The sequence below is a fragment of the Pseudomonas sp. UYEF17 genome (genome assembly GCF_040546125.1).
In the GTDB taxonomy this organism is placed as follows: Bacteria; Pseudomonadota; Gammaproteobacteria; order Pseudomonadales; family Pseudomonadaceae; genus Aquipseudomonas; species Aquipseudomonas putida_Z.
On record NZ_JBEPNE010000013.1, the window covers coordinates 1 to 55,388 of the forward strand.

The 55,388-nt window shown below is 63.3% G+C and carries 56 protein-coding genes and 1 pseudogene (1 of these 57 running past the window's edge); 24 read left to right on the forward strand and 33 right to left on the reverse strand.

Annotated features, from left to right (window positions below; all coding sequences use genetic code 11):
* Window positions 1-286: 286 nt before the first annotated feature.
* The 7 genes and pseudogenes from ABIB24_RS18300 to ABIB24_RS18330 form a co-directional block, all read right to left on the reverse strand.
* Window positions 287-1,891: an EAL domain-containing protein gene (locus ABIB24_RS18300; RefSeq protein ID WP_084785317.1), complete on the reverse strand. Its 1,605-nt coding sequence runs from the start codon at window positions 1,889-1,891 to the stop codon at window positions 287-289.
* A 323-nt stretch (window positions 1,892-2,214) separates the two neighbouring features.
* Window positions 2,215-3,003 (reverse strand): N-acetylmuramoyl-L-alanine amidase, encoded by a 789-nt coding sequence (locus ABIB24_RS18305; protein WP_025337228.1) that lies wholly within the window; start codon window positions 3,001-3,003, stop codon window positions 2,215-2,217.
* Between the two features lie 80 nt (window positions 3,004-3,083).
* Window positions 3,084-5,027: a diguanylate cyclase gene (locus ABIB24_RS18310; RefSeq protein ID WP_274078995.1), complete on the reverse strand. Its 1,944-nt coding sequence runs from the start codon at window positions 5,025-5,027 to the stop codon at window positions 3,084-3,086.
* Window positions 5,028-5,054: 27 nt separating this feature from the next.
* Window positions 5,055-5,887: pseudogene (locus ABIB24_RS18315) on the reverse strand (endonuclease/exonuclease/phosphatase family protein).
* Window positions 5,888-5,921: 34 nt separating this feature from the next.
* Entirely contained in the window at window positions 5,922-6,554 is a 633-nt protein-coding gene (dsbA, locus tag ABIB24_RS18320) for a thiol:disulfide interchange protein DsbA (protein ID WP_025337225.1), read from the reverse strand.
* Between the two features lie 284 nt (window positions 6,555-6,838).
* Window positions 6,839-7,456, reverse strand: a complete 618-nt coding sequence (locus ABIB24_RS18325; RefSeq protein ID WP_003256951.1) for a c-type cytochrome — start codon at window positions 7,454-7,456, stop codon at window positions 6,839-6,841.
* Window positions 7,457-7,487: 31 nt separating this feature from the next.
* Window positions 7,488-7,790, reverse strand: a complete 303-nt coding sequence (locus ABIB24_RS18330; protein ID WP_015268479.1) for a c-type cytochrome — start codon at window positions 7,788-7,790, stop codon at window positions 7,488-7,490.
* A 201-nt stretch (window positions 7,791-7,991) separates the two neighbouring features.
* On the opposite strand from ABIB24_RS18330, the gene yihA reads away from it, so the two are divergent.
* Complete coding sequence (gene yihA / locus ABIB24_RS18335) at window positions 7,992-8,624, forward strand: ribosome biogenesis GTP-binding protein YihA/YsxC (RefSeq protein WP_015268478.1); 633 nt, start codon at window positions 7,992-7,994, stop codon at window positions 8,622-8,624.
* Between the two features lie 422 nt (window positions 8,625-9,046).
* On the opposite strand, the gene polA is transcribed toward yihA, so the two are convergent.
* The gene (gene polA / locus ABIB24_RS18340; protein WP_354316974.1) at window positions 9,047-11,794 is read right to left on the reverse strand and encodes a DNA polymerase I; all 2,748 of its coding nucleotides are present in this window, start codon (window positions 11,792-11,794) and stop codon (window positions 9,047-9,049) included.
* A gap of 75 nt (window positions 11,795-11,869) precedes the next feature.
* Here polA and ABIB24_RS18345 point away from each other — a divergent pair, with 75 nt between their 5' ends.
* Window positions 11,870-12,157 carry a DUF2782 domain-containing protein gene (locus ABIB24_RS18345; RefSeq protein WP_013970316.1) on the forward strand — a complete coding sequence of 96 codons (288 nt, stop codon included), beginning with the start codon at window positions 11,870-11,872 and terminating at the stop codon, window positions 12,155-12,157.
* 69 nt (window positions 12,158-12,226) lie between these two features.
* A complete protein-coding gene (locus ABIB24_RS18350) occupies window positions 12,227-13,177 on the forward strand; it encodes a homoserine kinase (protein WP_137162717.1) in 951 nt (316 codons plus the stop codon).
* A 112-nt stretch (window positions 13,178-13,289) separates the two neighbouring features.
* Here the strand turns inward: ABIB24_RS18350 and ABIB24_RS18355 are convergent, their stop codons facing one another.
* Complete coding sequence (locus ABIB24_RS18355; RefSeq protein WP_137162716.1) at window positions 13,290-14,246, reverse strand: zinc ABC transporter substrate-binding protein; 957 nt, start codon at window positions 14,244-14,246, stop codon at window positions 13,290-13,292.
* Between the two features lie 18 nt (window positions 14,247-14,264).
* Between ABIB24_RS18355 and zur the strand changes: the two genes are divergently transcribed.
* From zur to ABIB24_RS18375, 4 genes are all read left to right on the forward strand, one after another.
* On the forward strand, window positions 14,265-14,750 hold the full coding sequence (gene zur / locus ABIB24_RS18360; protein WP_025337220.1) for a zinc uptake transcriptional repressor Zur: 486 nt from the start codon (window positions 14,265-14,267) through the stop codon (window positions 14,748-14,750).
* The gene (znuC, locus tag ABIB24_RS18365) at window positions 14,747-15,523 is read left to right on the forward strand and encodes a zinc ABC transporter ATP-binding protein ZnuC (RefSeq protein WP_025337219.1); all 777 of its coding nucleotides are present in this window, start codon (window positions 14,747-14,749) and stop codon (window positions 15,521-15,523) included. The genes zur and znuC overlap by 4 nt, the downstream gene beginning before the upstream one ends.
* Window positions 15,516-16,298: a zinc ABC transporter permease subunit ZnuB gene (znuB, locus tag ABIB24_RS18370; RefSeq protein WP_003253007.1), complete on the forward strand. Its 783-nt coding sequence runs from the start codon at window positions 15,516-15,518 to the stop codon at window positions 16,296-16,298. Before znuC ends, znuB begins: the two co-directional genes overlap by 8 nt.
* 127 nt (window positions 16,299-16,425) lie before the next feature.
* The gene (locus ABIB24_RS18375; RefSeq protein ID WP_137162715.1) at window positions 16,426-17,133 is read left to right on the forward strand and encodes a PA5502 family lipoprotein; all 708 of its coding nucleotides are present in this window, start codon (window positions 16,426-16,428) and stop codon (window positions 17,131-17,133) included.
* Window positions 17,134-17,242: 109 nt separating this feature from the next.
* Here the strand turns inward: ABIB24_RS18375 and katE are convergent, their stop codons facing one another.
* Complete coding sequence (katE, locus tag ABIB24_RS18380) at window positions 17,243-19,378, reverse strand: catalase HPII (RefSeq protein ID WP_137162714.1); 2,136 nt, start codon at window positions 19,376-19,378, stop codon at window positions 17,243-17,245.
* Window positions 19,379-19,604: 226 nt separating this feature from the next.
* Between katE and ABIB24_RS18385 the strand changes: the two genes are divergently transcribed.
* From ABIB24_RS18385 to ABIB24_RS18395, 3 genes are all read left to right on the forward strand, one after another.
* Window positions 19,605-20,612, forward strand: a complete 1,008-nt coding sequence (locus tag ABIB24_RS18385; RefSeq protein ID WP_003256960.1) for a methionine ABC transporter ATP-binding protein — start codon at window positions 19,605-19,607, stop codon at window positions 20,610-20,612.
* Window positions 20,612-21,283: a methionine ABC transporter permease gene (locus ABIB24_RS18390; protein WP_013970307.1), complete on the forward strand. Its 672-nt coding sequence runs from the start codon at window positions 20,612-20,614 to the stop codon at window positions 21,281-21,283. The genes ABIB24_RS18385 and ABIB24_RS18390 overlap by 1 nt, the downstream gene beginning before the upstream one ends.
* 64 nt (window positions 21,284-21,347) lie before the next feature.
* Window positions 21,348-22,118 carry a MetQ/NlpA family ABC transporter substrate-binding protein gene (locus ABIB24_RS18395; protein ID WP_085588927.1) on the forward strand — a complete coding sequence of 257 codons (771 nt, stop codon included), beginning with the start codon at window positions 21,348-21,350 and terminating at the stop codon, window positions 22,116-22,118.
* A 123-nt stretch (window positions 22,119-22,241) separates the two neighbouring features.
* Here the strand turns inward: ABIB24_RS18395 and ABIB24_RS18400 are convergent, their stop codons facing one another.
* The 5 genes from ABIB24_RS18400 to ABIB24_RS18420 are packed head-to-tail and all read right to left on the reverse strand — an operon-like array spanning window position 22,242 to window position 26,125.
* Window positions 22,242-22,874, reverse strand: coding sequence for an SCO family protein (locus ABIB24_RS18400; RefSeq protein WP_013970305.1), 633 nt, complete (start codon window positions 22,872-22,874; stop codon window positions 22,242-22,244).
* Entirely contained in the window at window positions 22,871-23,764 is an 894-nt protein-coding gene (gene cyoE, locus ABIB24_RS18405) for a heme o synthase (RefSeq protein ID WP_025337214.1), read from the reverse strand. Before cyoE ends, ABIB24_RS18400 begins: the two co-directional genes overlap by 4 nt.
* On the reverse strand, window positions 23,749-24,828 hold the full coding sequence (locus ABIB24_RS18410; protein WP_274119899.1) for a COX15/CtaA family protein: 1,080 nt from the start codon (window positions 24,826-24,828) through the stop codon (window positions 23,749-23,751). Before ABIB24_RS18410 ends, cyoE begins: the two co-directional genes overlap by 16 nt.
* Window positions 24,829-24,837: 9 nt before the next feature.
* Entirely contained in the window at window positions 24,838-25,419 is a 582-nt protein-coding gene (locus ABIB24_RS18415; protein ID WP_025337212.1) for a PA_0111/PP_0108 family redox-active disulfide protein, read from the reverse strand.
* The gene (locus tag ABIB24_RS18420; protein ID WP_354316976.1) at window positions 25,388-26,125 is read right to left on the reverse strand and encodes an SURF1 family protein; all 738 of its coding nucleotides are present in this window, start codon (window positions 26,123-26,125) and stop codon (window positions 25,388-25,390) included. Before ABIB24_RS18420 ends, ABIB24_RS18415 begins: the two co-directional genes overlap by 32 nt.
* 63 nt (window positions 26,126-26,188) lie before the next feature.
* On the opposite strand from ABIB24_RS18420, the gene ABIB24_RS18425 reads away from it, so the two are divergent.
* Window positions 26,189-26,392 carry a twin transmembrane helix small protein gene (locus tag ABIB24_RS18425; protein WP_025337210.1) on the forward strand — a complete coding sequence of 68 codons (204 nt, stop codon included), beginning with the start codon at window positions 26,189-26,191 and terminating at the stop codon, window positions 26,390-26,392.
* A gap of 172 nt (window positions 26,393-26,564) precedes the next feature.
* On the opposite strand, the gene ABIB24_RS18430 is transcribed toward ABIB24_RS18425, so the two are convergent.
* The 4 genes from ABIB24_RS18430 to coxB are packed head-to-tail and all read right to left on the reverse strand — an operon-like array spanning window position 26,565 to window position 30,806.
* On the reverse strand, window positions 26,565-27,452 hold the full coding sequence (locus ABIB24_RS18430) for a cytochrome c oxidase subunit 3 (protein WP_003258926.1): 888 nt from the start codon (window positions 27,450-27,452) through the stop codon (window positions 26,565-26,567).
* Between the two features lie 16 nt (window positions 27,453-27,468).
* Entirely contained in the window at window positions 27,469-28,035 is a 567-nt protein-coding gene (locus ABIB24_RS18435) for a cytochrome c oxidase assembly protein (protein WP_015268464.1), read from the reverse strand.
* A gap of 10 nt (window positions 28,036-28,045) precedes the next feature.
* Window positions 28,046-29,635, reverse strand: a complete 1,590-nt coding sequence (gene ctaD, locus ABIB24_RS18440; protein WP_015268463.1) for a cytochrome c oxidase subunit I — start codon at window positions 29,633-29,635, stop codon at window positions 28,046-28,048.
* 43 nt (window positions 29,636-29,678) lie between these two features.
* Window positions 29,679-30,806: a cytochrome c oxidase subunit II gene (gene coxB, locus ABIB24_RS18445; protein ID WP_354316977.1), complete on the reverse strand. Its 1,128-nt coding sequence runs from the start codon at window positions 30,804-30,806 to the stop codon at window positions 29,679-29,681.
* Between the two features lie 369 nt (window positions 30,807-31,175).
* On the opposite strand from coxB, the gene ABIB24_RS18450 reads away from it, so the two are divergent.
* Window positions 31,176-31,817, forward strand: coding sequence for a hypothetical protein (locus ABIB24_RS18450; RefSeq protein WP_137162711.1), 642 nt, complete (start codon window positions 31,176-31,178; stop codon window positions 31,815-31,817).
* 135 nt (window positions 31,818-31,952) lie between these two features.
* Here the strand turns inward: ABIB24_RS18450 and ABIB24_RS18455 are convergent, their stop codons facing one another.
* From ABIB24_RS18455 to prlC, 6 genes are all read right to left on the reverse strand, one after another.
* The gene (locus ABIB24_RS18455) at window positions 31,953-33,491 is read right to left on the reverse strand and encodes a SulP family inorganic anion transporter (protein WP_354316978.1); all 1,539 of its coding nucleotides are present in this window, start codon (window positions 33,489-33,491) and stop codon (window positions 31,953-31,955) included.
* A gap of 191 nt (window positions 33,492-33,682) precedes the next feature.
* A complete protein-coding gene (locus ABIB24_RS18460) occupies window positions 33,683-34,402 on the reverse strand; it encodes a carbonic anhydrase (protein WP_013970295.1) in 720 nt (239 codons plus the stop codon).
* A 422-nt stretch (window positions 34,403-34,824) separates the two neighbouring features.
* Window positions 34,825-35,883: a PA0069 family radical SAM protein gene (locus ABIB24_RS18465; RefSeq protein ID WP_137162710.1), complete on the reverse strand. Its 1,059-nt coding sequence runs from the start codon at window positions 35,881-35,883 to the stop codon at window positions 34,825-34,827.
* 77 nt (window positions 35,884-35,960) lie between these two features.
* Window positions 35,961-37,955 carry a M3 family metallopeptidase gene (locus ABIB24_RS18470; RefSeq protein WP_137162709.1) on the reverse strand — a complete coding sequence of 665 codons (1,995 nt, stop codon included), beginning with the start codon at window positions 37,953-37,955 and terminating at the stop codon, window positions 35,961-35,963.
* Between the two features lie 124 nt (window positions 37,956-38,079).
* Window positions 38,080-38,361, reverse strand: a complete 282-nt coding sequence (locus ABIB24_RS18475; RefSeq protein WP_013970292.1) for a YheV family putative zinc ribbon protein — start codon at window positions 38,359-38,361, stop codon at window positions 38,080-38,082.
* Entirely contained in the window at window positions 38,358-40,409 is a 2,052-nt protein-coding gene (prlC, locus tag ABIB24_RS18480; protein ID WP_354316979.1) for an oligopeptidase A, read from the reverse strand. The genes ABIB24_RS18475 and prlC overlap by 4 nt, the downstream gene beginning before the upstream one ends.
* 102 nt (window positions 40,410-40,511) lie before the next feature.
* Here prlC and ABIB24_RS18485 point away from each other — a divergent pair, with 102 nt between their 5' ends.
* Both ABIB24_RS18485 and ABIB24_RS18490 read left to right on the forward strand, forming a co-directional pair.
* A complete protein-coding gene (locus tag ABIB24_RS18485; protein WP_003261048.1) occupies window positions 40,512-41,060 on the forward strand; it encodes a gamma carbonic anhydrase family protein in 549 nt (182 codons plus the stop codon).
* A gap of 120 nt (window positions 41,061-41,180) precedes the next feature.
* Window positions 41,181-41,831, forward strand: coding sequence for an HAD family hydrolase (locus ABIB24_RS18490; RefSeq protein WP_274078988.1), 651 nt, complete (start codon window positions 41,181-41,183; stop codon window positions 41,829-41,831).
* 117 nt (window positions 41,832-41,948) lie between these two features.
* Here ABIB24_RS18490 and ABIB24_RS18495 read toward each other — a convergent pair whose 3' ends face one another.
* The gene (locus ABIB24_RS18495; protein ID WP_274119893.1) at window positions 41,949-43,022 is read right to left on the reverse strand and encodes an aminopeptidase; all 1,074 of its coding nucleotides are present in this window, start codon (window positions 43,020-43,022) and stop codon (window positions 41,949-41,951) included.
* A gap of 85 nt (window positions 43,023-43,107) precedes the next feature.
* Here ABIB24_RS18495 and ABIB24_RS18500 point away from each other — a divergent pair, with 85 nt between their 5' ends.
* Together ABIB24_RS18500 and ABIB24_RS18505 are read left to right on the forward strand one after the other, a co-directional pair.
* The gene (locus ABIB24_RS18500) at window positions 43,108-43,521 is read left to right on the forward strand and encodes a PA0061/PA0062 family lipoprotein (protein ID WP_015268455.1); all 414 of its coding nucleotides are present in this window, start codon (window positions 43,108-43,110) and stop codon (window positions 43,519-43,521) included.
* A 55-nt stretch (window positions 43,522-43,576) separates the two neighbouring features.
* A complete protein-coding gene (locus ABIB24_RS18505) occupies window positions 43,577-43,990 on the forward strand; it encodes a PA0061/PA0062 family lipoprotein (RefSeq protein ID WP_013970286.1) in 414 nt (137 codons plus the stop codon).
* A gap of 95 nt (window positions 43,991-44,085) precedes the next feature.
* Here the strand turns inward: ABIB24_RS18505 and ABIB24_RS18510 are convergent, their stop codons facing one another.
* Both ABIB24_RS18510 and ABIB24_RS18515 read right to left on the reverse strand, forming a co-directional pair.
* Window positions 44,086-44,319 (reverse strand): DUF1161 domain-containing protein, encoded by a 234-nt coding sequence (locus ABIB24_RS18510; RefSeq protein ID WP_003261043.1) that lies wholly within the window; start codon window positions 44,317-44,319, stop codon window positions 44,086-44,088.
* 73 nt (window positions 44,320-44,392) lie between these two features.
* Window positions 44,393-44,818, reverse strand: coding sequence for an OsmC family protein (locus tag ABIB24_RS18515; protein ID WP_013970285.1), 426 nt, complete (start codon window positions 44,816-44,818; stop codon window positions 44,393-44,395).
* Between the two features lie 153 nt (window positions 44,819-44,971).
* Here ABIB24_RS18515 and ABIB24_RS18520 point away from each other — a divergent pair, with 153 nt between their 5' ends.
* Entirely contained in the window at window positions 44,972-45,976 is a 1,005-nt protein-coding gene (locus ABIB24_RS18520; RefSeq protein WP_289514938.1) for an LLM class flavin-dependent oxidoreductase, read from the forward strand.
* A 98-nt stretch (window positions 45,977-46,074) separates the two neighbouring features.
* Here the strand turns inward: ABIB24_RS18520 and ABIB24_RS18525 are convergent, their stop codons facing one another.
* Window positions 46,075-46,296 carry a DUF1161 domain-containing protein gene (locus tag ABIB24_RS18525; protein ID WP_003261041.1) on the reverse strand — a complete coding sequence of 74 codons (222 nt, stop codon included), beginning with the start codon at window positions 46,294-46,296 and terminating at the stop codon, window positions 46,075-46,077.
* A 101-nt stretch (window positions 46,297-46,397) separates the two neighbouring features.
* Window positions 46,398-46,613, reverse strand: coding sequence for a dodecin (locus ABIB24_RS18530; RefSeq protein WP_013970282.1), 216 nt, complete (start codon window positions 46,611-46,613; stop codon window positions 46,398-46,400).
* A 150-nt stretch (window positions 46,614-46,763) separates the two neighbouring features.
* Here ABIB24_RS18530 and ABIB24_RS18535 point away from each other — a divergent pair, with 150 nt between their 5' ends.
* Entirely contained in the window at window positions 46,764-47,087 is a 324-nt protein-coding gene (locus ABIB24_RS18535) for an ElaB/YgaM/YqjD family protein (protein WP_003261039.1), read from the forward strand.
* Here the strand turns inward: ABIB24_RS18535 and ABIB24_RS18540 are convergent.
* Complete coding sequence (locus ABIB24_RS18540; RefSeq protein ID WP_025337196.1) at window positions 47,084-47,980, reverse strand: LysR family transcriptional regulator; 897 nt, start codon at window positions 47,978-47,980, stop codon at window positions 47,084-47,086. The two genes, ABIB24_RS18535 and ABIB24_RS18540, sit on opposite strands and share 4 nt — an antisense overlap.
* Before the next feature lie 110 nt (window positions 47,981-48,090).
* Here ABIB24_RS18540 and trpB point away from each other — a divergent pair, with 110 nt between their 5' ends.
* Together trpB and trpA are read left to right on the forward strand one after the other, a co-directional pair.
* Window positions 48,091-49,308 (forward strand): tryptophan synthase subunit beta, encoded by a 1,218-nt coding sequence (trpB, locus tag ABIB24_RS18545; RefSeq protein ID WP_015268451.1) that lies wholly within the window; start codon window positions 48,091-48,093, stop codon window positions 49,306-49,308.
* Entirely contained in the window at window positions 49,305-50,114 is an 810-nt protein-coding gene (gene trpA, locus ABIB24_RS18550) for a tryptophan synthase subunit alpha (RefSeq protein ID WP_085588898.1), read from the forward strand. Before trpB ends, trpA begins: the two co-directional genes overlap by 4 nt.
* Window positions 50,115-50,234: 120 nt before the next feature.
* On the opposite strand, the gene ABIB24_RS18555 is transcribed toward trpA, so the two are convergent.
* A complete protein-coding gene (locus ABIB24_RS18555) occupies window positions 50,235-50,567 on the reverse strand; it encodes a DOPA 4,5-dioxygenase family protein (RefSeq protein WP_289514936.1) in 333 nt (110 codons plus the stop codon).
* Window positions 50,568-50,619: 52 nt separating this feature from the next.
* Between ABIB24_RS18555 and ABIB24_RS18560 the strand changes: the two genes are divergently transcribed.
* Window positions 50,620-51,237 (forward strand): NAD(P)-dependent oxidoreductase, encoded by a 618-nt coding sequence (locus ABIB24_RS18560; protein ID WP_289514935.1) that lies wholly within the window; start codon window positions 50,620-50,622, stop codon window positions 51,235-51,237.
* Window positions 51,238-51,346: 109 nt separating this feature from the next.
* Here the strand turns inward: ABIB24_RS18560 and ABIB24_RS18565 are convergent, their stop codons facing one another.
* A complete protein-coding gene (locus ABIB24_RS18565; protein ID WP_025337194.1) occupies window positions 51,347-52,246 on the reverse strand; it encodes a choline sulfate utilization transcriptional regulator in 900 nt (299 codons plus the stop codon).
* Window positions 52,247-52,354: 108 nt separating this feature from the next.
* On the opposite strand from ABIB24_RS18565, the gene betC reads away from it, so the two are divergent.
* From betC to ABIB24_RS18580, 3 genes are all read left to right on the forward strand, one after another.
* Window positions 52,355-53,872, forward strand: coding sequence for a choline-sulfatase (gene betC, locus ABIB24_RS18570; RefSeq protein ID WP_025337193.1), 1,518 nt, complete (start codon window positions 52,355-52,357; stop codon window positions 53,870-53,872).
* 14 nt (window positions 53,873-53,886) lie between these two features.
* Window positions 53,887-54,816 carry a choline ABC transporter substrate-binding protein gene (choX, locus tag ABIB24_RS18575; protein WP_013970274.1) on the forward strand — a complete coding sequence of 310 codons (930 nt, stop codon included), beginning with the start codon at window positions 53,887-53,889 and terminating at the stop codon, window positions 54,814-54,816.
* A gap of 130 nt (window positions 54,817-54,946) precedes the next feature.
* Window positions 54,947-55,388 carry the start of a SulP family inorganic anion transporter gene (locus tag ABIB24_RS18580; RefSeq protein ID WP_354316980.1) on the forward strand. Its footprint extends 1,124 nt past the window's final position, so the window shows 442 of its 1,566 coding nt (coding positions 1-442); its start codon is at window positions 54,947-54,949; its stop codon lies beyond the right edge, outside the window.

Genomic DNA, 55,388 nt, shown 5'->3' on the forward strand with positions numbered 1-55,388 from the left:
CAGTGGCCTCAATGTAAACGGCACGCTGCGAGCTCACCACGATGTTGGCCAGAAGCAAAAAGCTTCCTCGAACAGGCCTGATACATAGATGCAACAGGGTTCCTATGTTCAAAAGCAGCTAGACAGTGTGGGCGAGTCCATACATAGGAGCGGCCTTGTGTCGCGATAGGGCCGCAAAGCGGCCCCAGGATTTCAGCACCAGTGCACAAATTGCTGGGGCTGCTCCGCAGCCCTATCGCGACACAAGGCCGCTCCTACAGAGATCTCGCAGTCCAGCAGCAATCACTCAATGCTCAACCCGCCGCGGCAGCCGTCCGCGGGTCACCAGTTCGGCAAACTGCCGGGCATTCAGTGGCCGGGCAAACAGCCAGCCCTGGCCATAATTGACCCCTTCGCTGTTCAGCAGCACCGCCTGGTCTTCACACTCGATGCCTTCGGCAATCACCCGCAGGTGCAGGTCGTGGGCCATGCGGATGATATGCGGGGCAACACCGCTGCTGGCGGCGTCATGCCCCAGGGCATCGATAAAGGCCTTGTCGATCTTCAGGCAGTCCACCGGCAGGGTCTGCAGGTAGGCCAGGCTGCAATAACCCGTACCAAAATCGTCGATCAGCACCTGATGCCCTACCGCGCGCAACGCCTGCAGGTTGTCGCGCGCCACCACCACGTCGATCAGGCCGCGCTCGGTCACTTCGAAGGCAATCTGGCTGGCCGCCACCCGGTGCAAGGCGAGCAAACGCGCCGCCACCCGGCCAATGCGCGGCACCATCACATCGCAGGCTGCCAGGTTCACCGAAATGTACAAGTTGGGGTGCGAGCGCAGCAGTTGCCCTAACTGTTCCAGCACACGCTGCAGGACAAAGTCGGTGATCTGGCGAATCTGCCCGGTGTTTTCCGCCAGCGGGATGAACAGGTCCGGGCTGGTCAGGGTGCCGTCCGGGCGACGCCAGCGCACCAGGGCCTCGGCCCCGACACAGCGCCGGCTGTCGAGCTCGAAGATCGGCTGGTAGAGCACCTGCAGTTCGCCGCGGCGCAAGGCATTCTGCAACTCCGAGCTCATCGACCGCCGCTGCAGGATCAGTTGCAGCACCAGCCAGCCGATACAACAGGCCGCCAGCACACTGCCGGGGAACAGCAGCCAGAGCATGCCGTTCATCCTCAACGGCAGGCTCGCCCGCGGTGCAATCAGCACCAGCTGGTAGTCCGGTGACTTGGTCGGCATGCGGTAGATCAGGCGGTCGCTGAGCTCAAGCAGCGACTTGTGGCTGGTGGACCAGGCCGAGGGCGGCGGCCATACCTGCGGTGGGCCCAGCACGGGGATGGCCCGGGTACCGTTGTCCAGCACCACCACAAGGCTGCCGCCCGGGGGCAGGTCGACCACATCGGTCAGGTGCCCACGAGAGGTGGATACCACGAACTTGCCCCTCCCCAGCATCAACGCGGCCAGGTTTTCGTTCGGCTCGGTCGTTGTGTTCAGCCAGTAGCTGTAGGTCGGTCCCTGGATGTCGGGGACCCGCAAGGGTTCGAACGCCCGCTCATCACCGCGGTTCGAACAGGCGATATCCCCATCCACGTATGCCGCTTCATAAATGAAGCGTGAACTCAGGCCTACCTGCTGCAACGCCGTCAGCATCGCCGGGCTGCAGCCGCGCAAGGGCTGCGCCTGCAGCAGGTCGACCCCTTCGCGCAACTGGCCGAACACCTGCTCGAGGCGCTCGAGAAAGCGCTCGCCCTGGGCATTCATCTGTGCGCTCTCGCTTTGCTTCATCTGTTGCAGGGCAATGCCGATGCTGGCTGAGAGCAACAGTGCCGCGCTGGCCAGTGCTGCCAATGTGGCCAGCATCCAGGGACGGTAAAAAATTTGGCGCATCAAGGCGATGAAGGCTGACATCGAGGGCATCCAGTTGATAACTAAGGTATAGCAACTGAATCAGGAATCACCTTCACCGTTTGGCGCTTCGTTTGCTTGTTGGAAGAGCGCCATCTCCCAAGGCTGCGCTGTCGCGCAGAGAACTCGATTTGCAGGCGCTACGCGGACTCTGTGGGAGCGGCTTTAGCCGCGAACACCGGCGCAGCCGGTGCCATGCACCGCGTTGGATTCTTCGCGGCTAAAGCCGCTCCCACAGGGTACGAGGATCGCTTGCGAATTCAGTTATCTGTGCGACAGCGCAGCCCAAAGGGCTGGGCAATCTCCCACAGAGCCTCGCTGGCGGCTCAACGCATCCGGTTGAGCACCTGCAGCATCGCCGCCGTCTGCGCATCCGGCATGCCATCGAAGCGCTGCGGGCGGAAACGCATCTGGAACGCGGCGATCACATGGCGGGTGGCAACATCCAGTACCCCGGTCTGCTCGATCGCATAGCCAAACCGCGCCAGCTCCTGCTGATACCAGCCAACGCTCGGCGGGTTGACGCTGAAATAGGCTTGCTGCCGTGCCACGGCATTTGCATCCGGCCAGACACCCAATCCGGCGTCGGCTAGGCGCTTCCACGGGAACAGCGGCCCCGGGTCAAGCTTGCGCAGCGGCGCGATATCGCTGTGGCCAATGATGTGCCGTGGCTCGATGTTGTTGCGTTTGACGATGTCCTTGAGCAGCGCGATCAGCGACTGGACCTGTGCTTCGCTGTAAGGGTGCCAGACCCGGCCATTCGGCGTATCGGTGAAGCCCGGGTTGACGATTTCGATACCGATGGACGAGGAGTTCAGCCAGGTCCGCCCCTGCCACTGGCTATCACCGGCATGCCAGGCGCGGCGGTTCTCATCCACCAGCTGATACACCGTCGCCGGGCCGTCACCAATCAGGTAATGGCTGCTGACTTCGCCATGGGTCAGCAACGCCAGGGAACGCTCCAGCGAAGCATTGGTGTAATGCAGGACAACGAACTGGATGCGGTTGTCCTGGTTGACCGAAGGGTGGCTACGGTCGATGCGCAGGCCTGTCGAGCAACCGGCGACAGACAACAGCAGGAAGGAAATAAGGGTTTTTTTAAGCGTGGAAAGCACGTCAGTAGCCTCAGCGTATGAGCGCTACAGTATAACGTGCTCCCCAAGGGCCGTGCTTGCCGCGAGTCAGCGGCTGCCGGCTATGCCTGCTCGACGCGGTTGCGCCCCGACTCCTTGGCCCGGTACAGCGCCGCATCGGCGCGCTTGAGTACCTGGTCGCCGCGCTCGCCGGAACGGAATGCACCCAGGCCGATGGACGTGGTGATCACCACCCGTTCGCCCTTGAAGTGGAACGGGCACGCCTCGACCGTGGCCCGTAGCACCTCGGCTATCTGGGCAGCGGCGGCCGGCGAGGTCTGCGGCAGCAACAGGACAAACTCCTCGCCGCCGAAGCGGGCGATGAAGTCACCGCTGCGCAGGCGCTTGCGCAACTGGTCGGCGACAATCTTCAGTACCTTGTCCCCGGCCAGGTGCCCATAGCTGTCGTTGATACGCTTGAAATGGTCCAGGTCGAGGATCGCCATCGCCAGATGGCCGCCGTGTGCCTGCCATTCGAGCATTTCGCGCTCGACCCGCTCGCTCCAGGCCGCACGGTTGGGCAAACCGGTGAGGGGGTCGAGCAAGGCCTTCTGGCGCTGCTCTTCCAGGTGCTCGCGGTAGCCGAGCGCCTCGTGCTCCATGTTCGCCACCCGCTCCGACAGCCCTTGCAGGCGCCCAGCCAGCTCCTGCTCGCGGCGATCACGCTCATGCTTGTGCTCGTCCATGGTCACCAACAGGCCTTCCAGGCGGTTTTCCAGGATGTGCTTGAGGCTGTCGACGTCGGCGGCACCTTGCACACTGCTCTGCAGCCCGTCGACATGCTCACGCAGCTGGGTATCCAGCTCGCGGGCAGCCGAGCTGTTGTCGGCGTGACCGGCGCTGGCCTCGTGCAGGTGGCTCTGGAAACCCTCCAGGCGTTCGTTGAGCTGCTGCAGGTAGGTTTCGAATTCGTGCTGGCCGCTGTCGGTGATCGCCAGCATGAGCACAGCCAGGTCATCCAGCACCGGGATCAGCTCATACCAATTCAAGCCGCGGGCGACCCGTTCACGCATCTCGAGCGCCTGGGCCTTGTGTCGCTCCGGCAGGCTGAGGTCATCGAGCAGGCCGATCAGGGTGTGCTCGATGTGCTCGGCAACCTGGCTGTAGGGCGGCTCCACCGCGTAGGGCAGGGCATAGGGGCCGTCTTCGCCGAAGGTTTCTTCGAGTGTTTGCGCCGGTCCTGCTTCAGCCGGAGGCTCGCTGGCGACAGTTTCCGGTGCCGGCACATCGTCCGGTAGCGGCTGCGGCAGCGGGGCTGGTGACAGTTCGGCCGTTTCGATCAGCGCCGGGCCAGGTGTCTCCAGCGCGGGCTCTGGCACTACGGGCGCCTCGACAACAGATGCTGAAGAGGCTGGCAGCGGCTGCAGCGCATCCACATCGTCGGGCTGCGGAGCACCGACATTGGCCGGTGCCGCCAAGGGCTGCGCCCCGGCAACCGGCAGCGCCAGCGGCACAAGCGCTGGCTCGCCTTGCGCATTATCCTCGCGGCTGCCGAACAAGCGCTGCAAGAAGCCGGGGCGGGCATCCTCCGCCGACTTGCCCAGGGCTGACAGCGCGCGGCCCTGCAAGCCGCTCAACTCGCCCAGCAACGGTGGCAGGTCGCGTGACTGGGCCACGCCACCGTCGAGCTTCTTCGCCAGCTTTTTCAACGGCCGCGACACATCGTTCGGCAATGGCAGGCCTTGCAGTTGGTCGACCAGCGCGGTCAGCGCATCGCTAACCTGATTCATGCGAGCTTCCCGGCGCTGTTCGGAGTCCAGCACCGCCTTCTCAAGACGCGGAATCAGCCCGGCAAGGCCAGCGTCCATGTTGTCGCTGCGGATGACCTCGCGCATTTCTTTCATGCACTGGTCCACCACCTTGTCACTGCCTTCGGCAGCCAGGGTGCTGCGTACCAGGCCGCGACGCAGCAGGTCGAGACGGGCGTCCCAACGGCGCTCGAGCTTTTCCTGCTGCTCGATGCTTTTCAGGTATTTTTCTTTCCAGCGCTCAGCGTCTTCAGTCATGCCCAGGTCCGCAAACGGTGATGGCAATTAGCTCAGGACCGGCAGCGTATCCACAGTCAATGCATCAGGCAATCGAATCTCGACAGCAACGGGAAGGTGGTCGGAAATTGGCTGCGCCAGCACCTCGACACGCTCCAGCGTGAGGCTTGGGCTGAGCAGGATGTGGTCCAGGCAACGCTGTGGACGCCAGCTGGGGAAGGTGGCCTCGACTTGTGGGGCAATCAGGCCCAGGTCGCGCAACGGTGAGTGCTCCAGCAGGTCGGTGGCATGGGTATTCATGTCGCCCATCAGCACCTGGTGGCGGTAACCGCCAATCAGCTCGCGGATGTAACCCAGTTGCAGGGCGCGGGTCTTGGCGCCGAGGGCCAGGTGCATCATCACCACGATCAGCGCATCTTCGCCCTCGCCAAAGCGCACCAGGATCGCACCACGCCCAGCCGGGCCGGGCAATGGGTGATCCTCGAGCAGTTGTGGCTTCAGGCGGCTGAGCACGCCATTGCTGTGCTGGGCAAAACGCCCAAGGTTGCGGTTGAGTTGCTGGTACCAGTAGGGGAAGGCACCCAGGTGGGCAAGGTGCTCGACCTGGTTGACATAGCCCGAGCGCAGGCTACCGCCATCGGCCTCCTGCAAGGCCACCAGGTCGAAGTCGCCCAGCAGTTGGCCAATCTTCTGCAGGTTGCCGGCACGCCCGTTGTGCGGCAGCAGGTGCTGCCAGCTGCGGGTCACGTAATGCCGGTAGCGCTCGGTGCTGATGCCCACCTGAATGTTGAAACTGAGCAGCCGCAGACGACCATCCTCGGGCAGGCCAGGGGCCTGCAGGTGATGCTCGTTGACCTGCGGCTGGTGCAGGCCAATGCCACGCGCGGTTCTGAAGCGGCGCATGGGTTACGCCGCTTACTTAGCGGCGCGCTCCTTGGCGATCAGCTGGTCGGCAACGTTCAGTACGCCTTCCGGCCCGCCGGCAGTACCCAGGTCGAAGCGGTACTTGCCGTTGACCACCATGCTCGGTACGCCGGTGATCTCGTACTTTTTCGCCAGTTCCTTGGCCTGGTTGACCTGGCCCTTGATGGCGAACGAATTGAAGGTGGCGAGGAACTTGTCCTTGTCCACGCCCTGGGTGGCGAGGAAGTCGGCCATGTCCTGCGGGTCGGTCAGGCGCTTTTTCTGGTTCTGGATGGCATCGAACACCGCGGCGTGTACCTTCTGCTCGACGCCCATGGCTTCGAGGGTCAGGAACATCTGGCCGTGGGCGTCCCATGGGCCACCGAACATGGCTGGTACGCGCTTGAAGTTGACGTCCTTGGGCAGCTTTTCAACCCACGGGTTGATGGTCGGCTCGAAGTGGTAGCAGTGTGGGCAGCCGTACCAGAACAGCTCGACCACTTCGATCTTGCCAGGCACGGAAACCGGAACAGGGTTGCTCAGCTCGAGGTATTCCTTGCCGGCGACAGGCTCGGCGGCCTGGACGGCAGTCATACCGAATACGCTGGCAGCGACCAGCGCGGCGCTGAGAATCAGTTTACGCATGCTTTACTCCTGGGCAGTCATTGGTCGCCACGACGCGACCTGCACTGAGACAGGCCGGGAAGGGGCCGAGTTCTGTAGTGTAACGGCTGCGGACGGAAAAAAGGGCGGTCCGGCCGCCCTTTCATCATTGGCCTACAACATTAACTGAAAGTTAATGCGCCGCCTGCGATGGCCCTATCGCCGGCAAGCCGGCTCCCACCTCGAGCGCATCGACCTCAAGCCATTGCAGCATCTGTGGGAGCTGGCTTGCCGGCGATAGGGCCATTACAGGCGGCCGAATGGCCTCAGTGCAGGCCCTGGATGTAGCTGGCCAGCGCCTCGATGTCGTGGTTGCTCAGCTTGCCGGCGATGGTGCGCATGGTCATGGCATCGCCATCGTTGGTGCGGTTGCCTTCGCGGAAGTCGGTGAGCTGCTTGGTCACGTACTGTGCATGCTGCCCGCCCAGGTGCGGGAAGCCGGCCAGGGCGATACCCGCGCCGTTCGGCGAGTGGCAGCCGGTGCAGGCAGGCATGCCCTTTTCCAGGTCGCCGCCGTTGAACAGCGCCCGGCCACGTTCGACCAGCTTGGGATCGGCCGCCCCCACGCTGCCTTTCTGGCTGGAGAAGTAGGCGGCGATATCGGCCAGGTCCTGGTCGCTGAATGCGGCCAGCATGCCGGTCATCTCCAGCACGGTACGCTTGCCCGACTTGATATCGTGCAATTGTTTTTCGAGATAGCGCTGGCCTTGGCCGGCCAGTTTCGGGAAGTTCGGTGCCAGGCTGTTGCCGTCGGGGTTGTGGCAGGCGCCACAGACGGCCGTCTTGGCCTGGCCGGCGGCGGCATCGCCTTTGACGGGTTGCGCAGCAGTGGCCGCACCTGCGACACCCAAGGTCAACAGCAGACTCACGACTAGTTTGTTCATCAGCTAATCCAACACGGCTAAGGGTGAAATGTTATGTATCGGGACTGCCACTCATCCAAAGGATGACCAAACGGTAGTCCTCGGCACTGCAGTCCATGCACAATCCACGCGGCGGCATAGCCTTGAAACCCTGGGTCACGTGCTTCACCAGTACATCCATGCCTTGCGCCAGCCTTGGCTCCCATGCTGCCCGGTCACCCTGCCTGGGTGCCTGTGGCAACTGCCCGGTGTGACAGGCCGCACACGTGCGGTTGTACAACACCTCGGGATCCTGTGTAGCCTGTGCGCTGAAAAACGGCAGGAACATACCGACAGCAAGCAGCCATTTCGCCATGCGGAACGACCTTCAGGGTTGGGGGCCGCGCTGCGTTCTGTTGCGCGAGCTATTGTTCGACACCCCATGCCCGTTCTCCTTCGCCGGGAGAATGAGCACACAAAAACTGGGGCATTATATACTTCCGCCATCCAAACGGAAACGACACCGCTTGCCAGGCTCGGGCCTATAGAGTCAGGCAACACCCACATCGGATATCCCATGCAAGTCAAGAACCCCATCCTCGGCCTCTGCCAGAAAGCCAAATTCGCCCTCAGCGCTGCCAAGGTCGAACAATGCCCGGACGACCAGGGTTACGAGGTGGCTTTCGCCGGCCGCTCCAACGCCGGCAAATCCAGCGCCCTCAACACCCTGACTCATGCCAGCCTGGCGCGCACCTCGAAAACCCCCGGGCGCACCCAGCTGTTGAATTTCTTCAGTCTGGACGATGAACGGCGTTTGGTCGACCTGCCAGGCTACGGTTATGCAAAAGTCCCGATTCCGCTCAAGCAGCATTGGCAGAAACACCTGGAAGCCTACCTGGGCAGCCGCGAGTGCCTGCGTGGCGTGATCCTGATGATGGACGTGCGCCACCCGATGACCGACTTCGACAAGATGATGCTCGACTGGGCCAAGGCCAGCAGCATGCCGATGCACATCCTGCTGACCAAGGCCGACAAGCTGACCCACGGCGCGGGCAAGAACACTCTGCTCAAGGTGCAGTCGGAAATCCGCAAGGGTTGGGGCGACGGCGTGACCATCCAGCTGTTCTCGGCGCCCAAGCGCCTGGGCGTGGAAGAGGCCTACCGAGTGCTGGCAGACTGGATGGAGCTGGAAGACAAGCCGGTAGCCTGAGGCCTGCACCGCTCGTTGTAGGAGCAGCCTTGTGCTGCGAAGAGGCCATGACAGGCTGTATAGGTCTGTTGGCTGTACCGGCCCTTTCGCAGCACAAGGCTGCTCCTACAGGGGTAGCTGCGCCATCAGGTCAAATTCCGGGCAAAAAAAACCCCGGACTTCGTATGGGGAGGGGGAAGTTCGGGGTCCAAGTCCGGACCGCTAGGGCGGGGTCCAGATATCTGCCAACACTTAACACAACATAGGAGCATCGAAAGGCTTCACCAGCCATTCAGTTACTCTGAGTTCCGCTTCACCGGTTTAGTTCCAAAGCCCTGAAAACTATTTGCGATAGTTTCATGAAACCTCAGCACCACTGGCACTGAGCAGTGCCAGGATCCGCATCCCTACGTCACGGATCCTACACAGCTTTCCCCGCCCGATCAGTGAGCTTCGTCCCAATTCGCACCAATTCCTGCCTCGACCAGCAGCGGTACATCCAGCTGCGCGGCCTTGCTCATGTGCTGGCGAATTTCATCTTTCACCTGCTCCACCAGGTCCTCGCGCACTTCCAGCACCAGTTCGTCGTGTACCTGCAGGATCACCCGGGCGTCCAGCCCGCTCTCGCTCAGCCAGTTATCCACATTGACCATGGCCCGCTTGATGATGTCGGCCGCAGTGCCCTGCATCGGGGCGTTGATCGCCGTGCGCTCGGCGCCTTTGCGCAGGGCCGGGTTCTTGGCATTGATATCCGGCAGGTACAGGCGGCGGCCGAACAGGGTTTCGACAAAGCCTTGCTCCGCAGCCTGGGCGCGGGTGCGCTCCATGTAGGCCAGCACGCCCGGGTAGCGGGCGAAGTAGCGGTCGATGTAATCCTGCGACTGCTTGCGGTCGACGCCGATCTGCTTGGCCAGGCCAAAGGCGCTCATGCCGTAGATCAGGCCGAAGTTGATGGCCTTGGCACTGCGGCGCTGGTCGGTGGTGACGTCTTCCAGGGCTACGCCGAATACTTCCGCCGCCGTGGCGCGGTGCACGTCCAGGTCGTTGCGGAAGGCATGCAGCAAGCCTTCGTCCTTGGCCAGGTGGGCCATGATGCGCAACTCGATCTGCGAGTAGTCCGCCGCCAGCAGCTTGTAGCCCGGGCTGGCGACGAAGGCCTGACGGATGCGCCGGCCTTCGGCAGTGCGGATCGGGATGTTCTGCAGGTTCGGGTCGCTGGACGACAGCCGGCCGGTGGCCGCTACCGCCTGCTGGTAGGAGGTGTGGATACGCCCGGTGCGCGGGTTGATCTGCCCCGGCAGCTTGTCGGTGTAGGTGCTCTTGAGCTTGCTCAGGCTGCGGTACTGCATCAGTACCTCCGGCAGCGGGTAGCCTTGCTCGGCCAGTTCGTCGAGCACCGCCTCTGCCGTGGATGGCTGGCCCTTGGTGGTCTTGCTCAGCACCGGCATGCCCAGCTTGTCGTAAAGGATCGCGCCCAGCTGCTTGGGCGAGCCGAGGTTGAACTCCTCACCGGCCAACTCATAGGCGCGCTGCTCCAGCTCCGCCATCTTCACCCCCAGCTCACCGCTCTGCACCTGCAGCAGCGCGGCATCGACCAGCGCCCCCTGGCGCTCAATCTTGGCCAGTACCGGCACCAGCGGCATCTCGATGTCCATCAGCACCGGCTGCACGCTCGGCGTCTGCGCCAGGCGCGCCTGCAGCGCCTGGTGCAGGCGCAGGGTGATGTCGGCGTCTTCGGCAGCGTAGGGGCCGGCCTTGTCCAGGTGGATCTGGTTGAAGGTCAGCTGCTTGGCGCCCTTGCCGGCGATGTCCTCGAAGGCGATGGTGGTGTGGTCGAGGTACTTCAGCGCCAGGCTGTCCATGTCGTGACGGGTGGCGGTGGAGTTCAGCACGTACGACTCGAGCATGGTGTCGTAGGCAACGCCGCGCATTTCGATGGCGGGCGAGCCATTGGCGAGGATGTTGATGTCGTACTTGGCGTTCTGCCCGACCTTGGCCTTGGCCGGGTCTTCCAGCAGAGGCTTCAGCGCCAGCAGCACGGCGGCGCGGTCCAGCTGGACCGGCGCGCCTTCATAGTCGTGGGCCAGCGGCACATAGGCCGCTTCATGCGGCTCGACGGCGAACGACAGGCCGACAAGCTGCGCCTGCTGTGCGTCCAGGCCAGTGGTCTCGGTGTCGAAGGCGAACAGTGGCGCCTGACGCAGCTTCTCCAGCCAGAAGTCGAAACGTTCCTGGTCGAGAATGGTTTCGTACCTGGGCTCGGTCTTGGCCACCGGCTCCGCGATCGGCGCGATGTCGTCACCGGCCTTGGCAGCGTCACGCTGCACCTCGGCGACCCAGCTCTTGAATTCCATCTCGGTGTACAGCGCCAGCAACGCGTCGCGATCAGGCTCGCCGCACACCAGGGCATCTACTTCGATATCCAGGGGCACGTCGACCTTGATGGTAGCCAGCTCATAAGACAGGAACGCCGCGTCGCGGTGCTCTTCCAGCTTGGCCGGCAGGGTCTTGGCGCCGCGAATGGCCAGCGTCGGGACCTTGTCCAGGTTGGCGTACAGGTCGCTGAGGCCGCCGCCGATACCGGTCAGCAGGCCCACCGCGGTTTTTTCGCCCACGCCCGGCACACCGGGGATGTTGTCGACCTTGTCGCCCATCAGCGCCAGGAAGTCGATGATATTTTCCGGGCCGACGCCAAATTTCTCGTGCACGCCAGCCACGTCCAGCACGCTTCCGGTCATGGTGTTGACCAAGGTAATGTGCCCGTCCACCAGCTGCGCCATGTCCTTGTCACCGGTCGAGATGATCACCGGGCGGCCCAGCGCGGCGCTGCTGCGCGCCAGGGTGCCGATCACGTCGTCGGCCTCGACCCCCTCGACGCACAGCAGCGGGTAGCCCAGCGCCTTGACGCTGGCGTGCAGCGGCTCGATCTGCACCCGCAGGTCGTCCGGCATGCTTGGGCGGTTGGCCTTGTATTCGGCGAACATGGCATCGCGGAAGGTGCCACCCTTGGCGTCGAACACCACCGCAAACAGGCTGTCGGGGTATTGCTTGCGCAGGCTCTTGAGCATGTTCAGCACCCCCTTCACCGCGCCGGTCGGCATGCCTTTGGAGGTAGTCAACGGCGGCAGCGCGTGGAAGGCGCGGTACAGGTAGGAGGAACCGTCCACCAGGACGAGGGGCGCTTGGCTCATGAGCAGAATCAACCTTTTCGACGGGTCCGGCGCTAGAATAGCCAGAATCATTGACGACAAAGGGACAAGGTTATCATGCGTACACTCAATCGCCTGTTACTGCTCGGTCTGTTGGCCACCATGCCTGTCGTCACCCTGGCGGCGGATGACGCCCCCTCGGCCGATCCCGAGGTGACCATTCGCACGGAAGGCGACAAAACCATCCAGGAGTACCGGCAGAACGGGTTCCTGTATGCGATCAAGATCACGCCGAAAAACGGCAAGCCTTATTTCCTGGTACGCGCCGATGGCTCTGATGGCAATTTCATTCGATCCGACCAGCCGGACATGCTGATTCCGTCCTGGAAGATCTTCGAGTGGTAATCTGACGCGCACCGTTCACATCAACCCGGCACTTCCCGGCGGAAGTGCCCGTATGGGCAAATTTTCATCATGTCAGTCTTCACCCCCGTGACCCGGCCTGAGCTGGAAACCTTTCTGGCGCCGTACGCGCTGGGTCGTCTGCTCGATTTCCAGGGCATCGCCGCCGGCACCGAGAACAGCAATTTCTTCGTCAGCCTCGAACAGGGGGAGTTCGTCCTGACGCTGATCGAGCGCGGGCCCAGCGAGGACATGCCGTTCTTCATCGAGCTGCTGGACACTTTGCACGCAGCCGACATGCCGGTGCCCTATGCCATACGCGACCGCGACGGCCATGGCCTGCGCGAGCTGTGCGGCAAGCCGGCGCTGCTGCAGCCACGGCTGTCGGGCAAGCACATCAAGGCACCGAACGCCCAGCACTGCGCCCAGGTCGGCGAGCTGCTGGCGCACATTCACCTGGCTACCCGCGAACACATCATCGAGCGCCGCACCGACCGCGGCCTGGACTGGATGCTGGCCTCGGGTGCCGAGCTGCTGCCGCGCCTTACCGCCGAGCAAGCCGCGCTGCTGCAGCCGGCGCTGGATGAAATCAGTGCGCACAAGGCACAGATCCTGGCCCTGCCACGGGCCAACCTGCACGCCGACCTGTTCCGCGACAATGTGATGTTCGAAGGCACTCACCTGACCGGTGTGATCGACTTCTACAACGCCTGTTCCGGGCCGATGCTGTATGACATCGCCATCACCGTGAACGACTGGTGCCTGGATGAACACGGCGCGATCGATGTGCCACGCGCCCAGGCATTGCTGGCGGCCTATGCGGCGCTGCGGCCGTTCACCGCTGCCGAAGCCGAGCTGTGGCCGGAGATGTTGCGGGTAGGCTGCGTGCGCTTCTGGCTGTCGCGCCTGATTGCAGCGGAATCGTTTGCCGGGATGGATGTGATGATCCACGACCCGAGCGAGTTCGAAGTGCGTTTGGCGCAGCGTCAGCAGGTGGCTTTGCACCTGCCGTTCGCCCTCTAGTCCAGCTTCTGCTTCTTCGCGGGCATGCCCGCTCCCACAGGGATAACACAAACCTCAAGGTTGTCGTTGTACCTATGGGAGCGGGCGTGCCCGCGAAGAGGCCGGTACAGGCTTACAACTGCTCCAGGCACCCAACCAGGTCGCCACCCAGCTTCTCCAGCAAGCGCTCATAGCCCTTGCCATCCACCGGGTCGGTACCGCCCAGGGCATCCAGCTCGGCCAGGCGCACCGGCAGCCCGGCGGTCAAGGTCTCGGCCAGCCGCGGCCGCAGCGGCGGTTCGCTGAACACACAGGTTTTGCCCACTTCCTGCAGGCGCTTGCGCATGGCTGCCACGTGCTGCGCACCCGGCTGCACCTCGGACGCCACGCTGAACACCCCGGTGTGCTTCAGGCCATACTCGGCCTCGAAATAGTCGAACGCTTCGTGGAACACGAAGTAAGGCTTGCCGGCAATCCCGGCCACCCGCGCCTTGATCCGCCCATCCAGTGCGTCCAGGCGTTCGTCGAAGGCCTTGAGGTTGCTCTGATAGCGCGCCGCATTGGCCGGATCGATCTGCGCCAGGTCAGCCGCCATTTTCGCTGCAATCACCCGCGCGTTGACCGACGATAGCCACAAGTGCGCGTCCAGGCTGCCCGGGCGGTGGTCATGATCATGGTCGTCGTGGTCTTCTTCCTCGTGGGAATGGCTGTCCTCGCCAAAATGCCGCAGCTTCATGCCCGGTAGCGCCTGCACGGCCACCGTGGCCTTGCTGCGATTGCCCAGTACCCGCGGCAGGAAGCCCTCCATGTCCGGACCGATCCAGTACAGCAGGTCGGCATCGCCCACCCGCCGCACGTCGGACGGGCGTAGCGCGTAGTGGTGCGGCGAAGCACCCGGCGGCAGCAATACCTCGGGGTTGCCAACACCATCCTGCACGGCGGCGGCAATCTGCTGCAGCGGTTTGATACTGGTCAGCACGCGCACGTCGGCCTGGGCGGAAAATGCGATGAAAGCGACAAAAAGGACTAGGAATCGGGACACGGTGAATACTCGAGTCGTCAGAAACAGGTAACATAATAACGTCTCCATCCAGAACCGTCGCTGCCCATGTCCATCACGCCGCTGGCCAACCGTCCTCACGATCATTCCCATTGCGTACACAGCGCACTGGCTGAAGCCGACGCCTTGTGCACCCGCCAGGGCCTGCGCCTGACCGCGCTGCGCCGTCGAGTGCTGGAACTGGTGTGGCAAAGCCACAAGCCGCTGGGCGCCTACGATATCCTCGCCGTGCTCAGTGAGCAGGACGGCCGCCGCGCCGCGCCCCCCACGGTGTACCGTGCGCTGGACTTCCTGCTGGAAAACGGCCTGGTGCACCGCATCGCCTCGCTCAACGCCTTCATCGGCTGCAGCCACCCGGAACACCTGCACCAGGGGCAGTTCCTGATCTGCCGGGCCTGCCATGTGGCCATCGAACTGGAACAGGACAGTATCAGCGATGCCATCATCAGCAGCGCCAAGGGCGTGGGCTTCACGGTCGAGACCCAGACGGTGGAAGTGGTCGGCCTGTGCAGCAATTGCCGGAGCGCGGCATGAGCGATGCACTGATTCGCCTGGAGCAGGTCGGCGTCACCTTCGGTGGCGAGGCGGTGCTCGACAGCATCGACCTGTCGGTCGCACCTGGCCAGATCGTCACCCTGATCGGCCCGAACGGCGCGGGCAAGACCACCTTGGTGCGCGCCGTGCTCGGCCTGCTCAAGCCGCACCGCGGCAAGGTATGGCGCAAGCCGAAACTGCGCATTGGCTACATGCCGCAAAAGATCCAGGTCGATGCCACGCTGCCGCTGTCGGTGTTGCGCTTCCTGCGCCTGGTGCCCGGTGTAGACCGCGCGGCAGCCTTGTCGGCGTTGCAGGAAGTGGGTGCCGAGCAGGTCATCGACAGCCCGATCCAGACCATTTCCGGCGGCGAGATGCAGCGCGTGCTGCTGGCCCGCGCCCTGCTGCGCGAACCCCAGCTACTGGTGCTCGACGAGCCGGTGCAGGGCGTAGACGTGGTCGGCCAGACCGAGCTGTACAACCTCATTACCCGCCTGCGCGACCGCCACGGCTGCGGCGTGCTGATGGTTTCCCACGACTTGCACCTGGTGATGAGCGCCACCGACCAGGTGGTGTGCCTGAACCGCCACGTGTGCTGCTCGGGCCACCCCGAGCAGGTCAGCGGCGACCCGGCGTTCGTCGAGCTGTTCGGCCAGACCGCCGCACCCAGCCTGGCCATCTACCACCACCATCACGACCACAGCCACGACCTGCACGGCTCGGTGGTCGCCCCAGGCACCCATGTTCACGGAGCGCACTGCAAGCATGGCTGATTTTCTTCTCTACGCCCTGCTTGCCGGTTTGTCCCTGGCGCTGGTGGCCGGCCCACTGGGATCCTTCGTGGTGTGGCGGCGCATGGCCTATTTTGGCGACACCCTGTCCCACGCCGCCCTGCTCGGCGTGGCCCTGGGCTTTGCCCTGGACGTCAGCCCGGCGCTGGCGGTAACCGTGGGCTGCCTGTTGCTGGCGATCTTGCTGGTGACCTTGCAGCAACGCCAGCCGCTGGCCTCCGATACCCTGCTCGGCATACTCGCCCCCAGCACCTTGTCGCTGGGCCTGGTGGTGCTGAGCTTCATGCATGATGTACGCATCGACCTGATGGCCTACCTGTTCGGCGACCTGCTGGCCATCAGCACCACCGACCTGGCCTGGATCCTCGGCGGCAGCGCGCTGGTGTTGCTGCTGCTCGCTGCGCTGTGGCGGCCGTTGCTGGCAGTCACCGTGCACGAAGAGCTGGCCATGGTCGAAGGCCTGCCGGTGGCCGGGCTGCGCATGGCGCTGATGCTGCTGATCGCGGTGGTGATTGCCGTGGCCATGAAGATCGTCGGCGTGCTGCTGATCACCTCGCTGCTGATCATTCCTGCCGCTGCGGCGCAACGTCACGCCCGCTCTCCCGAGCAGATGGCCCTGGGCGCCAGCCTGCTCGGCGTGACCGCGGTATGCGGTGGCCTGGCCATGTCCTGGTTCAAGGACACCCCCGCCGGCCCGTCGATCGTGGTCTGCGCGGCGGTGCTATTCTTGCTGAGCCTGGCCCTGCCAAAACGCTGAAAAACAGGGCGCGTGAAGGCGCGCCCTGCAACCTTTTCGCACGTAAAGGGTCTGTAAGACTTGTTTTCGAGCGTGCGCACCTGGGTGTAGACTTGCTCGCTTTTTGCGCAAATAGAGAGTCGCAGGAATGAAGCCGTTCGCCTCCCGTTATCTGCTTGTTGCCGCGTTTTCCCTGTTCCTGGCTGCGTGTTCCAGCGCGCCGGTCGAACAGGCCACCGCACCTGCCCAAGCCGATGCCTGGCAGCAGTTGCAACAGAACATCGCCAGCAACGAGCTGGCCACCGCCGAAGACCAGCTGGCAGCCCTGCAGGCCCAGGCGCCGGATGACGCGCGCCTGGAGCAATACCAGCGCCAGCTTGCCGAAGCCTACCTGCAACGCAGCCAGATCTTCCTGCAAAAGGGTGATGTGAACGGTGCCGCCACCGCCCTGTCCCGTGCCCGCGCGCTGATGCCGCAGGCCCCGGCGGTGACTGGTGGCGACGCCGTGACCCAGGCGCGCAAGGCCGAACTGGAGAAGGCTGAAGCGGCGCTGAAAGCGGCCGAGGCCAAGCCCAAGGCGCGCATCATCGACCCGGCTGCACCGAGCACCGTCGTGGCCTTGAAGACTACCGACAGCCGCGCCATGCGTCGCCAGCTGGATGACATTGCCGCCGATGTGGTGAGCTACCAGTGCGACGTAGTGTTCCAGGTGCCGCGCACCGAGGATGCGCCTTGGCTGAAGACCTTGCTGGAGAAGCGCGTGCGCAAGATCGACAGCGGGTTCGAGCTGAAGCAGAAGCACGAGATTCAGCGGTCGTTGCCGGCGCAGGTAGTTCTGGTTCCGCATCAGCGTTAAGAATCTGGGGGCGCTGCGCGCCCCTTTCGCGACACAAGGCCGCTCCTACAAGGGAATGCGATCTCCTGTAGGAGCGGCCTTGTGTCGCGATGGGCTGCAAAGCAGCCCCTTAGGCAGGCACAGCCTCCGCAGCCGCCTCCCGCTCCCACACCCGATGCCCCTCTACCGCTTTGACGAAGGCATCCACGGTCTTCTGCTCATCTCCCAGCAGCAACCCCTTGTCTTCCTTCAGCCCCAAGCTGCCCAAAAGCTCTTTGGTCAACACCATCGCCTTCAGGTGCTTGTAGCCCTCCAGCAGAAAATGCTTGGCCAACCCGCTGGCCGCCAGCGCATCGGTCGAAGCCTTGCCACCCGGCACGACAATTCCGTCGAACATGATCGATGGCATCCCCTCCATGGAAGCATCCACCGGCAGTTGCTTGCCGTCCGCAGCCTTCACCGGTGCTGAGGTCGGCCCCAGGAGCAGTGGCCGGGCACTCTGTGCTTCCAGGGCCTTGACCAACTTGTCCACGCTGGCAGCGTCTACGCCATCTGCTACCAGCACGGCAATCTTGCGCCCCTTGATGCCAACCGAACCCGGGTGGTTCATCTGGCTCAGGGCAGGCGACTGCGCAAGCTGGCTTCCCTTCACTTGAACAGTGCCCGCGCTCGGAGCAGGCAAACCGAGGTTGGCAGCAACCGCAGCCGCCAGCTTCAGGTCGATATTGGCGAGAATCTCATTCACTTCCCGAGCACGGATCGTCTCCCGCTCCACCTTGCCCAGTTCAAAGCTGTAAGCCTTGATGATGTGCTGCTGCTCGGTCGGGCTCATGCTCTGGAAGAACAACCGCGCCTGCGAAAAATGGTCGCCGAACGAATCGCTGCGTTGGCGGATCTTGTGTGCGTCGATACGCTCCTGGTAGCTCTCGAAGCCGCCATCCTGCGGGGCTGGTGGCGTTTCCTTCGGCCAGCCACCGTCGATGGAATTGGGCTCGTAGGATGCGCGACCTTTGTGAACCACATGCTGATGCAAGGCGTCACGCTGGTTGTTGTGGTTAGGAGCGACGGGGCGGTTGACGGGGATCTGGTGGAAGTTGGGCCCGCCCAGGCGGCTAAGCTGCGTGTCGGTGTAGGAGAACAGCCGCCCCTGCAGCAAGGGGTCGTTGGTAAAGTCGATACCAGGCACGATATGACCCGGGCAGAACGCCACCTGCTCCACTTCAGCAAAGAAGTTGTCCGGGTTGCGATTCAGGATCATCTTGCCCAAAGGTGTAACCGGCACCAGTTCTTCCGGGATGATCTTGGTCGGGTCCAGCAGGTCGAAATCAAATTTGTGCTCGTCGGCTTCCGGCACAATCTGCACACCCAATTCCCATTCAGGGTAATCGCCCGTCTCGATAGACTCCCACAAGTCGCGACGCTGGAAATCAGCGTCCTTGCCTGCCAGCTTCTGCGCTTCGTCCCATAGCAAGGAGTGCACACCCTGGCGCGGCTTCCAGTGGAATTTGACGAAACTGGCTACGCCCTGGGCGTTGATCAGGCGGAAGGTATGCACCCCGAAACCTTCCATCATCCGCAAGCTGCGCGGGATAGCACGGTCCGACATCGCCCACATGACCATATGGGCCGACTCCGGTACCAGCGAGACGAAATCCCAAAAGGTGTCATGAGCCGAAGCGCCGGTCGGGATCTCGTTGTGCGGCTCTGGCTTTACGGCGTGGACGAAATCCGGGAATTTGATCGCATCCTGGATGAAAAACACCGGCATGTTGTTGCCCACCAGGTCGAAGTTGCCTTCATCGGTGTAGAACTTGACCGCAAAGCCCCTCACGTCACGCACGGTGTCGGCTGAGCCACGCGGGCCCTGTACCGTGGAAAATCGCACGAACACGGGCGTGATTTTCTCCGGGTCCTGCAGGAAGCCCGCCTTGGTCAGCTCTGCGTGGTTGCCATAGCTCTGGAAATAGCCATGTGCCCCCGTCCCTCGCGCATGCACGATGCGCTCAGGGATGCGTTCGTGGTCAAAGTGCGTGATCTTCTCGCGCATGATGAAATCTTCGAGAAGCGAGGGGCCTCGATCTCCGGCCTTCAGCGTGTTCTGGTTGTCAGCGATGCGCACCCCCTGGTTGGTGCGCAGCGCATGACCCGTCGCATCGCTACGGTCAGCCTCCAGGCTCTGTAACTTGGCGTTGGTGTTGGCCCGGTCCGGGGTCTGGGTGCCAGCGGCTTCGCTGTGCTTCGGCGCGTCCGTGTTCTTGCTGGGCATGGTCGGCTCTCCTCGTCAGTCTTCAGGCTTACCCGTTTCGGGCTTGTGCAAGTAGTGACCGGGAGGCTTTGCCGAGCGTTCAATCAGGATTACCGGTTGTCGCCATATGCCCGAAGGATTGGTGCATTACGAAATAAATGCTAAGAACAGCTATGGGAAAAGGCTAAAATGCGCGACCCCAGCCAACCGCTGACCCAAATTCCATGCGCCCCACAAGGTTCGCTACGTGATCGAGTTCCAACAGGTACACAAGACCTACCGCGTCGCCGGTAGGGAAATCCCCGCACTGAATCCGACCAGCCTGACCATCGAAGATGGCCAGGTGTTCGGCCTGATCGGCCATTCCGGCGCCGGCAAGAGCACCATGCTGCGCCTGATCAACCGCCTGGAAGAGCCTTCCGGCGGCAAGATCATCGTCGACGGCGAAGACGTTACCGCGTTCAACGCCAGCCAGCTGCGCGGTTTCCGCCAGCAGGTCGGGATGATTTTCCAGCACTTCAACCTGCTGGCCTCCAAGACCGTCGCCGACAACGTCGCCCTGCCACTGACCCTGGCCGGCGAGCTGTCGCGCAGCGAAATCGACAAGCGCGTGACCGAGCTGCTGGCCCGCGTCGGCCTTTCCGACCACGCCAGAAAGTACCCGGCGCAGCTGTCCGGTGGCCAGAAGCAGCGCGTCGGCATCGCCCGCGCCCTGTCCACCAACCCCAAGATCCTGCTGTGCGACGAGGCCACCAGCGCCCTCGACCCGCAAACCACCGCCTCGGTCCTGCAATTGCTGGCCGAAATCAACCGTGAGTTGAAGCTGACCATCGTGCTGATCACTCACGAAATGGACGTGATCCGCCGGGTCTGCGACCGCGTGGCAGTGATGGACGCCGGCCAGATCGTCGAGCAGGGCTCGGTGGCCGAGGTGTTCCTGCACCCGCAGCACCCCACCACCAAGCGCTTCGTCCAGGAAGACGAGCAGGTCGACGAAGGCGAGCAGCGGGACGACTTCGCCCATGTGCCGGGCCGTATCGTGCGCCTGACCTTCCAGGGCGACGCCACCTACGCGCCGCTGCTGGGCACCGTGGCCCGCGAAACCGGCGTGGACTACAGCATCCTCGCCGGGCGTATCGACCGCATCAAGGATGTCCCCTATGGCCAGCTCACCCTCGCCCTGATCGGCGGTGACATGGAAGCGGCGTTCGCCCGCTTCAAGGCAGCTGACGTACATATGGAGGTACTGCGTTGATGGACGCCCTGAATTTCTTTGCCAACGTCGACTGGGCCGAAATCTGGCTGGCCAGCGTCGACACCATGATCATGCTGTTCGGCTCGCTGTTCTTCACCGTGCTGCTCGGCCTGCCGCTGGGCGTGCTGCTGTTCCTGTGTGGGCCGAAACAGATGTTCGAGCAGAAGGGTGTGTATGCGCTGCTGTCGCTGATCGTCAACATCCTGCGCTCGCTGCCGTTCATCATCCTGCTGATCGTGATGATCCCGATCACCGTGCTGATCACCGGCACTTCGCTGGGCGTTGCCGGCGCCATTCCGCCGCTGGTGGTAGGTGCCACGCCGTTCTTCGCGCGCCTGGTGGAAACCGCCCTGCGTGAAGTGGACCGCGGCATCATCGAAGCCACCCAGTCGATGGGCGCCACCACCCGCCAGATCATCACCAGCGCACTGCTGCCGGAGGCCCGCCCGGGCATCTTCGCCGCCATTACCGTCACCGCCATCACCCTGGTGTCGTACACCGCCATGGCCGGTGTGGTCGGTGCCGGCGGCCTGGGCGACCTGGCTATCCGCTTCGGCTACCAGCGTTTCCAGACCGACGTGATGGTCGTCACCGTGGTGCTGTTGCTGGTACTGGTTCAAGTCCTGCAGAGCGTGGGCGACAAACTGGTCGTGCATTTTTCCCGTAAGTAACCCCAATGGGGTCGGCCCGGCCGACCCGTTCGGGGGCCGTCGCGGCCCTCACAAGGAGTGATCAATGAAGAAGCTGCTTGCTGTTGTCGCCGCTGTCGCGGCCTTCTCGGCCCACGCCGAGTCCCTGACCGTTGCTGCTACCCCGGTACCGCACGCCGAGATCCTCAACTTCGTCAAACCTGCACTGGCGAAAGAGGGCGTGGAGCTGAAGGTCAAGGAATTCACCGACTACATCCAGCCGAACGTGCAGGTGGCCGAAAAGCGCCTGGACGCCAACTTCTTCCAGCACCAGCCGTACCTGGATGAGTTCAACAAGGCCAAGGGCACCAACCTGGTGAGCGTTGCCGGCGTGCACATCGAACCGCTGGGCGTGTACTCGGCCAAGATCAAGAAGCTGGACGAGCTGTCCTCCGGCGCCACCGTGGTCATCCCCAACGACGCCACCAACGGCGGCCGCGCGCTGCTGCTGCTGGACAAGGCCGGCGTGATCAAGCTGAAGGACAACAAGAACATCCTGTCCACCGTGAAGGATGTTGCCGAGAACCCGAAAAGCCTGAAGTTCCGTGAGCTGGAAGCAGCCACCATCCCGCGCGTGCTGACCCAGGTCGATGCTGCCCTGATCAACACCAACTACGCGCTGGAAGCCAAGCTGAACCCGGAGAAAGACGCCCTGGTCATCGAAGGCAGCGACTCGCCTTACGTGAACATCCTGGTTGCCCGCCCGGACAACAAGGACTCGGACGCCATGAAAAAGCTGGCTGCTGCGCTGCACTCGCCTGAGGTGAAGCAGTTCATCAACGAGAAGTACAAAGGCGCTGTGGTTCCGGCGTTCTGATCCGAAATCCCCGGGGCCGCTTCGCGGCCCATTCGCGACGCAAGGCCGCTCCTACATGGGATCGCATTCCCCTGTAGGAGCGGCCTTGTGTCGCGATAGGCCTGCGCAGCAGGCCCAAAAATCTCAATCCCGCTTCACAAGCCCGGGCAACTGCGCCACCAGCTTCTGGTTGTTGAACGGCGCCCGAATGAACCCGCGCTGACGCCCATCCGGCCCCACAACCGCCAGGTTGCCGCTGTGATCCACGGTATACCCCGGCTTGCTGGTATCGGCCGGAATGAACGGAATGCTCAAGGCATTGGCCAGCTTCTGGGTATCCTCGATCGACCCCGCCACCCCGACGAAATCCTTGTCGAAATAACCCAGGTACTGCTTCAGCTGGTTCGGCGTGTCGCGGTTCGGGTCAACACTCACCAGCACCACCTGCAGCCGGTCGACGGCCTCCTTGGGCAGCTCGCTCTTCACCTGGCGCAGCTGGGCCAGGGTGGTCGGGCAGATGTCCGGGCAGTAGGTGTAGCCGAAGAACAGCAGCGACCATTTGCCCTTCAGGTCATCCAGTTGCACCGGCTGGCCGTCCTGGTTGGTCATGGTCACATCGGCCACGGTACGGCTCTGCGGCAGCAGGATGATGCCGGCATCGATCAGCTCGGTGGGGTTGGGCTGGTCGCGGCCATTGAGCACCTTGTTGACGGTCAGGCCCAGGATCAACGCGACCAGGGCAACGAGGATGAAGACGGTTTTCTGGGTTCGGGTCATAGGTTCAGCAACAGGTAGTGGTCGAGGAGCAACGCGATGAACAGCGCGAACAGGTAGCCGATAGAGTACTTGAAGGTGCCGATCGCTGCGTGCGGCCGGCTGCCACGGTACAACACCCAGGCCCATTGCAGGAAGCGCAGGCCCAGCACCAGGGCGCAGGCCAGGTACAGCGGGCCGCTCATGTGGATGGCGTACGGCAGCAGGCTTACCGCCAGCAATACCAGGGTGTACAGCAGGATATGCAGCTTGGTGTAGCGCTCGCCGTGGGTCACCGGCAGCATCGGGATATCGGCCTTGGCGTATTCCTCCTTGCGGTGGATGGCCAAGGCCCAGAAGTGTGGTGGGGTCCAGGCGAAGATGATCAGCACCAGCAACAGGGGCTCGGCGCTGACATGGCCGCTGACCGCCACCCAGCCCAGCAACGGCGGGGCGGCGCCAGCCAAGCCACCGATGACGATGTTCTGCGGCGTGGCGCGCTTGAGAAAGCCGGTGTAGAGCACCGCATAGCCGAGCAGGGAAGCCAGTGTCAGCCAGGCTGTGAGGGCGTTGGTGAACACCAGCAGCAGGGCCATGCCAAGTAGCGCCAGCGCCAGGGCGAACAGCAGCGCCGGCAGCGGCTCGACCCGGCCCTGGGCCAGCGGCCGCTTGTGGGTACGCGCCATCAGCGCGTCAATGCGCCGGTCCACCACATGGTTGACCACCGCCGCGCCGCCTGCACAAAAGCCGATGCCCAGGTTGCCGAACAGCAGCACGCTCCAGCTGACCCCCGCACGGGTGGCAAGGAACATACCCGCCAGCGAGGTGATCAGCATCAGCACCACCACCTTGGGCTTGGTCAGCTCCAGGTAATCACGCCAACTGGCCCTCTGTGTGCTCAGAAGCGTCGCCACGAATCATTCCTCATGTGGTGGGAAATGCCCACGCCAGCCACGGGCCGCAGGCGCCAGCCATGGCCGACACCCACGCGAACCTTGTCGACCACACGGATGCGGTAGTTCACCAGCACCATGCTCAGCAGCAACAGCGCCCCACCAGCGTTGTGCGCCACGGCTACGGCCAGCGGCAGGTGCAGCAGCACATTGCTGATGCCCAGGCCGACTTGCACCACCAGCGCCAGCAGCACCAGCCGCGCCAGGCCAGGGAGGCCGCAGCGGTGCAGCTTCCAGCTGAGCATCAGCAGCACGCAGGTCACCAGCAATGCGCCCAGGCGGTGGCTGATGTGAATGGCCGTGCGCGCATCACTGTCCAGCTGCCCGCCCAGGTAATTGGGCCCGACGTGCTGGGTCAGGTGGAACCCGTTGCTGAAGTCCGCCGCCGGCCACCACTGGCCGTGGCAGGTGGGCAGGTCGATGCAGGCGACGGCCGCGTAGTTGGCACTGACCCAGCCGCCCAGGGAGATCTGGCCGATCACCACCAGCAAGGCCAGCGCGGCGATCCGGCGCAGGCTCAATGGCAGCTTTGGCAAGGGCGCAAAGGCCCGCGACAGACGCAGGGACAACAGGAACAACAAACTCAGGGTAGTGAAGCCGCCGAGTAGATGCGCGGTGACCACCTGCGGCCACAGCTTGAGGGTGACCGTCCACATGCCGAAGGCTGCCTGGGCCAGCACCACGCCCAGCAGCAGCAAGGGCAGGCGGTAAGGCTGGCCATCGCGGGCATGCCGGCGCAGCGCCTGCAAGGCGAGCAGGGCGATCACCATCGCCAGGGTGCCGGCGAAGTAGCGGTGGACCATCTCGGCCCAGCCCTTGGCGGCTTCCACCGGGTGTTCGGGGAAATGCAGCTCGGCATGAGCCAGCTGCGCTTCGCTCTTGGGCACGCTGATGAAGCCGTAGCAACCCGGCCAGTCCGGGCAGCCGAGGCCGGCGTGGGTCAGGCGGGTATAGGCACCGAGCAGGACGACCAGCAGTGCCAGCAAGGTGGCGAACACAGCAAGGCGGAATCCGGGTCTGGCCATGGCAGGCTCCTAGCCGATGTTGGACAGCTTGAGCAGGTGGCGCAGGTCGTCCAGCACATGCTTGCCGTTGACCTTGGCGTCGTAGCGCAGCACCAGATTGCCGTGTGGGTCAACGATCCACAGCTGCGGGCCGGCCTCGCCGACCTTTTGCAGGTAGCGTTGCGCATCCAGCGGGTAACGCTGCAACTGTGGGTATTCGCGGCCGAGCAACGCCTGGTAATCGGCACTTGCCGGCTGGGCGGCCGCCAGGGCATGGCTGGCACGGCTGGCATCACGGCCCAGGCCGACCTGGATCTGCCGGGCCAGGTACACCAGCCGCTGACAATCCTCGGCACAAGCTGTGGGTGTGCTCACCAGCAGCTGCCAGCGCTCGTCCTGGCCCGCCACGCCGATATCGGAAAGGCTCTCACCGTTGCCGATCATCACGCCGTGGTAGCTGCGGCCGTCCGGCACCCAGAACTTGAGCTTGTACATGCTGGTGGCCAGAACCATCGGCCCGAGCACGACCAACAGAATCAACAGCAGCTGCAAACGCCCGCGGGCTCTGGGTTTGCTACGTTCAGGCACTTCCAGTGGAGTGGCGGTGGCCATGGCGTTTCTCCTTGTTGTGGTGCCAGCCGAAGTAGAGGTAGAGCAGTACCAAAGTGGTTGCCAGGGCAAACCACTGCACGGCGTAACCCAGGTGTTTTTCCGGCCCCATGGCAACGACCGGCCAGTCCAGGCGATAGGTCGCCGGGCCGGGTTCCAGGCGCAGCTCATGGGCGAAGCCTTCGCGATCGAGCTGTTGCCATAGCTGCGCGGCATCCACGGCAGTCAGCAGGTGCGGCCACTGGCCGCCTGCAGGGTCGGGATGCAGCTGGAACGTGCTGCCAGGCGCGACATACACCGAAGCGTCCAGCGCCAACGCCTGGGCAGGGGTATCGAAATGCACCGGCACGCGGCGGTCCGGCCAAGGCAGCCAGCCGCGGTTGACCAGCAGCCACACGCCGCTGGCCTGATCATGGAAGGGTTGCAGAAGTTCGACACCGGCCCGGCCATCACGCATGCGGTTGTCCAGCAGCAGGCTGTGCTCGACGTCGAAGCGGCCATAGAGATGCACGCGGCGGAAGGCATTGTCCTGGTTCGCTGTCAGCTGGGCCGTGGCCACTGGCGCTTCGACCCGCCGCTCGGCATAGGCCGCCAGCAGCACGCGCTTTTCCTCGGCACGGCCGAGTTGCCAGCAGCCAAGCGCGATCAGCCCCGGCAGCAGCGCAAGCACCACCAGGGTTGGTACCCAGCCCGGACGAAACGGCCTCATCGGAGCCTCGTCGGGCCGATCGCTATACTTATCCACATCACCGCATCCCCCCGGAGTATCGCCATGCTCAAGGCCGCGATTGTCCTGATGCTGTTGGCCACGATTGCCAGCCTGTTCAGCGGCCTGGTGTTTCTGGTCAAGGACGATGAAAGCTCGACCCGTTTACTGAAAGCGCTGACCGTACGGGTGACCCTGGCGGCGCTGACCATCGGCCTTGTCGCCTGGGGCTTCATTAGTGGTCAGCTCGTATCTCACGCCCCCTTCTGATACCTGAACCTTGCGCGTTTCCTTGTAGGAGCGGCCTTGCGTCGCGATGGGCCGCAAAGCGGCCCCAAAACCTGCAACCTGATTCACCTGGCAGAGCGCCTTGGCTGCTTTGGGGCCGCTACGCGCCCCATCGCGACACAAGGCCGCTCCTACAAGGGTTCGCAGTCGGCTGTCAGAGTACGTAGACAAAGATGAACAACCCCACCCACACCACATCGACGAAGTGCCAGTACCAACTGGCCGCCTCGAAACCAAAGTGTTTCTCCGGGTTGAAATGCCCGCGCAAGATGCGCACGAACATCACGATCAGGATGATCGTGCCCAGGGTCACGTGGGCGCCGTGGAAGCCGGTGAGCATGAAGAACGTCGCGCCGTAGATACCCGACCCCAGCGTCAGCCCCAGCTTGGTATAGGCCTCGTGGTACTCGTAGGCCTGCAACGCGATGAAGCTGGCGCCCAGGACGATGGTCAGCGCCATCCAGAATTTCAGCGGGCCACGGTGGCCGCGACGCAGGGCATGGTGGGCGATGGTGATGGTCACGCTGGAGCTGACCAGCAAGATGGTGTTGATCAGCGGCAGGTGCCACGGGTCGATCACTTCCTTGGGCGGCGGGAACAGTTTCGGGTCGGGCGTGTGCAGCAGCGGCCAGGTGAATTCGAAGGTCGGCCACAACATGTGCGCAACACCCTTGGCCCCTTCACCGCCCAGCCACGGCCCGGCCAGCACGCGCACGTAGAACAGCGCACCGAAGAAGGCCAGGAAGAACATCACCTCGGAGAAAATGAACCAGCTCATGCCCCAGCGGAACGAGCGGTCCAGTTGCGGGCTGTACAGCCCCGCGCGGCTCTCCCGCACCACCGAACCGAACCAGCCGAACAGCATGTAGGCCAGGAACAACGCGCCGATGAAGAAGATCAGCGGCCCGTGCGACTCGGGGTGGCCGGCCTTCATGTCGTTGAACCAGGTACCCAGGCCGAACACCGTGATGAACATGCCGATGGTGGCGATGATCGGCCACTTGCTCTGCGCCGGAACGTAGTAGTGCTCATGACTTGCCATTGCTGTTCTCCTTCCCTTAACGGGCGCCCTGGACGTCCTGGGCCGCGACATGCGCGACCGGCGGGTGGCGAGCGGTGATGTCGAACAAGGTGTAGGCCAGTGTCAGGTGCTTCACGCTGGCCGGCAGGTCGCGGTCGACGATGAAGCGCACCGGCATCTCGATGCGTTCGCCGGGCTGCAGCACCTGCTGGGTGAAGCAGAAGCACTCGGTCTTGTGGAAGTACGCCGCAGCCTCGGCCGGGGTGATGCTGGGGATGGCTTGCGCACTCATCGGCCGATCGGTCGGGTTGTGGGCGATGAAGATCATCTGGTTCACCGCACCCGGGTTGACCTCCAACTGGTCGGCGGTGGAGTAGAAGTCCCAGACCATGTCGCTGGCATTGGTCGACATGAACTGCACCCGCACCGAACGCGTCGGGTCGCTGACCTGGCTGCCTTCGTACTGCCCTCCGGTCTTGCCGTTGATGCCGAAGGCTTTGCACATCACGTCATAGATAGGCACCAGGGCGAAGCCGAAGGCGAACATCACCACCGTCAGCATCAACAGGCGCAACACCAGACGTTTCAGCGAAAGGCCGTTCATGGCACGGTTCCTATTTCACTTCCGGTGGCGTCTGGAAGGTGTGGTAGGGCGCAGGCGAAGGGATCGACCACTCCAAGCCCTCGGCGCCATCCCATGGCTTGGCCGGTGCCGGCGCGCCGCCGCGGATGCACTTGATGACGATGAACAGGAAGAAGATCTGCGTGGCGCCGAACATGAACGCGCCGATCGACGACACCATGTTGAAGTCGGCGAACTGCAGGTTGTAGTCGGGGATCCGCCGTGGCATGCCGGCCAGCCCCACGAAATGCATGGGGAAGAAGGCCATGTTCATGCCGACGAACGATAGCCAGAAGTGCAGCTTGCCGAGGGTTTCGTCGTACATGTGGCCGGTCCATTTCGGCAGCCAGTAGTAGGCCGAGGCGAAGATGCCGAAGATCGCCCCAGGCACCAGCACATAGTGGAAGTGCGCCACCACGAAGTAGGTGTCGTGGTACTGGAAGTCCGCCGGGGCGATGGCGAGCATCAGCCCGCTGAAACCGCCGATGGTGAACAGGATGACGAAGGCGATGGCGAACAGCATCGGCGTTTCGAAGGTCAACGAGCCTTCCCACATGGTGCTGACCCAGTTGAACACCTTCACCCCGGTAGGCACGGCGATCAGCATGGTGGCGTACATGAAGAACAGCTCGCCGACCACGGGAATACCGACCACGAACATGTGGTGGGCCCAGACGATGAACGACAGGAAGGCGATGGCGCCGGTGGCGTACACCATCGAGGTGTAGCCGAACAGCGGCTTGCGCGAGAACGCCGGGATGATCGAGCTGACCGCGCCGAAGGCCGGCAGGATCATGATGTACACCTCAGGGTGGCCGAAGAACCAGAACACGTGCTGGAACAGCACCGGGTCACCACCGCCGGCGGCACTGAAGAAGCTGGTACCGAAGTGGATGTCCATCAGCATCATGGTCACGACGCCGGCCAGCACCGGCATCACCGCAATCAGCAGGAATGCGGTAATCAGCCAGGTCCAGACGAACAGTGGCATCTTCATCAGGGTCATGCCCGGGGCGCGCAGGTTGAGGATGGTGGCGATCACGTTGATCGCGCCCATGATCGAGCTGATGCCCATCAGGTGGATGGCAAAGATGAAGAAGGTGACGCTGGCCGGCGCGTAGGTGGTGGACAGTGGGGCGTAGAAGGTCCAGCCGAAGTTGGGCCCGCCGCCCGGGCTGAACAGGGTCGAGACCAGCAGCAGGAAAGCCGCCGGCAGCAGCCAGAAGCTGAAGTTGTTCATCCGCGGCAGGGCCATGTCGGGCGCGCCGATCATCAGCGGGATCATCCAGTTGGCCAGGCCGACGAAGGCCGGCATCACCGCACCGAACACCATGATCAGGCCGTGCATGGTGGTCATCTGGTTGAAGAACTCCGGCTGGACGATCTGCAGGCCGGGCTGGAACAGCTCGGCGCGGATCACCATGGCGAACGAGCCGCCGAGCAGGAACATGATGAAGCTGAACCACAGGTACATCGTGCCGATGTCCTTGTGGTTGGTGGTCAGCACCCAGCGCATCAGGCCCTTGGCCGGGCCGTGCGCATGGTCATGGCCGTGGGCGTGGTCGTCGATCACTGCACTCATGTCCTGTCTCCTGCAATCCATTGATTGCCGCGAGTAACCCGGTTCATTGCGCTTCTGCCTGCTTCAGCGCCAGCACGTCCTTCGGCGTGACCATGTCACCCTTGTTGTTGCCCCAGGCGTTGCGCTCGTAGGTGACCACGGCGGCGATGTCGACTTCCGAGAGCTGCTTGCCGAACGCGGCCATGGCAGTGCCGGGCTTGCCGTGGAAGACGATGCCCAGGTGGGCTTCCTTCGGCCCGGTGGCGATCTCCGAGCCCTTGAGCGCCGGGAACATCGGCGGCAGGCCCTGGCCTTCGGCCTGGTGACAGGCCACGCAGGTGGTGTGGTAGACCTTGTCACCACGTTCCACCAGCTCCTCCAGGGTCCATTCCTTGCTGGTCAGCTCCTTGAGCTTGGCAGCTTCGGCCTTGCGCTCGCCCAGCCAGGTGTCGTAGTCGGCCTTGGACTTGACCTCGACCACCACCGGCATGAAGCCGTGGTCCTTGCCGCACAGCTCGGTGCACTGGCCGCGGTAGATGCCGGGCTTCTCGATACGGGTCCAGGCTTCGTTGACGAAGCCGGGGATGGCATCACGCTTGACCGCGAAGGCCGGCACCCACCAGGAGTGGATGACGTCGGCAGCAGTCACCAGGAAACGCACCTTGGCGCCCACCGGCAGCACCAGCGGCTGGTCGACTTCGAGCAGGTAGTGCTCGTCCTTGGGTGCCTTGTTGTGGATCTGCTCAGTGGGGGTGGCCAGGTTGCTGAAGAACTCCACGTCCTGGCCCAGGTATTTGTAGTGCCACTTCCACTGGTAGCCGGTAACCTGGATATCGATGTCCGACTCGCTGGCATCGTAGATGTCGATCAGGGTCTTGGTGGCCGGGATGGCCATGGCCACCAGGATCAGGAAGGGGACCACGGTCCAGAGGATTTCCACCCAGGTGTGCTCGTGGAAATGCGCAGCCTGCTGGCCGGTGGAACGGCGGTGGATGACCATGGACCAGAACATCGCGCCAAAGACAACGATGCCGATGATCACGCAGATCCAGAAGATGGTCATGTGCAGGTCGAAGACGGCGTTGGAGACTTCCGTCGCCCCTGGGTGCATGTTCACGGTCCAGGCGGCGTTCGCCTGACCAAAAACCGACCACAACAGGAGGCCCATCCAGACATGTGGATGTCGCATCATTGCGGGTTCCCCTTCTCGTTCTTGTAGTCCCGGAGGCGTGGCCTGCGGCAAGAGGGAACGGTGGTCAAGACTGCCTGGCTTCGACGACCGAGCCCCTGCTAAAAGCAGTTGGGCCTCATCAACGAATCACGTTCACCGGGAGTATAGACAGCGACCAACGGCACGCAACGAAGGCCGTGAAATGAACTTCATGAAAGGGCCGAACGCCCCGAAAACCGCGCGCTTGATAGGGTATGGCGCAATAATGGCATTTCGATATGCCTGAGCATGCACACGTTTGCGCGACTTATAACAAATACGTCTTAGGTATTCTGTATACCGAGCTAATTTAGTGTCTTCCGTTTGAAACGTAATGTCCCTGGAGTTGTCATGAACATCGCTGCTGTACGCGAGCAGGTAAGCCAAGCCCATCAACACGAAGGCCAGACCGGCCAACTGAAAAAGCGTCTCGAGCTGCAACTGCCCCACCTGCACCCCTCGATCCAACTGCCTGAGCAGGACGCCCAGGGTACTTTGGCGCGCTTCGTCAGCGCCTACATCGAACAGGTTCCGGAACTGCTGGAGGCGGCCCATGAGGTCGCCCGCGAGGCCGGGATCGAATCGCAGATCAAACCTGTACTGAAAATCGCCGAAGCCTATTTCCTGCAGCCGCCTAGCGTAATGCAAGGGCATGTGGGCCTGGACTGCCTGCTGGATGAGGCCTACCTGGCGCACCGCCTGGTGGAAGAGGTAAACGACCTGTACATCCGTCACTTCCAGCAGCCGCTGATCCCGGTCGACACCACCGTCGCCAACCTGATTGCCCACCATTTGATTGGCGAGACGTTTGCCAACCAGCTGGACGAAGTGGTGCACCACTCGGTGGACGAAATGTTGGATGATGAAAGCTTCGCGGTGGAATCGGTGGAAGCCTACCGCGAGAAATTGAGCAGCCCGGAAACAGGCGCGGCGTGGAAGCGCTGGCCGTGCCTGTCACGGCAGCTGGGGGTGGAGCTGGGCCAGCCGGCCTGATCGATTGGTATAAGCTGTTCCGGCCTCTTCGCGGGTAAACCCGCTCCCACAGGTACTGCACACGCTATGAACCCTGTGCCAGTACCTGTGGGAGCGGGTTTACCCGCGAGAGGCCAGTTCAGGCGATACAGACTTTCAGCTTCGGGCCCCAACCCCCGCCGTAGTCCGCATCCGCCCCTCGATCCGCCGCTTCAAGCGCCGCTGCTCGATCAGCAACCGCGACCCATTGGCCGAATTACTGCGGCCCCAATCTTCAAGCAGCTCAAGGCACGAGTGGTCGATATAGCTCAGGTTACCCAGCGGCACATGCAGCGTGGTCCCCGCCGGCACGCTATCCAGCACCTGGGTCAGCGCCGGCACCTTGAGGAAGGTGGCCGCGCCACTAAGCCGCAATTCCATGTGCCCAGCCTTCTCCAGGCTGACCAGGTTGATCTTCAACCGCGCCGCCTTCAGTGCCAGCTTCAGCAAGGTCAGGGCAAAGCCCAGCAATACGCCAGTCAGCAGATCGGTAAAGATGATCGCCAGCGCCGTCGCCGCGTAGGTGAACATCGGCATGCGGCCATAGCGGCCCAACCCACGAAACGCCTTGAAATCCACCAGCTTGACCCCGGTAAACACCAGCACACCCGCCAGGCTAGCCACCGGGATCTGCTGCAGCACACTGCTCAGCGCCACCACGAACGCCAGCAGCCACAGGCCATGGAAGATCGCCGAAGCCCGGGTCTGCGCACCCGCCTGCACATTGGCCGAGCTACGCACGATCACCCCGGTCATCGGCAACGCACCGAGCACCCCGCACAGCATGTTACCGATGCCTTGGGCCGACAGCTCACGGTCGAAGTCCGAACGCTGGCCGCTGTGCATGCGGTCAACCGCAGCAGCCGACAACAAGGTTTCGGCGCTGGCGATGAAGGCCAGGGCAAAAGCGGCGACCAACAGGGTAGGGTCGGCCAGTTGCATCAAGTCACCAGGGCGGATCCAGTCGATGGCCTCGGACAGGTCGGCCGGCACCTGTACGCGGTTCACCGGCAAGGCCAGCCACATGCTGATGGCCGTCATGGCCGACACGCCCAACAGGGCACCCGGGACAAAGCGCAGCCGCTGCGGCCGCAGGCGCTCCCAGCCCCACATGATGGCGATGGTGCCCAGGCCCAGCGCACCGGCCATCCAACCGGAGCCGGCGCTTTCCTGTGGCAGGGCCGCGGCCACGGTCGCCGGGAACTCCAGCAGGTTCTGCATGCCGGATGGTTGCGGCGCGGTATCGAACATCACATGCACCTGCGACAGCACGATCAGCACGCCAATCCCTGCCAGCATGCCGTACACCACCGCCGGCGCGGTAACCCGGAACCAACAGCCCAGGCGCAGGCGCCCGGCCAGCAACTGCAGCAAGCCGGCCAGCAGCAGGATCGGCCCGAGCATGGCCATGCCATGCTGGCGTACCAGCTCGAACACCAATACCGCCAGGCCGGCGGCCGGGCCACTGACCTGCAGCGGCGAACCGGCAAGGAAACCTACGACAATGCCGCCGATAATGCCGGTAATCAGGCCTTTGGCCGGCGGCATGCCCGAAGCGATCGCAATGCCCATGCACAACGGCAAGGCCACCAGGAAGACCACCACCGACGCCAGCAACTCACGCGGCAGGGCCGCTTTCAACTGTGTAATGTTCACCGTGTTTCTCCTTTCTCTGTCACACAGCCATTCCGCTGGCCGTGGGCACGTTTGCCCCTGACGAGCGCGCAGGCGCGGGCCGCCAGCGGGCGTGCCGGCAGGCAGTCAGGGAATTCAAGGCAGCCGAAGGCCGAGCCACACCCCTGCAGGGTGCAGCCGGCTATCAAGGTTCAAGCGGGTGGATGGGTCGCTTAGTAGCGGCCTCTCGGAGTAGCGCAGGGGACCGGCTCGCCAGCAGCCAGGGGCAGGAAGGTATCGCTGGCGGCGTCGTAGGCTTCGATCTTGCTGGTCTCGATGTCGTAGACCCAGCCATGGATGTACAGCTCACCGGCTGCCAGGCGCGAAGCCACCGAAGGGTGGGTGCGCAGGTGATGCAGCTGGGCGATGACGTTTTCCTTGGTCAGCACTTGCATGGTTTCGTGTTCGCTGCCGCACGAGCAGTTGTTCTCGACCACGGTGCGGGCCACTTCGGCGTGGCGCAACCAGGCGGACACGGTCGGCATCTTGGTCAGCGATTGCGGGTTGAGCACGGCACGCATGGCGCCGCAGTCGGAGTGGCCGCAGACGATGATGTGATGCACTTTCAACGCCAGCACGGCGTACTCGATGGCGCTGGAAACGCCGCCGTTCATCTGGCCATAAGGCGGTACCACGTTACCGACGTTACGGGTCACGAACAGGTCGCCAGGCGAACTCTGGGTGATCAGCTCGGGAACGATGCGCGAGTCGGCGCAGGTGATGAACATGGCACGCGGGGTTTGCGCGGTGGCAAGCTTCTTGAACAGCTCTTGCTGCTCAGGGAAAACGTCATGGTGAAAACGCAGGAAGCCGTCGACGATGTGCTTCAGGGCGGCATCGGCGCTCTCCGCGGGGACCTGCGGTACGACCTTGGATGGGTCCTTGACGGGCATGATTCATCCTCTTGACGGTGTGTAGGTAAATCCATTTTACCGGTGAAAGATTCTGGCTATGCAGGGATTTAGATGACACGCACGGGCCATAGATCACAGTCGGTGAAGACTGATTTCCTACGCTAGCGGGGAAAACTTAACTGAAACTTAATTCGAAGGCTCTAGAACGGGTGTTCCAGATAGGAAAGGCGAGTATTGGATAATAGCAAAAAAACATCAACTGCCAAGAGCCATTACTGCAATTATCAACTTTAATTAGTTGCATTGAGGGCTGGCAATGCGCCACATGCAGACACCCGGAACCTGCGCAGAACCTGTGGGAGCGGGCGTGCCCGCGAAGGAGGCAACTCGGTACATGGCACCGGCTGCGCCGGTGTTCGCGGGCGCGCCCGCTCCCACAAAGGCCGTGCTCTGCTCAAGCATCAGAACAACGCCATCTGCCCTCCCGGCGGGCAAAACGCCGAGCAATCCAGCGCCTGCGCTTCTCGCCCCTCGAACTCCAGCCGCTTCATGGCCTTGGCAAAGCGCTGCGCCAGCAACTCGGCAAACACGCCTTCACCGCGCATGCGCGCACCAAACCGGCTGTCATACAGTTCGCCGCCGCGGCTCTGGCGGATCAGGCTCAATACATGCGCCGCCCGCTGGGGGTAATGGTCCTGCAGCCATTGCTCGAACAACGGTGCCACTTCCAGCGGCAGGCGCAACATCATGTAGGCTGCGCTCTGTGCACCTGCCTCCCTCGCCGCCTCCAGCAGTCGCTCCAGTTCGCTGTCGTTGATCATCGGAATCATCGGCGAACACAGCACGCCCACCGGCACTCCCGCTTCGCGCAATACGCGGATCGCCCGCAAGCGCGCCTTGGGTGACGCCGCACGCGGTTCCAGCACCCGTTTCAGGTTATCGTCCAGCGTGGTCAGGCTGATCATCACCCGTACCAGGCGCTGGCGAGCCATCTCGGCCAGCAGGTCGAGGTCGCGCAGCACCAGCGCTCCCTTGGTGACGATGGTCACCGGGTGGCGAAAACGCAGCAGCACTTCGAGCAGGCGCCGGGTCAGCAGTTGTTCACGTTCGATCGGCTGGTACGGGTCGGTATTGGAACCCAGGTTGATCGGCGCGCACACGTAACCCGGTTTGCTCAACTGCTGCGCGAGCACCTCGGCGGCGTTGGTCTTGGCAATCAGCTTGGTCTCGAAATCCAGGCCGGGGGAAAGGTCCCAGTAGGCGTGGGAAGGGCGGGCATAGCAGTAGATGCAACCGTGCTCGCAGCCACGGTAAGGGTTGATGGAGCGGTCGAAGGGCAGGTCGGGCGAGGTGTTGCGGCTGATCACCGACTTGGCCGTCTCTACCCGCACCTCGGTGCCCTGGGTTTGCGGCACCTCCTGGTACCAGCCGTCATCCTCCGCCACCGAATGGCTGGGGGCAAAGCGGTTGTGCGGATTGTTCGCCGTGCCACGGCCCTTTTGCGGTGCTGGAGGAATCATGGCCTACCCCATATACTGTATTCATATACAGTATATTGCCTGCCTGATTCTTTCCAGCACCTCCGGTCAGCGCACCTTCACTTCAGGCCATGCCAACGCAGAAAGGGCAGCTGGCTCGACTGCCGGCCGAGGAACAGCTCGATATCTTCACGCAACGGTCGCGATGCCCCTGGGGCAAGCAATGTCTCCTGCAGCGTCCGGCCTCTATTCCGGTCCAGCAGGCCTTGGGCCTCGAAGCGGGTGAACAGGTCGAAGGCGTGCACGTCCGACCACAGATAGGCGTAATAACCGGCATCGTAGCCGTTTACCAGATGGTCGAAGGCATGCGCCGGGTGCTCGAAATCGGCCAAGGGCCAGTAGCCACAAAGCTCACGGGCATCGCCCAGGCGCTGCTCGAGGGATCGGCCATCGTTGGGTGTGCCATGAAGGTCCAGGTCGAACAGCGCCATGCTCAGGTCGCGCGCGGTTTCCTCCACACCTTGCTGCCGCAAGCGGCGCAGGCATTCATCGACCCGGGCCCGGGAAAGTTTGCTGCCATCCTGAAGTGGCGAAGAGATCGCCACCAGGTAATCCGCGTCCCAAACCCAGCGCTCAAACAGCTTGCCGAACAGTTCCACGCCATCGGTACCGAGTTCGGTGACGTTGGACATCACGTGGTTGGTCGTGCGCACCAGCAAATGGTGCAGGGCATGGCCAAATTCATGGAATAGCTTGCGCAGTGACAGATGGTCCAGCAACGGCTGGCTACCCGGCAGCGCTGCAGGCACGTCGCTGTAGACCACCACCGAGGCCGCCTGGAAGATGCCCTCGGCATCGACCCGACGATTGCGAATGTAGGTGGTGAACACCGAGTCAGGTTGCTTGCCGGCATGCTGTACGGCGTCCAGGTACAGGAAACCGATCAAGGCGTTGTCCTGCCACACCTCGAACGGTTGCACGCTGTCATCCCAGGTTGCCAGCGGCTTGGCCAGCAGCGTTAAACCAAACAGTTCTTCCGCCAACTGCTGCAATGCGCTGACCACGGCATTCAGCGGGAAGTGTTCGCGCAAGGCTTCGGTGGAAAGCACCTCGCGCGACGAGGCCTGCAGGTAGGCAATGTCCCAGGGTTGGACATTCCCCAGCCCTTTGGCTGAGGCCTGATGCTGCATATCTGCACGCCACTGCAGCACCGCCGGCCGCACATGGTCGGCCAGGTCATGAAGAAAGCCGCGCACCTGGGCAACCGAACCTGCGCTCTTCATCTGCAGGCTCTGCTCCAGATGGCTGGCAAAGCCGAGCAGGTGGGCCTTTTCTTCCAGCAGCCTCGCCAGTTGCTCCAGGTGCGAGCGATTATCCTGCTGTTGGTCAAGGCCGACGCCTCGGGTGTTATAAGCCCGGTACACGCGCTCGCGCAGCTGCCTGTTGTCAGCATGTTTGAGCACGGCGTCGGTGGTCACGCTTTCACACGCAATCAACCACCCCGGCTCACCCGCCTCCTGTGCCCTTGTAGCTAGCTCGTCACGAATGCGTTGAGGTACACCGCTCAGTTCAGATTCATCCGTGATGCTCAGCCCTGGCCGGTTGATGTTGCTGCGAAACGCCTCCCGCGCAGCGCCAATCTGTTTCAGCAGTTCAGCCAGGCGCAGCTTGCCTGCGGGGTCGAGCGATGCGCCACTGGAGGCGAACTTGTGCAGATGCCAGCGCAACGTAGCGCGTTTCTGGGCATCCAGCTGCTTGCCGATGTCGCTGTTGGCCAAGCGCTCATACAGGGCCTGCAGTGCGGAGTTGGTGAATTTCTGTTCGAACCGCTCCGTAGCCTTGGCGAAGAAGTCGGAAATGGCACCAGCCCAGGCTTCATCCCGACCAACCAATGGCGAGGCGGCATACAACACCGTCAGAAGCTGACTATCCAGCCCGTCCACCGCCAGCACCATGTCATCCCAGGTTGGCAGTGCCTGCTGGTCGCGGATGATGCGTTCGATGCCTTGCTCGTGCGCCAACAGCACGTGGTCGAAGGCAACTTGCATGTTTTGAAGCGTGATCGACGGATAATCGACGGGGATATGGCTATCTTGCAGAAGTGGGTTATCCATGATGCAACACCTTGCTCGTAGGGAAGAGCAGGTGAGCTTGCATGGCCAGCGTGCAGCAGGTGGCCTGATTATCTACCACCCGGGCATGCCGGCCCGGGCACGGCGCCCGGGCGGCACGACGGCCTTATTCAGCCGGTTTCTTCAGCTTCGGGTTGGGGAAGAACTGCACCGTCTGTACCTTGGCCGGCGCGGCTTTCGGTTCCAGATGGTTGACCCGGGTGCCGAGTTCCTTAGGCACCGACAAGCCCTGCTCGTTGAGGGTGTCGGTAAAGCCGCAGGCCACGCACTCGCGGTGCGGTACGCCGTCTTCGTTCCACATCATCAGCTTGTCGGTCTCGCTGCACGCCGGGCATACCGCCCCGGCAATGAAGCGTTTCTTGGTCTTGTTCACGGCTACCTCGCTCATGCTGCAGCGTCCTCGCTCAGGCCACTATGGCGCAGCAAGGCATCGATGGAAGGCTCACGGCCACGGAAGTCGACGAACAGCTCCATCGGCTCGCGCGAACCACCGCGTGCCAGGATAGCCTCGCGGAAGGCACGGCCGGTTTCGGCATTCAGCACGCCTTCTTCCTCGAAGCGCGAGAAGGCGTCGGCCGACAGCACTTCGGCCCACTTGTAGCTGTAGTAGCCCGCGGCATAACCACCAGCGAAGATGTGCGCAAAGCTGTTGGGGAAGCGGTTGTACGCCGGTGGGCGCATGACCGACACCTCGTCGCGCACGCCTTCGAGCACCTGCAGCACGCTGCGGCCGTCGCCATGGGTGGCATGCAGCTCGAAGTCGAACAGCGAGAACTCCAGCTGGCGCACCATCATCATGCCCGACTGGAAGTTCTTCGCCGCCAGCATCTTGTCCAGCAGGTCCTGGGGCAGGGCAGCACCGGTTTCGTAATGGCCGGAGATCAGCGCCAGGCCTTCCGGCTCCCAGCACCAGTTTTCCATGAACTGGCTCGGCAGTTCGACTGCGTCCCAGGCCACACCGTTGATGCCGGAAACACCGGCGTGCTCGATGCGGGTCAGCATGTGGTGCAGACCGTGGCCGAACTCGTGGAACAGCGTGGTGACTTCATCGTGGGTCAGCAGCGCAGGCTTGCCAGGTGCTGCCGGGGTGAAGTTGCACACCAGATTGGCGACCGGGCTCTGCAGCTCGCCGCCAGCCGTGCGGCGACGGTCGCGGGCGCCGTCCATCCAGGCACCGCCACGCTTGTTGGCGCGGGCGTAGAGGTCGAAGAAGAAGCGGCCGACGTGCTGGCCGTTTTCCTTGATCTCGAACAGGCGTACGTCCGGGTGCCAGCTGTCGAAGCCCTTGAGTTCAGCGATTTCGATGCCGTAAAGGCGCTGGACGATGCTGAACAGGCCGCTGAGTACCTTGTCGATCGGGAAGTAGGCGCGCAGGGTTTCCTGCGACACGCTGTAACGCTGCTCGCGCAGCTTCTCGCCGAAATAACCGGCGTCCCAGCTGGCCAGCTCAGGGCAGCCTTGCTCGGCGGCGTAGACCTTGAGCTGCTCTAGGTCCTGGGCGGCAAACGGCTTGGAGCGCTTGGCCAGGTCACGCAGGAAGCTCAGCACCTGGTCGCTGGACTCGGCCATCTTGGTCGCCAGGCTCAGTTCGGCGTAATTCTTGTAACCCAGCAGCCCGGCCAGTTCCTGGCGCAGGTCGAGGATTTCCTGCATCACCGGGCCGTTGTCGAACTGGCCGGCATTCGGGCCTTGGTCCGAGGCGCGAGTGCAGTAGGCAGCGTACACCTCTTCGCGCAGGGCGCGGTCGCTGGCATAGGTCATCACCGCGTAGTAGCTGGGGAATTCCAAGGTGATCAGCCAGCCGTCGAGGCCCTTGGCCTGGGCGGCGGCGGCCATCTGCGCCTTGGCCGAATCGGTCAGGCCAGCCAGCGCGGCTTCGTCGGTAACGTGCTTGGTCCAGGCCTGGGTGGCGTCGAGCAGCTGGTTGGAAAAACGGCTGCCCAACTCGCTGAGCTTGCTCTGCACTTCGGCGTAGCGCTGCTGTTTATCCGCCGGCAGGTCGATACCCGACAGGCGGAAGTCACGCAGGGCGTGCTCGAGGATAGTCTTTTGCGCCACGTCGAAACCGGCGGCCTCGGGGCTGTTGATCAGCGCCTGGTAGGCTTCGAACAGCGCACGGTTCTGGCCCAGTTCGGTAGAGTAGGCGCTCAGCGCTGGCAGGCACGACTCGTAGGCTTCGCGCAGCTGCGCGCTGTTGCACACCGCATTGAGGTGGCTGACCGGGCTCCAGGCGGCGCCCAGGCGGTCGTTCAGCTCGTCCATGGCCAGCACCAGGCCAGCCCAGGTAGGGTTCTTGCCCTGCTTTTCGAGGATCTCGGCAATGGCTTTACGGTTGTCGGCCAGGATCGCTTCGATTGCCGGCAATACGTGTTCGGCACGGATTTGCGAGAAGGGCGGCAGATCGTAGGACTGCAGAAGCGGGTTGTTCGCACTCACGGTTTGGATACCTTGGCAGAAGAAACACTGCCCCATCTTAATTACAATCGACGCCGACCGCAGCAGGCAGCCTGCCTATCGGCACAGATGAGAGACGCTATCATGGCCATCCGAAGCTTCCAGCAACACACTCCGAAAGTTGGGCCCAGGGCCTTCGTCGACCGATCGGCGGTAGTGCTGGGGGACGTGGAAATCGGTGAAGACAGCTCTGTCTGGCCGTTGACCGTGATACGCGGCGACATGCACCGAATCCGCATTGGCGCGCGTACCAGCGTGCAGGACGGCAGCGTGCTGCACATTACCCATGCCGGCCCGTTCAACCCGGACGGCTTCCCGCTGATCATCGGTGACGAAGTGACCATCGGCCACAAGGTCATGCTGCATGGCTGCACCTTGGGCAACCGCATCCTGGTCGGCATGGGCAGCACCATCATGGACGGCGCCATCGTCGAAGACGAAGTGATCATCGGCGCCGGCAGCCTGGTACCGCCGGGCAAGCGCCTGGTCAGTGGCTACCTGTACATGGGCAGCCCGGTGAAACAGGCCCGGTTGCTGAACGACCAGGAACACGCATTTTTTGCCTACAGCGCCAGTAACTACGTGAAGCTCAAGGACCAGCACCTGGCCGAAGGCTACGATCAACCTGAATGACCGCATTCGCGGGTAAACCCGCTCCCACAGGTACGGCGCCGGCCTCAGGCCCTGTGATATCCCTGTGGGAGCGGGTTTACCCGCGAAGAAGGCCACGCAGCACTCAAGTGGAACCCGCAAATGCACCAGCAAAACATCCTCTTCGACCTCGACGGCACCCTGACCGACCCGCGCCAGGGCATCACCCGCTCGATCCAGTATGCCCTGGCCAAACTTGGCATCGACGAGCCGGACCTCACCCGCCTCGAGCACTTCATCGGCCCACCCCTGCTGCAGGCCTTCATGCAGTTCTACAGCTTCGACGAAGCCAAGGCCTGGGATGCGGTGAACTTCTATCGGGAACGCTTCAGCGTCACCGGCCTGTACGAAAACCTGGTGTTCGAAGGTGTGCCGGAGCTGCTCGAAGCACTCAACGGCCAGGGTCGCACGCTGTACATCGCCACCTCCAAGCCGTGGAAGTTCGCCCGTGAAATCGCCCGGCACTTCGCCTTCGACCACCACTTCAAGGTGATCTACGGCAGTGAGCTGGATGGCACGCGCACCAACAAGGTCGAGCTGATTCGCCACCTGCTTGATGAAGAAGGGTTGGACCCGGCGCAGACGCTGATGATCGGCGACCGCAAGCATGACCTGATCGGTGCGCGCAGCAATGGCTTGCAGGCGGTGGCGGTGGGGTACGGGTTTGGTAGCCAGGAAGAACTGGTGGCCGAAGTGCCGGCCTACCACTTTGCTACCTTGGCCGAGATGCATCAGGCTTTCCTCAAGGCTTGATGGCCCTGGGGGCTGCTTTGCAGCCCATCGCGACACAAGGCCGCTCCTACAGGCGATCGCGTACCTTCTGTAGGAGCGGCCTTGTGTCGCGATGGGCCGCAAGGCGGCCCCAAAATCTCACCGGCTAACCATCAACCGCCGTAAGGCCGCCTTCCTCTCATCGATCGGCAACCGCCCCAATTGCTCGACCCGGTGATAAAAACGCTGCCAATCCCCGCCAACCTCACGGAACACCGCCGCAAACGCCGGTACCCATTGGTCATACAGCCCGAACGGCAGCAACTTGGCATTGCTCATCGGCCCATACATCCAGGCGTCATAGCGCTTGTCACCACCCCACTGGGCATCACGCACCTGCCGGTATTCCCGCCTAAGCCGCTCGAACTCCGCCTGCTTGGCCGTCCGCTTCTGCGCATCATCCAGAGGCCCGGCATAAATCGCCTGCAACCGCTCGCGGCTGGCAAGCACCAACCGGATGAATTGCTCACGCTGCTGCCCCTGCTCCCCGCCAGAGGCAGCAAGGCCCCGCGCCACGCGCCATTGCTGCGTGCCTTCCTGCTCGACGAATGAGGCAAACGACTCGTTGAACTCGGTGTCGTCCTGCACATAGAAGCGCTGGTGGGCCAGCTCATGGAAGATCAGCGCGGCCAGGCGCTCGTCGCTCCAACCCACCATCGACGACAGGATCGGGTCGTCAAACCAGCCCAGGGTCGAATAGGCCTCCACGCCGCCCACATACACATCCATGCCGTCCTGGCGCATCAACGCCGCCGCCCCACGCGCCGCGCCTTGCTGGTAATAGCCGCGATAGGCCACACACCCTGCGATCGGGAAGCAGTGCGTCACTGGCTGCAACGACAGCTCGGGGGTGGCGAACACATTCCATACCACGTAAGGCCGGCCAAGGTCGGCGTACACCCGGTAGCTGCGGTTGTCCGGCAGCTTCAGCTGCTGGCTGGCAAATGCCCGTGCCTGCTTGGCGTGTTCCAGGCGCGCGCGCAATTGCGCTGAAGTGGCCGGGTTGGCCACTACCTGATCCACTGGCTGCCGTGCGCGTAGCAGCTGCCACTGGCCCTCGGCCAACTGTCCATAGTAGGCGGCGCTGCTGCAACCGTTCAGCAGGAGCACCGCAAGCAGGGGAACCAAACGGGTGAAAACAAGGTCGAGTGGCCCAGGGCCTGAGCGCTGCATAAGAATAAGTCGAAGCATCCGGGACTGTCTGACTCGCTCAAGGCCGATTCACTCCAAGACTATCTCGCCAAGGGGGAGTTTCGCCATGCGTGCACTGTTGGTCACCGGGTCACTGTTGCTGATATCCGCCTGTTCGACCTTGCCAGACCCGGACCCGAACCAGGCCTGGATCGACCTCACGCCCTACGACAACACCTCGCTGCACGCCGTGCAGGTAGATGAACGCGACTGGGCCGACAGCCGTTATTTCGAAGTACAGCCCGGCAGCCACGAGCTGACCGTGCGCTACCAGTTTCCGGTTACCCCCAGCAATATCGGCCCGGTCGAGGAGCCTTTGTGGCGGGATTGCCAGGTCAAACTGACCTTCAAGGATTTCAGTGCCGGCCAGCGCTACCAGCTGCAGGCTGGCAGCATCGGTTTCCGCCCCTGGATCAAACTCTACGACCATCAGCAAAAACTGGTTGGCCAGGGCTTGCCTGCAGGTTGCCAGCGCACCTGAAACGCACAAACGGCGCTATGCTTGTAGCCTATGAATCGCAAGTGGGAGTCTTGCCATGCGCCAGCCCATGATGCTGATCGCCCTCAGTGCACTGGGGGCTTGCGCCAGCCCCTTGCCGCCCGTCGACCCCAAGCAGGCCTGGGTCGACCTGTACACCATGACTCCCGGCAGGGTGATCATGGCCGACCGCCTCGACGGCAAGCGCCTGGAGGATGGCCGCTACTTCCAGGTGACGCCAGGCAAGCACGAACTGGTAGTGCGCTTCGATTACGAGATATATGGGGGCGGCCTCATGACCCAGCCCAGGGACCGTACCTGTTACCTGACCGTGCGCTTTGACAACTTCAAGGCCGGTGAACGCTATCGCCTGGAGGCACGGGCGCCGGTGATGGAACCGCAGGTGCTGCTGTATGACGGCAGCCGCAAGGTGGTGGTGAACGAGCCTAGCGAGGTGTTCTGCATTCCTTGACCTGGGGCTGCATTGCTCCTACAGGAGATACGCGATCCCTGTAGGAGCGGCCTTGTGTCGCGATAGGGCCCAAAGCGGCCCCCAAAATCCTGAACCTACCGATCATTCTTCTGATAAATGATCTTCTTGGTCCCACCATCGCAGGTCCCGACGACCATGTTCTGGTCCTTGACCTCGCTGTTGGGCACGATCTCCAGGGTATAGGACGAAACACCCTGGGCCTGGATCTTGGCCTCGATCTCGGCTTTGAGCTCCTCGCACGGCTTGACCGCCGCCAACGCAGATGTGGCGACCAGGGAAGCCAACACGGTGATTGCTACGCGAATCATGAAACGGCTCCTGAAAGGGCAGCGTGCTGCCGACGCTGTTTAGACTACAACAAACCGCCCTCATTGCACTGCTTCAACCCACCAGTGCCGCATCCAGGCTGATCTTCGCGTTCAGCACCTTGGACACCGGGCACCCGGCCTTGGCCTTGTCGGCGATCTGCAAGAACTGCGCTTCACTCGCCCCAGGCACCTTGGCCCTGAGCACCAGATGCACCGCCGTAATGGCAAAGCCATCAGCTTGCTTGTCGAGTGTCACTTCGGCAGCGGTGTCGATCCTGTCCGGGGTGAACCCCGCTTCGCCCAGCATCATCGACAGTGCCATCGAGAAGCAGCCGGCGTGCGCCGCGCCGATCAGCTCCTCCGGGTTGGTCCCGGGCGAGCCCTCGAAACGGGTATTGAAGCCGTAGGGGTTCTGCTTTAGCGCGCCGCTTTCGGTAGAAAGCAGGCCTTTGCCGTCCTTCAGGCCACCTTGCCAGATCGCCGATGCTGTCTTTTTCATGATGCCTCCTGGTCTCGGGTTTACATGCTTATGGCTTCAGAGGTCAGCCGCCTACGGCAAGTTCAGAGCAATCGCACGGCAAGCATTGAATCCGTCGAATGTGCCCATACAGAGTTGAAAAGGCCTTTGGCCAAATACCTTTGCGGAGGCTCCATGACGCAGCTGCGTGACCTGAAGATTTCCACCCTCGACCTGGTGCCGGTACGCGCCGACGCCGGCCCGGCGCAGTCGCTGCGCAACTCGCTGGACCTGGCGCAGCACGTCGAGCGCTTTGGCTACAACCGCTTCTGGGTAGCCGAGCACCACAACATGGACGGCATCGCCAGTTCGGCGACTTCGGTGCTGATCGGCTACCTGGCGGGGGGTACCTCGAGCATTCGCGTGGGCTCTGGCGGGGTCATGCTGCCCAACCATGCGCCGCTGGTGATCGCCGAGCAGTTCGGCACCCTGGCCAGCCTGTACCCGGGGCGCATCGACCTGGGGTTGGGCCGCGCGCCGGGTTCCGACCAGATGACCGCCTACGCCCTGCGCCGCGACCGCGCCGGCGGCCCGGATGACTTCCCGGACGATGTCGAGGAACTGTCACGCTACCTCGGCCCGCGTACCGATGATCAAAAAGTGATCGCCGTGCCAGGGCACGACACCGACGTACCAATGTGGCTGCTCGGCTCCAGCCTGTTCAGCGCTCAACTGGCCGGCATGCGCGGCATGCCCTACGCCTTCGCCTCGCACTTTGCGCCGCGCTACATGCACGAGGCGATCCGCGTGTACCGCAACCACTTCAAGCCCTCGACCACATTGGACAAGCCGTATGTGATGCTGGGCATCCCCATGGTGGTGGCGGAAACCGACGAAAAGGCCGAGTACCTGGCCACGTCGGTGTACCAGCGCATCCTCGCGCTGATTCGCGGGCAGAGCCTGATGCAGAAGCCGCCGGTGGAAAGCATGGACGGGTTGTGGTTACCCCATGAACGGGATGCGGTGGGCAGCTTCCTCGGCCTGGCGATGATCGGCAGCCCGCAGAAGGTGCGTGCCAAGGTGGAAGTGCTGCTGGAGCAGACCGGGGCGGATGAGCTGATCTTCACCTGTGATTTGTATGAGCATGCGGACCGGATTCGGTCCTATGAACTGTTGGCGCAGGCTCTCAAGACCGCGTGATCTTCTTCGCGGGCTTGCCCGCCCCCACAGTTACAGCGTCGCTCTCAGGCCTGTGATATCCCTGTGGGAGCGGGCGAGCCCGCGAAGAGGCCAGCACATTAGCCGCGCCGGTACACAATCTCCTTGGTACCAGCCTCGCAGCTGCCAATCACCTTGCCGGCCGGGTCGCCCTTGTCGACGATCTCCAGCTTGTAGCCGGTAACACCCTTGGCATCCAGCTTGGCCGCAATCTCTGCCTTGAGCTCCTCGCACGGCTTGCCCGCCGCCAGCGCACCACCGGCCAGGGTCATCAGGCCCAGCGCCAGAATCAGTTTGTTCATCACTCGCTTTCCTTGTGCAGATGAAATCAGAAAGGGCGCCCGCCAAGGCGCCCCCTCCCTAAATACCCCATCATGCCGGGCTCATCCAGCCCGGCAGTGTTTCAGCTATTGGCGATGCGGAAGCCGACCTTCAGCGTGACCTGGAAGTGCGCCGCCTTGTTGTCACGGATATGGCCACGGGTATCTATCACCTCGAACCACTCCAGGTGCTTGATGCTCTTGCCGGCTTCGGCAAGGGCATTGTTGATCGCCTCTTCGATGCTGGTGGTCGAAGACCCCACCAGTTCGATCTTCTTGTAGGTGTGATGATCGGTCATGAGCGCTCTCCTCGGATGATGGTGAGATTGAGCCTAGCAGCGCAGGCCTGGTTTACCTGCGAGCGGTCACCATTGGCGAAAGTTCGATCGCACTTTCCTGCGGGCCCAAGGTCGCAATCCTTACAGTCCATACTGCAAAGGAGAGTCAACATGCACCGCAATTCGCTGCGTAGAACGTCCCTGGAAAGCATGGAAGCGGAGATCGAGAGCCTTCTGAAAAGCCTGGAAAACCTCAAGCATGATGCGTCGGAGGAGTCCCAGAAATCGGTGAAGGCAATCCGCAGCAACGCCGAGAGTGCCCTGCGTCATTCGCGCCACCTGTTGAGCGATGCCTACGAGGAAGTGAAGCACCGCACCCGCCAGACCGGCATCGCCACCCGCGACTATGCCCAGGAACACCCATACACCACCGCCGGCGTCGCCATTGGCGCGCTAGGCCTGCTGGCGGCGTACCTGATGTGCAAACGCAACTAAGCGCCCTGTCGCGCCAGTTCTGCCCTTAGCCACTGCGCCAACTGCTCGGCGCGCCCGTCCGCGGCGCGCCTGGGCACCCACAGCGCCAATGCCGCAGGGGTAGGTGAAAAGCCCCACGGCGCACTCAAACGGCCCGCCCGCAGGTCATCAGCGACCAGCGGCTGCGGCGCAATCGCCACACCCAACCCGGCCACCGCAGCTTCCAGCAGGTAATACAGGTGCTCGAAAGCCTGGCCATAGTGCAGGGTCGCCGGCTCCAACCCCTGTTCCAGCGCCCAGGTCGGCCAAGCCTGCGGGCGCGAGGTGGTGTGCAGCAAGGCTTCGCCCAGCAAAGCCTTGGCCGGCGCGCCCTGCAAGCGCTCGAAACCGGCGAAATGCGGGCTGAGCACCGGCCCGATGCGCTCCTCGGCCAGCACATGCACCTGCATGTCCGCCGGCCATGGCGGCTCGGCATACACCAGCAGCGCATCCAGCCCTGGCCGCCGCGGGTCCAGGTCGCCTTCACCGGCCGACAGGTGCAGGCGCAGCTCAGGCAAATCCGCCTGTAGCCGGCCCAACCGCGGGATGAACCAGCGCGCCAGCAGGCTGCCCGAGCAGCCCAGCACAAACGGCGCCTCGCTGACATCGTGGCTGAGCTCGGCGCACACGCTGCGCAGGCGGTCGAAGGCTTCGCTACTGGCATCGCGCAGGCGTACGCCGGCATCTGTGAGTTTGATGCCACGCCCGTCCTTCACGAACAGCGCGACGCCCAGGTGCTCTTCAAGTACCTTGATCTGTCGGCTGACGGCGCCATGGGTGACGTGCAGCGCTTCGGCCGCCTGGCTGACGCTGTTGAGCCGTGCGGTAGCCTCGAAGGCCCGCAGGGCGTTTAGGGGAGGGAGGTCGTGGGCCATTTTACCTGTGAGTTTTTCTGACAAGTTTGCGCAATCTTATCGGTTTTCAGCCGGGCTTGCCGTGGTTAGAGTAAAGCCCATCACTCATTCATTACGCCCTGGAGCGCCCCATGACCCAGTCCCAATACCGCCCCGGCCCCGACGCCAACGGCCTGTTCGGCTCGTTCGGCGGCCGCTACGTGGCCGAAACCCTGATGCCACTGGTGCTGGACCTGGCCCGCGAATACGAAGCGGCCAAGGCAGACCCTAAGTTCCTCGAAGAGCTGGCCTACTTCCAGCGCGACTACATCGGCCGCCCCAACCCGCTGTACTTCGCCGAGCGCCTGACCGAGCACTGCGGCGGCGCGAAGATCTTCTTCAAGCGTGAAGAACTCAACCACACCGGCGCGCACAAGGTGAACAACTGCATCGGCCAGGTGCTGCTGGCCAAGCGCATGGGCAAGAAGCGCCTGATCGCCGAAACCGGCGCCGGCATGCACGGCGTGGCCACCGCCACCGTCGCTGCCCGCTTCGGCCTGCCTTGCGTGATCTACATGGGCGCCACCGACATCGAGCGCCAGCAGGCCAACGTGTTCCGCATGAAGCTGCTGGGCGCCGAGATCGTCCCGGTCACCGCCGGCACCGGCACTCTGAAGGACGCCATGAACGAGGCCCTGCGCGACTGGGTCACCAACGTCGAAGACACCTTCTACCTGATCGGCACCGTGGCCGGCCCGCACCCGTACCCGGCCATGGTCCGCGACTTCCAGTCGATCATCGGCAAGGAAACCCGCGCCCAGCTGCAAGAGAAGGAAGGCCGCCTGCCAGACAGCCTGGTTGCCTGCGTCGGTGGCGGCTCCAACGCCATGGGCCTGTTCCATGAGTTCCTCGAAGAGCCAAGCGTGCAAATCATCGGCGTCGAAGCCGGTGGCCATGGCGTGCACACCGACAAACACGCCGCCAGCCTGAACGGCGGGGTACCGGGCGTGCTGCACGGCAACCGCACCTACCTGCTGCAGGACGAAGACGGCCAGATCACCGACGCCCACTCGATTTCCGCCGGCCTGGACTACCCGGGCATCGGCCCGGAGCACGCCTACCTGCACGAAGTGAAGCGTGTCGAGTACGTCAGCATCACCGACGACGAAGCGCTGGATGCGTTCCACGCCACCTGCCGCCTGGAAGGCATCATCCCGGCCCTGGAAAGCTCCCACGCCCTGGCCGAAGCGATCAAGCGCGCACCGAAGCTGCCCAAGGACCACCTGATGGTCGTGTGCCTGTCGGGCCGCGGCGACAAAGACATGCAAACCGTCATGAACCACATGGCCGCCCAGGAGAAACAGGCATGAGCCGTCTTGAACAACGCTTCGCCGAGCTGAAGGCCGAAGGCCGCTCGGCACTGGTCACCTTCGTCACTGCGGGCGACCCGGGCTATGACGCCTCGCTGCAGATCCTCAAGGGCCTGCCGGCAGCCGGTGCCGACGTGATCGAACTGGGCATGCCGTTCACCGACCCGATGGCCGACGGCGTGGCCATCCAGCTGGCCACCCTGCGTGCCCTGGAAGCCGGCCAGACCCTGGCCAAGACCCTGCAGATGGTTCGCGAATTCCGTGTGGATAACCAGGCCACACCGATCGTACTGATGGGTTACTACAACCCGATCCACCGCTTTGGCGTGGAGAAGTTCGTGGCCGAAGCCAAGCAAGCGGGTGTCGATGGCCTGATCATCGTCGACCTGCCGCCAGAGCACGACGCCGAACTGGCGACCCCGGCCCAGGCAGCGGGTATCGACTTCATCCGCCTGACCACCCCGACCACAGACGACGCGCGCCTGCCGCGCGTACTGGAGCGCAGCTCCGGGTTCGTCTACTACGTGTCGGTGGCCGGTGTGACCGGCGCCGGCTCGGCGACCACCGAGCACGTGACCGAAGCCATTGCCCGCCTACGTCGGCATACCGATCTGCCGATCAGCGTTGGTTTCGGCATTCGTACGCCGGAGCAGGCTGCGGCCATTGCCCGCCTGTCGGATGGGGTAGTGGTGGGCTCGGCGCTGGTCGACAAGATTGCCCAGGCCAAAGATGCCGATCAGGCCGTGAACGATGTATTGAGCCTGTGCTCGGCACTGGCTGAAGGGGTGCGCGGCGCCCGCCGTTGAACCGCGTCGCCTGCTTCGCGGGCTCGCCCGCTCCCACAGGGACAACACAGATGCTGAAAGCTGTGGAGGACCTGTGGGAGCGGACGTGCCCGCGAAGAGGCCAGCACAGGCTATAGAGGCCTATCCCCCGAAAATCGACAGATCCAGCGGCCGCACCGCCCCCATCCAGATCGCATGGTCACGGTGGTCCGCCAGTTCATCACCGGTCAGCGGGTGCATGAACACCACCAACCCCTTCCGATACAGCGCCAACCACGGCAGCACCACCCCCACAAACTCCGGTTCGAAGGCCAGCTGGCAGCTCCAGTCCGGGTGCGGCCCCACCGGTTTCTGGTGCATGCGCCCCATGGTCACGGGAAACAGCCGCGCCGCCTCCTCGCACAGTTCACGGGCCTGGTCCATGGTCGCTGCGTCGTAGTAAATGTGGGCGTGGTAACCCTTGATCCTCTGCACGATAACTCCTGATTGCGGTCCAACCATCACCACCTGCAAAGGGAGTGATGCAGTGAAAAACGCCGAAACCCCAGTGTTCAAGCTGGTCCTGTTCGGGCCTGAAAGCAGCCTGGGCAACGCCCTGATGGTAGAGCTGCTGTCGCGCCAGCACGAAGTCACCGCCGTGGTCGACGACCTCAACCGCCACGCGCCGCGCCCCGGCCTGCATTTCAAGATAGGCGGGCTTGACGATGCCAACCAGGCGGAGCAGGGCGCGGCTGGCGGGTCGGCAGTAATTGCCCTGTTGTCGACGCTGGCGCCGGGCGATCTGCCCGGGCAAGCCCGCATGAGCGAGGCGCTGGTGACGGGGCTGAAGCGTACGACTATACGCCGGCTGTTGCTGGTGGGCGATTTCGATGTGCTGGATGAGCCGGGCAAGTACAGCGAGGCGGAGCGGGACTGTGTGGACCAGGTGGTGGACGGGTTACAGCGCAGTGCGTTGCACTGGACGCTGATCAATGCCCCGCAGGAACTGGCCGGGTTGGGGATGGAGCATTTTCGCAGCACCGAAGGTACGCTGGAGCCGGGGTTGGCCGAGCCGCTGCGGCACCTGGCCAGGGTAGCGGCAGGGATGGTGGATATGCTGGAGCTGGATTTGCACCGGGGCGAGCATCTGAACTTCGTGGTCTAGTTTGCCGGGGCTGCTGTGCAGCCCATCGCGACACAAGGCCGCTCCTACACGGGCCGGCCTTGTAGGAGCGGCCTTGTGTCGCGATGGGCCGCAAAGCGGCCCCAAAATCTCAAAGGCTACGCTCTTGCTCCAGCCAATCCACAAACCGCTCGATCAACGCCCCACGCCGCTTGCGTGGTGGCAGCACCGCGTAATACCCGCGCGCCGAGCGCAAACTCCCCTCCAACGGCCGGCACAGCAACCCTTGCTCCACCAGCCCATCCACCAGGTGCCCCCAGCCAATCGCCACTCCTTGCCCGGCAATCGCCGCCTGGATCAGCAACGTATAGTTATCAAACCGCAACTGCCCGGCCGGCGGCGGGCTGGCCACACCAAACCCGCGAAACACCCCCGCCCAGTCAAACCAACGGCTAGCCTGCTCGCCCTTCAAGTGCAGCAAGGGCAATCGTTGCAAAGCCACGGCTGACAAGGGTTTGCCATGAATCAGCCGGGGGCTGCACACAGGGAAAACCTCCTCATCGAACAGCCAGCGGCTCTCGCCCTGGTGAAAACGCCCGTCGCCAAACAGCACCGCCACATCGATGTCCGGTCGCAACATGCCCTGGCTGCGCTCACCGGTCACCAGGCTCACGTCCACCTGTGGATAAGCCTCGTGAAAACGCTGCAGCCGTGGCATCAGCCAGAACGCCGCAAAGGCGAAGTCGGTAGCCACCTGCAGCACTTCGCGCTGGCCGCGCCCACTGGCCTGGGCGATGCCGTCCTCCATGGCCTGCAGGCCCTGATGCACCTGTTCGAACAGCACCTGGCCAGCCTCGGTCAGCTCGATACCCCGGTAAATGCGGTCGAACAGGCGCGTGCCCAACTGTGCCTCCAGCCGTTTTACTTGCTGGCTCACCGCTGGCTGCGTGGTACCCAGCTCCAGCGCCGCGGCGGTAAAGCCGCGCAACCGTGCGGCGGCCTCGAACACGCGCAAGGTATCCAGCGACAGCTCGGCAAGGTGGTCAAACATAAGCGTGGCTAATCCCAGTCATTGCCCACCGTGGGCTTTACCCATGTTATCCACAGTCGCATCTTGATAGGCAAGCGGTTCGCATAACCCTCAACGATGGAAGCCACCATGACGCGCCCGAATATCCTGTTCATCATGGCCGACCAGATGGCCGCGCCCTTGCTGCCGATCTACGCCTCTTCGCCGATCCAGATGCCGCACCTGAGCCGCCTTGCCGAACAGGCGGTGGTGTTCGACTCGGCCTACTGCAACAGCCCGTTGTGCGCGCCGTCGCGCTTCACCCTGGTCAGCGGCCAGTTGCCCAGTCGCATCGGCGCCTACGACAACGCCGCCGACTTCCCCGCCGATGTGCCGACCTACGCCCACTATCTGCGCCGCCTTGGCTACCGCACCGCGCTGTCGGGCAAGATGCACTTCTGCGGCCCGGACCAGCTGCATGGCTACGAAGAACGCCTGACCAGCGATATCTACCCCGCCGACTACGGCTGGGCGGTGAACTGGGATGAGCCGGACGTGCGCCCGAGCTGGTATCACAACATGTCCTCGGTACTGCAGGCCGGCCCGTGCGTGCGCACCAACCAGCTGGATTTCGACGAGGAGGTGGTGTTCAAGGCGCGCCAGTACCTGTACGACCATGTGCGCGAAAACGATGGCCGACCGTTCTGCCTGACCGTGTCGATGACCCACCCCCACGACCCCTACACCATCCCCCGGCGCTATTGGGATCGCTACGAGGGTGTGGATATCCCCATGCCCCGCGCCGAATTCGACCAGGCAGAACTCGACCCGCACTCACAGCGCCTGCTGAAGGTCTACGACCTGTGGAACAAGCCGCTGCCTGTGGACAAGATCCGTGACGCCCGCCGTGCCTACTTCGGCGCCTGCAGCTATATCGATGACAACATCGGCCTGCTGCTGCAGACCCTGGAGGAATGCAACCTGGCCGACGACACCCTGATCGTGTTCTCCGGCGACCACGGCGACATGCTTGGCGAGCGTGGCCTCTGGTACAAGATGCACTGGTTCGAGATGTCGGCGCGGGTGCCGCTGCTGGTTCACGCGCCGAAGCGCTTCGCGCCAGCCCGGGTCAGTGCCTCGGTGTCTACCTGCGACCTGCTGCCGACACTGGTCGAGCTGGCCGGAGGTGCTGTGGATAACCACCTGCATCTGGATGGCCGCTCGCTGGTCGGCCACCTGCAAGGGCAGGGCGGCCATGACGAAGTGATCGGCGAATACATGGCCGAAGGCACCGTCGGCCCGCTGATGATGATCCGCCGGGGGCCGTACAAGTTCGTGTACAGCGAGGACGACCCATGCCTACTCTATGACCTGAGCCGCGACCCGCACGAGCGGGAGAACCTCACCGGCAGCCCGGAACACCAGGCGCTGCTGCAGGCATTTGTCGATGAAGCACAGCAACGTTGGGATATCCCCAGCCTGCGCCAGCAGGTTCTTGCCAGCCAGCGGCGCCGCCGCCTGGTGGCCGAGGCGCTGGCCATCGGCAAGCTGAAAAGCTGGGACCACCAACCGCTGGTGGACGCCAGCCAACAGTACATGCGCAACCACATCGATCTCGACGACCTCGAGCGCAAGGCACGTTATCCACAGCCCGCCCCCCTGGATTGAGAAAAGAGGCCGCCATGCACAAGTTCTCCGCCGCCGTGTTCGCCCTGGCCCTGAGCCTGGGTACCGCCACGGCCCACGCCGCCGACAGCGACGCGCAATGCACCACCGTGAAGATGGCCGACCCCGGCTGGAGCGACATCGCCACGACCAACGCCTTGGCCCGCCTGCTTCTGGAAAGCCTGGGTTACCAGGTGAAAATCGACAGCCTGGCCGTGCCGATCATCTACGGCGGCCTCAAGGATGGCCGCGTCGATGCCTTCCTCGGCAACTGGATGCCGGCACAGCAGGGCTTTCATGACAAGTTCATCGCCAACGGCGATGTGCAGCAGCTTTCACGCAACCTGGAAGGAACCGAGTTCACCCTGGCAGTGCCCGACTATGTGTGGAATGCCGGGGTGAAGGATTTCGCCGACTTGCAGAAACACGCCGACCAGTTCGACAAGAAGCTGTACGGGATCGGTTCCGGGGCACCGGCCAACCTGTCGTTGAAGGAAATCATCGACAAGAATGAATTCAACCTCGGCCAGTGGAAGCTGGTGGAGTCCAGCGAGCAGGCGATGCTGGCGCAGGTCGACCGAGCGGTGAAGAAACAGCAGTTCATCACCTTCCTCGGCTGGACCCCGCACCCGATGAACGTGAAGCTGAAGATGCATTACCTGAGCGGCGGGGAGAAGTGGTTTGGCAGCAAGGGCGAGGTGTATACCCTGACCCGCAAGGGTTATCCACAAGCCTGCCCGAATGCGGCCAAGCTGCTGGGTAACCTGAAGTTCACGCTGGACATGGAAAACACCATCATGGCCGAAGTTGTGGACAAGAAGATCAGCTTCGATGATGCGGCCAAGGCTTGGCTGAAGGCGCACCCCGAGTTGCTGGAAGGGTGGTTGGCCGGGGTGACGACCAAGGCCGATGGCAATGCGCTGGAGGCCGTCAAAGCCAAACTGTAACCTCACAAGCAAAACCTCTATCCCTGTGGGAGCGGGTTCACCCGCGAATGCGACGGTAGATTCACTGCAGCATTCGCGGGTAAACCCGCTCCCACAGGGGACAGTGCAATTTCAGGATTGTGGATAACCCATGCATCGCCTCACTCACCTGCTGCCCTTCCTCTCCTGGCTCCCCCGCCAATCGGGCCGCAGCCTGCGCCAGGACCTGCTGGTGGGCCTGAGCGGTGCAATCCTCGCCCTGCCGCAATCCGTCGCCTACGCCCTGATCGCCGGCCTGCCGGCCGAGTACGGGCTGTACGCCGCCATCGTGCCAGTGCTGATCGCCTGCCTGTGGGGCTCGTCCTGGCACCTGATCTGTGGCCCGACGGCTGCCATCTCCATCGTCCTCTACGCCAGCATCAGCCCGCTGGCCGTGGCCGGCAGCGCCGACTATGTCACCTTGGTGCTGCTGCTGACCTTCCTCGGCGGCATCTTCCAGTTGCTGCTGGGGCTTTTGCGCTTCGGCGCACTGGTCAATTTCGTCTCCCATTCCGTGGTGCTCGGCTTCACCCTGGGCGCCGCTGTCGTCATTG

Bases quoted from the DNA above. Each gene is read 5' to 3' on its own strand.
- ABIB24_RS18300 (WP_084785317.1), bottom strand. From the start codon at position 1,891: ATGTCAGCCTTCATCGCCTTGATGCGCCAAATTTTTTACCGTCCCTGG.
- ABIB24_RS18310 (WP_274078995.1), bottom strand. From the start codon at position 5,027: ATGACTGAAGACGCTGAGCGCTGGAAAGAAAAATACCTGAAAAGCATC.
- dsbA (WP_025337225.1), bottom strand. From the start codon at position 6,554: ATGCGTAAACTGATTCTCAGCGCCGCGCTGGTCGCTGCCAGCGTATTC.
- ABIB24_RS18325 (WP_003256951.1), bottom strand. From the start codon at position 7,456: ATGAACAAACTAGTCGTGAGTCTGCTGTTGACCTTGGGTGTCGCAGGT.
- ABIB24_RS18330 (WP_015268479.1), bottom strand. From the start codon at position 7,790: ATGGCGAAATGGCTGCTTGCTGTCGGTATGTTCCTGCCGTTTTTCAGC.
- yihA (WP_015268478.1), top strand. From the start codon at position 7,992: ATGCAAGTCAAGAACCCCATCCTCGGCCTCTGCCAGAAAGCCAAATTC.
- polA (WP_354316974.1), bottom strand. From the start codon at position 11,794: ATGAGCCAAGCGCCCCTCGTCCTGGTGGACGGTTCCTCCTACCTGTAC.
- ABIB24_RS18345 (WP_013970316.1), top strand. From the start codon at position 11,870: ATGCGTACACTCAATCGCCTGTTACTGCTCGGTCTGTTGGCCACCATG.
- ABIB24_RS18350 (WP_137162717.1), top strand. From the start codon at position 12,227: ATGTCAGTCTTCACCCCCGTGACCCGGCCTGAGCTGGAAACCTTTCTG.
- ABIB24_RS18355 (WP_137162716.1), bottom strand. From the start codon at position 14,246: ATGGAGACGTTATTATGTTACCTGTTTCTGACGACTCGAGTATTCACC.
- zur (WP_025337220.1), top strand. From the start codon at position 14,265: ATGTCCATCACGCCGCTGGCCAACCGTCCTCACGATCATTCCCATTGC.
- znuC (WP_025337219.1), top strand. From the start codon at position 14,747: ATGAGCGATGCACTGATTCGCCTGGAGCAGGTCGGCGTCACCTTCGGT.
- znuB (WP_003253007.1), top strand. From the start codon at position 15,516: ATGGCTGATTTTCTTCTCTACGCCCTGCTTGCCGGTTTGTCCCTGGCG.
- ABIB24_RS18375 (WP_137162715.1), top strand. From the start codon at position 16,426: ATGAAGCCGTTCGCCTCCCGTTATCTGCTTGTTGCCGCGTTTTCCCTG.
- katE (WP_137162714.1), bottom strand. From the start codon at position 19,378: ATGCCCAGCAAGAACACGGACGCGCCGAAGCACAGCGAAGCCGCTGGC.
- ABIB24_RS18390 (WP_013970307.1), top strand. From the start codon at position 20,612: ATGGACGCCCTGAATTTCTTTGCCAACGTCGACTGGGCCGAAATCTGG.
- ABIB24_RS18395 (WP_085588927.1), top strand. From the start codon at position 21,348: ATGAAGAAGCTGCTTGCTGTTGTCGCCGCTGTCGCGGCCTTCTCGGCC.
- ABIB24_RS18400 (WP_013970305.1), bottom strand. From the start codon at position 22,874: ATGACCCGAACCCAGAAAACCGTCTTCATCCTCGTTGCCCTGGTCGCG.
- ABIB24_RS18410 (WP_274119899.1), bottom strand. From the start codon at position 24,828: ATGGCCAGACCCGGATTCCGCCTTGCTGTGTTCGCCACCTTGCTGGCA.
- ABIB24_RS18415 (WP_025337212.1), bottom strand. From the start codon at position 25,419: ATGGCCACCGCCACTCCACTGGAAGTGCCTGAACGTAGCAAACCCAGA.
- ABIB24_RS18420 (WP_354316976.1), bottom strand. From the start codon at position 26,125: ATGAGGCCGTTTCGTCCGGGCTGGGTACCAACCCTGGTGGTGCTTGCG.
- ABIB24_RS18425 (WP_025337210.1), top strand. From the start codon at position 26,189: ATGCTCAAGGCCGCGATTGTCCTGATGCTGTTGGCCACGATTGCCAGC.
- ABIB24_RS18430 (WP_003258926.1), bottom strand. From the start codon at position 27,452: ATGGCAAGTCATGAGCACTACTACGTTCCGGCGCAGAGCAAGTGGCCG.
- ABIB24_RS18435 (WP_015268464.1), bottom strand. From the start codon at position 28,035: ATGAACGGCCTTTCGCTGAAACGTCTGGTGTTGCGCCTGTTGATGCTG.
- ctaD (WP_015268463.1), bottom strand. From the start codon at position 29,635: ATGAGTGCAGTGATCGACGACCACGCCCACGGCCATGACCATGCGCAC.
- coxB (WP_354316977.1), bottom strand. From the start codon at position 30,806: ATGATGCGACATCCACATGTCTGGATGGGCCTCCTGTTGTGGTCGGTT.
- ABIB24_RS18450 (WP_137162711.1), top strand. From the start codon at position 31,176: ATGAACATCGCTGCTGTACGCGAGCAGGTAAGCCAAGCCCATCAACAC.
- ABIB24_RS18460 (WP_013970295.1), bottom strand. From the start codon at position 34,402: ATGCCCGTCAAGGACCCATCCAAGGTCGTACCGCAGGTCCCCGCGGAG.
- ABIB24_RS18465 (WP_137162710.1), bottom strand. From the start codon at position 35,883: ATGATTCCTCCAGCACCGCAAAAGGGCCGTGGCACGGCGAACAATCCG.
- ABIB24_RS18470 (WP_137162709.1), bottom strand. From the start codon at position 37,955: ATGGATAACCCACTTCTGCAAGATAGCCATATCCCCGTCGATTATCCG.
- ABIB24_RS18475 (WP_013970292.1), bottom strand. From the start codon at position 38,361: ATGAGCGAGGTAGCCGTGAACAAGACCAAGAAACGCTTCATTGCCGGG.
- ABIB24_RS18485 (WP_003261048.1), top strand. From the start codon at position 40,512: ATGGCCATCCGAAGCTTCCAGCAACACACTCCGAAAGTTGGGCCCAGG.
- ABIB24_RS18490 (WP_274078988.1), top strand. From the start codon at position 41,181: ATGCACCAGCAAAACATCCTCTTCGACCTCGACGGCACCCTGACCGAC.
- ABIB24_RS18495 (WP_274119893.1), bottom strand. From the start codon at position 43,022: ATGCAGCGCTCAGGCCCTGGGCCACTCGACCTTGTTTTCACCCGTTTG.
- ABIB24_RS18500 (WP_015268455.1), top strand. From the start codon at position 43,108: ATGCGTGCACTGTTGGTCACCGGGTCACTGTTGCTGATATCCGCCTGT.
- ABIB24_RS18505 (WP_013970286.1), top strand. From the start codon at position 43,577: ATGCGCCAGCCCATGATGCTGATCGCCCTCAGTGCACTGGGGGCTTGC.
- ABIB24_RS18510 (WP_003261043.1), bottom strand. From the start codon at position 44,319: ATGATTCGCGTAGCAATCACCGTGTTGGCTTCCCTGGTCGCCACATCT.
- ABIB24_RS18515 (WP_013970285.1), bottom strand. From the start codon at position 44,818: ATGAAAAAGACAGCATCGGCGATCTGGCAAGGTGGCCTGAAGGACGGC.
- ABIB24_RS18520 (WP_289514938.1), top strand. From the start codon at position 44,972: ATGACGCAGCTGCGTGACCTGAAGATTTCCACCCTCGACCTGGTGCCG.
- ABIB24_RS18525 (WP_003261041.1), bottom strand. From the start codon at position 46,296: ATGAACAAACTGATTCTGGCGCTGGGCCTGATGACCCTGGCCGGTGGT.
- ABIB24_RS18530 (WP_013970282.1), bottom strand. From the start codon at position 46,613: ATGACCGATCATCACACCTACAAGAAGATCGAACTGGTGGGGTCTTCG.
- ABIB24_RS18535 (WP_003261039.1), top strand. From the start codon at position 46,764: ATGCACCGCAATTCGCTGCGTAGAACGTCCCTGGAAAGCATGGAAGCG.
- ABIB24_RS18540 (WP_025337196.1), bottom strand. From the start codon at position 47,980: ATGGCCCACGACCTCCCTCCCCTAAACGCCCTGCGGGCCTTCGAGGCT.
- trpB (WP_015268451.1), top strand. From the start codon at position 48,091: ATGACCCAGTCCCAATACCGCCCCGGCCCCGACGCCAACGGCCTGTTC.
- trpA (WP_085588898.1), top strand. From the start codon at position 49,305: ATGAGCCGTCTTGAACAACGCTTCGCCGAGCTGAAGGCCGAAGGCCGC.
- ABIB24_RS18565 (WP_025337194.1), bottom strand. From the start codon at position 52,246: ATGTTTGACCACCTTGCCGAGCTGTCGCTGGATACCTTGCGCGTGTTC.
- betC (WP_025337193.1), top strand. From the start codon at position 52,355: ATGACGCGCCCGAATATCCTGTTCATCATGGCCGACCAGATGGCCGCG.
- choX (WP_013970274.1), top strand. From the start codon at position 53,887: ATGCACAAGTTCTCCGCCGCCGTGTTCGCCCTGGCCCTGAGCCTGGGT.